The sequence below is a fragment of the Bradyrhizobium retamae genome, assembly GCF_001440415.1.
Classification (GTDB): domain Bacteria; phylum Pseudomonadota; class Alphaproteobacteria; order Rhizobiales; family Xanthobacteraceae; genus Bradyrhizobium; species Bradyrhizobium retamae.
Window position 1 is genome coordinate 1 of the sequence record NZ_LLYA01000168.1, and the last position, 56,960, is coordinate 56,960.

A 56,960-nucleotide genomic window follows, 5' to 3' on the forward strand; every position below is an offset into this window, starting at 1 on the left:
CTACTTCAAAAATACAGTTGCTTCCCGGAGAACGGCTCTTTTGCCTCCGTCGCCGGCGGGACACCGCGCTCGATCCGATAGGATCGATGCGCAACCGCCAACTTAACGCCAGCACCGCGGCGCCAGAACCACACGACTTCGCCGTACGCTTCAGGCGCTTTTACGTCAGCGAGCGCCATTCACGTCCACCGCATCTCACCGCGCGTTCGTGACGTGGCCAACGCCGCTTGGGTGGATGAGACGCGTGGAGTTATGCCGGTGATTTGGGTTGCAAGTTAAGCGGAATATTTTTTGCGGAAGGGCTGGACAGGTTTTACTGATTTGCCCGTCGTGCCAATTGGTCGCAGGCCGCGAGCGGCGGTTTACCCTTGCGCTTCAGGCAAATCAGCCGGCAGCAGAGCCCAGAATGTCGTTCGCACGGCGGGTCCTGAAGACGTGGAGATCATCGACTATCATTAGGAGCTTACAGATGGCAAAGAAGGGAACGTTTGGTGCACTGTCACCGGAGTTTGTAATTTTCCCCTAAGCTCCCCTGCCATCCTGTTTGCCAATCACGCAGCCTGTTTGCCAATCACGCAGCGCCATGCCGCCAGGCGCTCGGCCGGATGCTGCTTCATCCACTCGGTGAGCTGCGGCGCGCCCATCAGGCAGGACCGCACCGACAAGGCGACGAAGTCCGAAGTGGTGACGGTCTGCTCGTGGCAGTTTGTCGGAGAGGAGAGACTGCATAGCACGGCGATGATCTTGATCACGACAGGAGACCCCTATCGCCACGATTGACGCCGGCGACCGAATGACCGATCGGTGCCTTGTCCTGCCGCTCGCTGACCGGTTCAGCCGGCGGGAAGATGCTGTCATATATCGCGCGGGCTTCTCGAACTAAGCGCGCTCGCTCGCGCTCAGCCTTCGGGACAAATCGAATAACTTCACCCATATTCACTCCAAACCTCGATTAGGGAACGGTTCCACCATGAGATGATGGAAATCATTTCATTCGAATCTAAGATCCCGACTCCAACTTAGAAGCGGTGCAGGTGGTAACGAGGAATAAAAAGCTTGTGACCGGGCGCCGGCATCCAAACACCACAACATTTGCTTTCCGCAGGGTTGGTTGTGAACGCGCTTTTCCAACACATGCAGCAAGTAGGCCCGCATGAATTTACGGGTCCGCGCGAACGCATGCCCCGCGACGAGCGCAATGATGACAGGTTCTATAAGGGATCGGCACCAACCAAAAGCCGGATGGCCGCCTCGCTCATGCGGCTATGCTTGCTGTTCGCTGTTCGTCGCCAAGCCGAACAGATACAAGCGACACGCGTAAATCGTCGGTCGCGCTGCGTAAGGCGGCGGGGCAATTCTAACAACAAGAAAAGGGTGGAATGTCATGCATGGTAAGGTCGTCGCGCTGGTTGCAGCAGCATTTGGGGTCGTAGCTTGCGGGCCAGCTTGGGCGGGATGGCCGGACGACAAGCCGATCGAAGTTGTCATCGGTTTTGCTCCCGGTGGCGGAACCGACGTCATGGCGCGCAAGCTGCTGCCGTTCGTCGAGCAGAGATTGGGCGGCAAGGCCAAGTTTGTTGTGCTGAACAAGCCTGGTGCCGGCGGAGAGATCGCGTTTGCCACGATTGCCCGCGCCGCGCCGGATGCTTACGCGATGGGCGTGGTCAATGTGCCAGGCTATAACTTCATTCCGATGACGCGAAAGACCCAGTACAGCATGGATGAAATCCGTCTGGTCGCGCGCGTGGTCGACGATCCCAGCGTGATCGTAGTACCCTCAGAAAGCAAGCTTGCAAGCGTTGCGGACGTTCTGGCTGCGCTGCGCAGCAAGCCGGGTTCGGTAACGTTCGGCCATAATGGTGCGGGCACGAACGGACATCTGGCGATCCGCATGTTGGCGAACGCTGCCAAAGTCGAGCCCAACGAAATCTCCTATCGCGGAACGGCCGCGCAAAGGACTGATCTTTTGGGCGGCCATTTGCAGGTTGGAATGGTCAGCCTCAGCGAACTTCCTGAGCTGCACGGCTCCAACAAGGGACAGCTCCGCGCGATTGCAGTTCTGTCGAAGCAGCGTTCTCCGTCACTCCCCGACGTTCCGACGGCAGAGGAAGCAGGCATCCCGGTCACGATGACCGCAGAACGCGGCTTCGCCGTACCGAAGGCCGTTCCAGACGACGTCGCCAGAAAGCTTGAAGCTGCGATTGCGGACGGCTTGCGTGATCCCGAGTACATCAAGAGCTCACCCGGCGACGCCCCCGTTCTCGCGTTCATGCCCGGCGCAGAATGGCAGAAGCGTCTCGACGACATGAACCAAGCGCTGCGGCCATTCGCGGAAGAGATGCGCGCGCAAGAGCAGAAGTGAGAGGGCGTTACGCTGGGCACACCCTCTTGGCCCTCTTTAAGCTCGACGTCGAAATCGGGAATTGTGCGAGACGACGGGCAATCGCCAGGAGGGAGCCGGGCGGGCCGTAGATCCGGCCCGCCCGCGCCACCTCAAGCGGTCACGAGGAAATTCCCGGCGTTCAACTCGGTCGGAAGAAGACCCAAGAATGTCACCTGATTGCCCTCGCCGAGATCGAGGACGCTGCCCGAAGATGCCGCGCTCAGATTGTTCAGCGGGTCGAACTCGGCTCCAAAGCCTTCCAACACGACGAGATCCTGCGTTACGTCGAAGTCGGTAATGGTATCATTGCCTCCTGCGGACTCGCGAAAAACGAACTGATCGGCCCCGCCGAAACCGGCGAGGTTGTCGTCGCCGGCGCCGCCTTCGATCATATCACCAGCATTGCCGCCGATGATGGTGTCATTGCCGCGGTCTCCGAACAGGCGGTCGGGCGCGTGATCCGCCAACTGCTGGTTGGCGACCGCCCGGATCAGGTCGTCGCCGTTACCACCAAAGATCGTGTCGGCGGCAACGTCGCCGCCGCGCAGCGTGTCGTTCCCGGCGTCTCCAAACACGACATCGCCGGTAGGGTCGTTCCAGGCAATGAAGTCATCGCCGGCACCGCCGAAGACCGTATCGCTTCCTGCCATGCCGCCGACAGTATCGTTGCCTTGACCGCCGAAAACCAGGTCATTGCCGGCGCCTGTATTGATATCGTCATTTCCTTGGCCGCCCCTGATAATGTCGTCGCCGTCGCCGCCTTCAAGCCTGTCGTTCCCGGCGAGGCCACGGATGATGTCATTGCCGCCGAGCCCGGGAAGAAAATCGTCGCCCGGCGTTCCGACGACGATGTTGTCGTTGTCATCTGCGATTGCGATCAACTGACCCCGGATCTCGCCGCCCTGAAATTGATTCGTGTGGACGTTGAAATAGATCGGGATTTCCGATCCCACCGGAGCTGAGCCCAGTTCGTCCGCGAAGTTGGTGATTGGAACGCTGGCGGGGTCCGTCGTCTCCCATCGACCGCTTACCGTCCAGGAGCCATCCACATTCAGGGCGATGTTGAGATCATCTTCGTCCTGTGCCGGGTTGATCTGCCCGAAGACAACGGGCCCGTTTGCTCCTCGCACTTCATTGTGAAAATGCGTGGAGATGACGTCGTCGTCGGTCGACGGCGTCTGGGCGGGACCTCCCGTAATCGGGCCATAATCGACGCCCTCGATCTGAAACGTATAGCTCGCGGCAATTTCCGTGCTGTCAAAGATGACGGTGCCGAGACCGCTTGCAGTCGAGTTGTTCGGGGGGACTTCCTGAGAGCCTTCGAGAACCACGCGGAACGCTGTGGACATGAGAGCCTCCTGCTCTTTTGCTCAGCAGGTCGGGCGGCCAGCGACGCCGGCCTGCACATGTGGCAGATGCTGCACCCGGCTCGCGCCGGCATGGATTAGGCGCTGCGTCGCTCCGCTATCGCGGAATCGGCGCGTTGTCCTTCTCGCGGTATTTCGGCCGAGAACAAGGGATCGCTGGATCGCGCCAAGCTGGGTTCGCCGCTGTAGGCTATCGACCGGGCGTTATTGTGACTCTTTTGCGCGATCGAGGCATTGTGATGCAATGTCCGGTTGCCGACGCTGAGCTTGTGCCCTGATGCCCCCCAGCGTGCACATCTCGATCGCGCACAACCCTGGAACCATCAGCAAGTAGCCTCATGAGCGAAGCGACATGCGGGCATGGGGATATCAATGAAAACTCCCGGACGTCGCGGAGCCTGTCATCGGGCACGCATTCGCGCGACCCGTTGGCTCATCCGGGCTTGCTGTATCTGCTTCACGCCTTCGCTGGCGGAAGGGTTTCAGGTCGTTCGCCGGTGGCGACCGCGAAATCCATGGACAAAGAAAGCGAGGCAAGTTGTCGGGAGCCGCGCCGATCGTTCGTCCTCTGGATGCAAACCGCAAGAAGCGAATATCTAACCATGAGAAAAATCGTCGTAATCACGCACATCAATCCGACAGCGTCATGCGGTCAGCCGGAGCCTGCCAATGACCCCCACCATCACAGCCTTTGAACGGTCGCCCGACCGCGGCAAGGGTCTGGCGCGTGACATGCGCGTTCGCTGGGCGCTTGAAGAAGTGGGTCAGCCTTACGAGGTTCGCCTTGTTTCGTTCCTTGCGATGAAGGAACCCGCGCATCTGGCGCTTCATCCCTTCGCACAGATTCCAACCTATGAGGAAGGCGATCTCGCCCTGTTCGAGACAGGGTCGATTGTCTTCCATATCGCAGAGCGCCATGCGGGCCTGCTGCCGGACGATGCCAATGCGCGGGCGCGCGCGATCACATGGATGTTTGCGGCGGTCAACACGGTGGAACCGCCGATCCTCGAACTCGCAACCGTTAGGCTGCTGGAGGGCGACAAGCCCTGGTCTAAGGAGCGTCTGCCTCTGGTCGAGAACCGCGTCCGTGATCGGTTGAAACAACTTTCCGGTCGCCTTGGCGATGCCGACTGGCTTGATGGCGCGTTCAGCGCGGGCGACCTGATGATGGTGTCGGTGCTGCTCAGGTTGAAAGGATCGGGTATGCTGGACGAATATCCAAACCTCTCCGCCTATGTCGCCCGCGGCGAAGCGCGGCCCGCATACAAGCGTGCTTTCGACGCTCAATTAGCGGTTTTCACCGCCGCTTCGAGCGGCTGACGAGGCCGCTCTGCGTCACTTGAGTCCATCGGCGCGAATGTGCCGTTGAGGCGGTGGACGTGTCTAAGAATGTCCGCGACGGGTCTGGCTGTGTGAAAACGCCGAGACGCTCGATCGCGTTAGCAAGGTCGCCCGCATGAGCGAAGCGATATGCGGGGATCGGCGCTAGCCAAAACCCGGATGTCGCATCCGGGCTACGCTTGCTTGATCAGGGAGGCAAGCCGAGATCACTTAGCCCCTCTGCGACACGGTCGAGAAAGTCATTTGTGAAGGGAATGGAAGCTACAACTTCGCCGATTGTGACGTCCGGAGAGTAGCGGCGGAACGCATCCAACGAATCGAGAGCCGCCACTCTCTGGCCGAGACGTGAGTAAGACACCGCCAGCGTCCGGTTGACCCAGACGGTGGCCGGTTGCTCCAGGAGTGCTTGGCGCATCCAGAGGGCACTTTGATCGTAGCGACCGGCATGGAAGTGAGCGGAACCGATCCCGACAAAGCGGTTGGCGTTCGACGGTCCAGATGGATCGAGACTGATCGCACGGCGGAAGTGTTGAATTGCAGTCTCCGGTTCGCCCGCGAATGTCTTCAACCAACCGCTTCGCTCCCAGACCCATGCCGAGGTTGGATCGCGCGCGAGAACCCGAGCGAGAAGGGCGTCAGCAATATCGAGTTGTCTCGCCATGGTGTGCACCGCACATCGCGCCGTGAGCACCAGCGGATCGTCGCTGTCGAGAATGCCTGCGCGCTCCGCAAGCAGCAGCGCTCGTGCCCTTTCGTCCGCAGGTCGCTGCGTGCCATTGTGCATCACCAATTGACCGTGGCACCAAGCGGCCAGCGCGACCGCTAACGCATAGTCGGGATCAATCTCCATTGCACGGTTGAGTAGCTCGAGTGCGCGTCGTGCGCCATCCGGATTCGCCGCCAGCGCCAACGGAAACGCTCGCATCGTGAGGCCGTAGGCATCCAGTTCTTCCGGTCGCTTGCGCTGCGCACGGTCGATTTCAGCCCTGCGGATGCTGGGCAAGATGCCGCGCATAACCCCCTCTGTGATACGATCCTGCAACCCGAACAGATCGGCTGGCTCGCCGTCGTAGCTGTCGCCCCACAGGTTTTGCCTGGTGACGTTGTCGATCAGACGCATAATGACGCGGATACGTTGGCCAGCCTGTGTGATCCTGCCCGTCAGGAGGTAGCGCGCCCCGAACTCCCGGTCAGGGCGTCGGTCGAAGCCCGACGTTCGTGACCTTGTCGGCTCGATGACCGAAATGGAGCTGATGCGACACAACGCGGCACCAATTTCCTCCGGTGCACCTTCGACGAAATCGCGAAGGTTCAGCTCAGTTGTGCATGCCTGCAGCGACAGCACAGCGACTGAGGGCTTTTCGCGCGCACGGCCTATGCCACCTGCGCAGCGGATAGCACTAGGCAGCTTGTCGGGGACGGCAGCACGGCTTCGCCGAAGTGTGCCAGAGGGAGTTTCTCCGAAGCATCGCCGGTATTGGAGCGAGAACCTCCCAAAATGGCTGAAGCCGTATCGCGTGGCGACCTCTGTGATCGACACCCCCTCTGCGCCCTCGATTAGTTCATCCCGAACCGCTGCCAACCTGAGCCGGCGTAGGTAGTCGAGCGGTGAAAGGCCCACAAATTCACGAAAGTGCTTGCGCAGTGTTCGGGCCGCAACGCCGGATGCGGTGGCGACCTCGGCCATCGTGATTTTCCGACTCATGCGAGCCCGCAGATAGCCAATCGCTTTCCTGACATCCCTGGATGCCGGGCTGCGCGCGAGCGCGGTACGATCGAACTGGGTCGCTAGCACCATCGGCCCTAGTCCAGCTAGCGCAGCGCATCAGCACTGCCTTGGGCCAAATCTGCCACCTCACGCCGACCACTGTAACGATCTTTCGGATTATTTGCAGCCTCGAACTTCTGCACTCCGCGCCTTCGGTTCAGATAATCGGGCCACTCGCGGATAAGAGGGGCCGAAAGCGGATATTCAGGTTCACCTCCTGTGCTGCATCTTCGGGTTCTACGCGCAGCATCACGGCTTTAAGAAAGGAGAACCCAATGTTTAAACGAACGATCCTCGTTTTCGTCCTCGCTGTTTTAGTCCTGCTCGGTCCCCAGCACCTGAGCACGGCGGCTCGCGCTGGCTCAGCAGAGGAAGTCAGGACGCTTTTTGAACGTTTCGTCGCCGCCCAGAACGCGCATGATCTGAGGGCCGTTGGAGAAATGTTGTCGAATTCAAACGACTTCCTCTGGATTACGCGCGGCAACCCCGTCTGGGGACGTGAGGCGGCGCTGCACCGGTTCCAGGCGCTCTATCAAGGCACTTGGCGTCTCGACCCCGTAATGGCTGAGTTCAAGGTGATCGATCTCAGCGGCGACACCGCTCAACTCTTCGTCCCGGTTACCTTCATGATTGCACCGTCAGGACAAACCGCGCAGCCATCGAGATTCCTCATGAATCAGACTCTGGTGAGGACGGGACAAGGTTGGAAGATCGCAAGCATCCTCCCAATTCTCGTCCCCCCGCAGTGAACCTTTGACGAGAGCGTTTTAGATTCCCTGGCAACTGCAAGGGCCCAAGGCGCTTGATCGGTGTCGCGCATGTCCGTAGCGGCGCATGTCGCGTTTGGATCAAGAGAGAAGAAGTGTGTCCCATCGAAACGAGTGGGATGCGACTCTTGAGCGTGGTCAACGGCTTAGGAGAGTGATGGTGCCCAGGGGCGGGATCGAACCACCGACACTGCGATTTTCAGTCGCATGCTCTACCAACTGAGCTACCTGGGCATACCCGAGGGCTTAGAAGGCCGCACCGAGCGGGCGGTTTATAGAGAGGTCGAGCGGCCGTGTCCACCCGGCTTCGCCTTTGGCTACGCCGGGCGCTGCCCGCCTTCGGACTCGTCCCCAAATTATTGGCGAATCACCATTATTCGGCGTCTTCAGGGTCGGTGGGGCGGCCGGGGATGACGTAGCGCCCGGAGAGCCAGCGGTTCAGGTCGACGTCGCGGCAGCGTTTGGAACAGAATGGCAGCGTGGCAGGATTGGCCGGCTTGCCGCAGACCGGGCAGGGTTTCGGCGGCGGCTTGGGCGCGCCGGTATCCTTGGGGCCATTCTTTGGGCCGTCCTTGGGGCCGTCAACTGGCATTGAGCCAGCCGAAGCGGATCGGAAAGCCCTCCCCGCCGAGCAGCGTGACCGATTCGTAGAGCGGCAGCCCGACGACGTTGCTGTAGGACCCGACCATTTTGACCACGAAGGAGCCGGCGATGCCCTGCACGGCATAGCCGCCGGCTTTGCCGCGCCATTCGCCGGAGCCGATATAGGCCTGGATGTCATCCTCGCTCAAACGCTTGAAGCGCACGCGGGTTTCGATCAGGCGCTGGCGGAACGCCTCCTTCGGCGTCACCAGGCAGATCGCGGTGTAGACGCGGTGATTGCGCCCCGAAAGCAGCCGCAGGCACTGCGCGGCCTCATCCACCAGATTGGCCTTGGGCAGAATGCGGCGGCCGACCGCGACCACGGTATCGGCGGCGAGGATGAAGGCGCCGCGCAGCTCGTCGTCGAGATGGACGGATTTCAGCGCCGCATCGGCCTTGGCCCGCGCCAGCCGATTGGCGCAGGCGCGCGGTAGCTCGCCCCGCTTCGGGGTCTCGTCGACATCGGCCGGGCGCAGCGCGTCGGGCTCGATGCCGGCCTGGTTGAGCAGGCTGAGCCGCCGCGGCGAACCGGAAGCAAGAACGAGTTTGGGACGGCCAAGCATGCTGGATGTGTCGGGGATTTGGGATTCGGGTGGAGCGCGCGCGGAACCTATCGGAAGGCACTCCATTCCACAACCGGGGAACAAGTGATTGTTGAAACTCCACTATCTCCGTCGCCCTGCGAACCCAGAGGGCCCATAACCACAGGCCGTTGTCGTGGGAATGACAGGCAGCGACTGGCTGCCTCAATCGCGCGGCCGCGGCGCCGCGATGAGCGCAATTGCGCTCACGCTCGGGGTTCCTGCGTTCCGCAGGAACGACGGTGAGAGCTTTACCCGCTCGCGGCGCCTGCCTTGGCGAAGCGGCGGCGGATCCGCATCAATAGGCCGTCGCAGACGTCGCGATAGGCGGCGAGTTTTTGCTCGCGGTTGCCTTCCGCGTCGGTCGGGTCCGGCGTCGGCCAGTATTCGACATCGGCGGCATGCGTGCGCGTCAGCTCCAGCGCCTTGTGGTGGGCTTCCGGCGACAGCGTGATGATGAGATCGAAATTGAGCCCTTCCCAATCCTCGAGCTCCTCGAACGTGATCGGCTTGTGGCCGGAAATATCCTGGCCGAGCTCGGCCATCACGGCGACCGCGAACGGATCGAGCTCGCCCTTCTTGACGCCGGCGGATCTCACATAGAGTCCTTGCGGGAACATCTGCTGCAGCAGGCTCGCCGCCATCGGCGAGCGCACGCTGTTCAGCCCGCATGCGAACAGCACGGCCTGCGGATTGCGCGCGCGGGGCGGCGCCTCCATGCGATCAGTCTTCTCTTGGGCGGGCCGTGCCCCTTTCGAAACGCCGCTTCAACATCGTCATGCGTCCTGCCCCTTCCAGTGCAGCACGCAGATCAGCGTGAACAGGCGGCGCGCGGTTTCGAAATCGATGCGGACCTTGCCTTTCAGCCGCTCCTGCAGCGTGCGCGAGCCTTCGTCATGAATGCCGCGGCGGCCCATGTCGATCGCCTCGATCTTGTCAGGCGTGGCGGTGCGGATCGCCTGATAGTAGCTGTCGCAGATCATGAAATAGTCCTTCACGATCCGGCGGAACGGCGTCAGCGACAACAAATGCGCGACCACGGGCGTGCCATCCTCGTGGCGGATGTCGAACATCAGGCGGTTGCCGGTGATCGCGATGTGCAGCGTGTACGGCCCCTGCACCGCCCCTTCCGGCGCGAACAGGTTCTGCTCGATCAGATCGTAGATCGCAATCGCTCGCTCATGCTCGATATCGGGGCCGGAACGCCCGATCGATTCCTCGTCAAGCGTCACCGCGACGATGCGGTTGTGCTGGTCATCGTCTGGTGGCGGCTTGTTCATGGCAAATTGAGGCGCAATCCGACGGAGCGTGAATGGGCATCCAAACCCTCGGCCTTGCCCAAGGTCATCGCGGCGGGCCCCAGCGCGCGCAACTGGTCCGGCCCGCATTTGAGAATCGAAGTGCGCTTCATGAAGTCTAGCACGCCGAGCCCCGACGAAAACCGCGCCGAGCGCGCGGTCGGCAGCACGTGGTTGGAGCCGCCGACATAGTCGCCGATCGCTTCCGGTGTGTGGGCGCCGAGGAAGATCGCGCCGGCATTGCGGACCTTTGCCGCGAGCGCTTCCGCATCCGCGGTCATGATCTCCAGATGCTCGGCCGCGATCGCATTCGCCAGCTCGACCGCGTCGTCGAGCTCTTTCACCATGATGATGGCGCCGAAATCGTTCCACGAGGCCCGCGCGATTTCGGCGCGGGGCAGCGTCGCGAGTTGCGACTCCACCGCGCGCTCGACCTCGGCGGCCAGGTCTGCGCTGTCGGTGATCAGGATCGACTGCGCGCTGGCGTCATGCTCGGCCTGCGCCAGCAGATCGGCGGCGATCCAGCCGGCATTGGAGGTCGCGTCGGCGATGACGAGCACTTCCGAAGGGCCCGCGATCATGTCGATGCCGACCTTGCCGAACACCTGCCGCTTGGCGGCGGCGACATAGGCGTTGCCAGGCCCAACGATCTTGGCCACCGGCGCAATCGTCGCCGTGCCATAGGCCAGCGCCGCCACCGCCTGCGCGCCGCCGACACGATAGATTTCGGAGACGCCGCCGAGCTGGGCGGCCGCCAGCACCAGCGGATTGAGCTTGCCGTCTGGCGACGGCACCACCATCACCACGCGCGGCACGCCGGCTACCTTGGCCGGCACCGCGTTCATCAAGACCGAGGACGGATAGGCCGCCGTGCCGCCCGGCACGTAAAGGCCGACCGCATCGACCGCGCTCCAGCGCCAGCCGAGCTCGACGCCAAGCGCATCGGTGAAGCGCTCGTCCTTCGGCAACTGCCTCTGGTGGAATGCCTCGATCCGGTCGCGGGCGAATTTCAGCGCGTCGATGGTCGCGGCATCGCAGGCCTTCACCGCGGCGTCGATCTCGGCCGCGGTCACGCGCAGGCCGGTGGCCGCAAGCTCGAGCCGGTCGAATTTCTTGGTCGCCTCGATCAGGGCGGCGTCGCCGCGCGCGGCCACATCGTCGACAATGGCCCTCGTAGCGCGCTCGACATCGGCCGAAACTTCGCGCTTGGCGGCGAGGAATTGCTTGAAGCGTGAACCGAAATCGGCGCTGCTGGTATCCAGGCGAACGGGCATGGCGGCTTTCTGAGAGACGTCGGAGGCCCCTGCTCAATGGCGCGGCGGCCAAGGGCCGTCAACCCTTGCACTCCCGGAAAGAGGAGCCGTAGGGTGGCCAAAGCCAACGGGTCGCGCGAATGCGCGCCCGATGACAGGCTCCGCGTGCCCACCATTCCTGGCGGAGTGCTGATGGTGGGCACGGCGCAAAGCGCGCCTTTGCCCACCCTACGACGCCGGAATCACCCCTCCGGCCCCAGCGGCGCTATCGCCAGGTCGCTGGTGCCGAGATCGTCGGTGCCGAGGTCGGTCAGCTCGCATTCCAGGCACTCGAGGTCCAGGCGCAGCGCCTCGCCATGGCTGAACAGGAGAAGCGCACTGCCGCCGGGGGGCTCGCCCGGATGGAATTCGATCCCGACCAGTTCCAGCATCGCTTCACGCCGCTGCAGATCGATGTTGCGCGACTTGCAGGCCAGCACACGGTCGAAACGCAGCGCCGCGATCAGGCGGCGCGGTTCGGTTCCGCCTGACAGCGTCTGCTCCCAGTCGAGCCGGTTCATGCCGACCACGAGCCGCTTTTCGCGCTGCCGCCAGACGATATCGGAGGCCAAAACGCGGGCGTCCTGCACATGGGCCGATATGACCGCGAGATCGTCGGCGTCGAGCGCAATCAGTTTGAGCGGGTCCGCCGGCATAGGATCCTCAATAGCCCCCTAATCGCTGATGCGCTGGATCAACGCGCCGCAGGCCGAAAGTTTTTCCTCCAGCCGCTCGAATCCACGGTCGAGGTGATAGATGCGGTTGACCATGGTTTCGCCCTCGGCGGCAAGGCCTGCGATAACCAGCGAAACCGACGCCCGCAAATCGGTCGCCATGACAGGCGCGCCGCGCAGTTTTTCGATGCCGTCGATGGTCGCGGTCTCGCCATCCAGCGATATCCGCGCACCGAACCGCGCCAGTTCCTGCACATGCATGAAGCGGTTCTCGAAGATGGTCTCGGTGATCTGCGAGGAACCGCGGGCGCAGGCCATCAACGCCATCAGTTGCGCCTGCAGGTCGGTCGGAAAACCCGGGAACGGCGCGGTCGACACCGTCACCGGCTTTATCCGGGCGCCGTTTCTGGCGACGCGAATGCCGTCATTGTTGACGGTGATGTCGGCGCCGGCCTGCGCCAGCACGTCGAGCGCCGACCGCAAGAGTTCGGGGCGGGCGCCGGAAAGCTGCACGTCGCCGCCGGTCATGGCGACCGCCATCGCATAGGTGCCGGCCTCGATCCGGTCAGGCAGCACAGTGTGGCGGGCGCCGTGCAGCTTCTCGACGCCCTCGACTGTGATGCGAGGCGTGCCCGCTCCGCTGATGCACGCGCCCATCTTGTTCAGGCAGTCGGCGACATCAGTGATTTCAGGCTCGCACGCGGCGTTGCTGATGACGGTCGTGCCCTTGGCGAGCGTTGCCGCCATCAGCGCGACATGGGTGCCGCTCACCGTCACTCTGGGAAAATCGATCGCAGCCCCGCGCAGGCCGCCCGGCGCTTTCGCCACCACATAGCCGCCGTCGATGGTCAGCTCGGCGCCGAGCTTCTCCAGCGCCATGATCAGGAGATCGACCGGCCGGGTGCCGATCGCGCAGCCGCCCGGCAGCGAGACTTTCGCTTCATGCATGCGCGCCAACAGCGGCGCGATCACCCAGAAGCTGGCGCGCATCCGCGATACCAGCTCGTAAGGCGCCGTCGTGTCGATGATGTTGGCGGCGGAGATGTGCAGGGTCTGGCCCTGATATTGGCCGTCGCCCGGCCGCTTGCCCGCCGACATGATGTCCACGCCATGGTTGCCGAGGATGCGCTGCAACTGCGCGACGTCGGCAAGCCGCGGCACGTTGTCGAGGATCAGCGTTTCCTCGGTCAGCAGGGTTGCGATCATCAGCGGGAGGGCAGCATTCTTCGCACCCGAAATCGCGATGGTGCCGTTGAGCTTGCTGCCGCCGACAATACGAATGCGGTCCATGCCATGCCCTCTGCTGTGCACGATTTATGAGCGGGTGCGTCCGCAGCAGAAGCAGCGATATTTGCGGCGATTTGATGGGGTGATGCTCTGATTCCGGGTGCGCGAAAGCGCGCCCGGAATGACCAAGCTTCACGACCTGATAAACGCCAGCAAATCGGCGTTGATCGTCGCGGCCTCCGTGGTCGGCATGCCGTGCGGAAAGCCCTTGTAGGTCTTCAGCGTGCCGTTCTTCAGAAGCTTCGCCGACAGCGGCGCGGAGTCTTCGTAAGGAACTATCTGGTCGTCGTCGCCGTGCATCACCAAGACCGGCACATTGATCTTCTTGAGGTCCTCGGTGAAATCGGTCTGCGAGAAGGCGACGATACCGTCGTAATGCGCTTTCGCACCGCCCATCATGCCCTGGCGCCACCAGTTCTCGATGACGGCTTCCGACGGCTTGGCGCCCGGCCGGTTGTAGCCATAGAACGGACCGGCCGCGATGTCGCGATAGAAGTTCGTGCGGCTCGCCGCGAGCGCCGCCTGAAATCCGTCAAACACTTCCTTGGGCAGTCCGCCCGGATTGGCCGGCGTCTGCACCATCAGCGGCGGCACGGCGCTGAGGATCGCCGCCTTCGCCACCCGGCTCTCGCCGTGGCGGGCGATGTAATGCACCACCTCGCCGCCGCCGGTGGAATGGCCGACATGAACGGCACTTTTGAGATCGAGATGCGCCGTCAGCGCCGCGAGGTCGTCGGCATAGTGATCCATGTCGTGGCCGTCAGCCACCTGGCTGGAGCGGCCGTGCCCGCGGCGGTCATGGGCGATGACCCGAAAGCCGTTGTTCAGGAAGAACAGCATCTGCGCATCCCAATCGTCCGCCGACAGCGGCCAACCGTGGCTGAACACGATGGGCTGGCCTTTGCCCCAATCCTTGTAGAAGATCTCGACGCCGTCCTTGGTGGTGATGATGGGCATTATGAATTCTCCTCTGGTTACGCCGTCATCCCGGAGCACGCGTCATTGCGTGGCCCGGAAACTGATGTGGCTGATTGCGACGTGCGGATTTGCCTCGGAAGATGATACCAGAGGCCGGCTTATGTGGGCATTGGCCGATATCTCCGGAGCACGCCGATGATCACGACGATGAAGAATACCAGCACGATGCCCTGGACGATGGCGAACGGCGGCTCGGCCGGAGGCACGCTCGGCGCCAGCGCATGCAGCGCCGGCACTTTGAGGAAGGACTGGATCACCAGCACGAACACGTTGAGATAGAGCGAGACCAGCGCGGTCAGCGCGTAGATCCAGCGCCAGGCACCGTTGAGCTTCATGCCGTAAAGCGCAAAACAGGCGATCGCCAGCAGCACCAGCGAGAGAATGCCGATCATATGCGACGGCAACGGCTTTTCGGACAGCAGAGGCGGAATCGGAAATCCTGACGCGCTGGTCAGGATCGTGAACACCAGGAAGATCGCGGTCAGGCCAGGCATCCGCTTCGAGCCGAGCATCCCGAACATCACGATGAGGCCCGCCACGATGGCGATCAGGCTGATGATGACGTGCACGAGAACAAATGTCGCCAAACTCATACCTAAAATCATGACGCGCCCCCTTCGTTGGAAACCATCTAAAGGTTACGACGCGGCGCGAAGAATTTCCACACGCATCGCGTGCGGCCTTCGGCAAGGCAGGCATGTGCCTGATGAAGACGCATCAACAAAAATTGTATGATGCACGAATATTTGCGCTTCTGTCACAAATGATGGCAGCCACGTTGTATCATAGCGACGGCTTCGCTGCGTCGGCGAGATAGCCATGCAGCGCGGCGACCACCTGTGCGCCCTCGCCGATCGCGCCGCCGACGCGTTTGACCGAGCCGGAGCGCACGTCGCCGACCGCGAACACGCCGGGCACCGAGGTTTCCAGGGGCGGCACCGGACGACCGAGATTCTGCTCGGACTGCGCTCCCGTCACCACAAAGCCCGCGCGGTCGAGCGTGACGCCGCAGCCGTCCAGCCAATGGGTCGCCGGGTCGGCGCCGACGAACAGAAACAGGTTACGCACATCAAAACTGTGCTGTTCGGGCGCCAGCCGGCTCTTCCAGTGCACGCGTTCGAGCGATCCATCGCCGCCGCCTTCGACCGCAATCACCTCGGCGTTGAAGACCAGTTCGATGTTGGGCGCCGCCTCGATCCGCTCGATCAGATAGCGTGACATGCTGGCGCCCAGCCCGCCGCCGCGGATGATCATGTAGACCTTGCGCGCATGGCCAGACAGAAACACCGCGGCTTGGCCGGCGGAATTGCCGCCGCCGACCAACACGACATCCTGGCCCACGCACAGCTTGGCCTCGATCGGCGAGGCCCAGTACCAGACGCCGCGGCCTTCGAACGCGTCGAGATTTTCGATTTCCGGCCGCCGGTAACGCGCCCCGCTCGCCACCACGATGGATTTGGCGCGCAGCGACTGCCCGCATTCGGTGGCCAGCGCGAACACGCCGTCGCGCTGCGAGCAATCCAGCGACCGGACCGAAACCGGAATCAGCATCTCGGCGCCGAATTTCTGCGCCTGATTGTAGGCACGGCCGGCGAGCGCCTGCCCCGAAATACCGGTCGGAAAGCCCAGATAGTTTTCGATACGCGCGCTGGCGCCGGCCTGGCCGCCGAACGCCCGCGCGTCGAATACCGCCACCGACAATCCTTCGGAGGCAGCATAAACCGCGGTGGCGAGACCGGCAGGACCGCCGCCGACCACTGCCACATCATAGAGTCTCTCATGCGCATGGTTGGTGATCATGCCAACCGCCAGCGCCAGCGAAGTCTCCGACGGGTTGCGCAGCACGGTACCGTCAGGGCACACCACCAGCGGCAGATCGGCCCGCGAGGCCGAATAGCGCGCGACGAGGTCGGCGGCATCCTTGTCGCTTGCGGGATCGAGCACGTGGTGAGGCTGGCCGTTGCGCGCCAGAAAATTCTGCAACCGCGCCGTGTCGCCGAGGGAGGACGGGCCGATCAGCACCGGGCCGCCGACGCCGCCCTGGATCAGGCTGACCCGGCGCAGGATCAGCGCGCGCATGATGCGCTCGCCGAGCTCGGCTTCCGCGACCAAAAGCGCGCGCAATTGGTCCGGCGGGATCAGCAGTGTTTCGACGTCACCTTCGGCGTGGCCGTCGACCAGCGCGACGCGCCCGGAGAGTTGTCCGATCTCGGCCAGAAACTGTCCCGGGCCCTGGTCGATGACGGGCGTGATATGGCCGAGGCCATCGCGCTGGGTGATCGCGACCGTGCCCGACAGCACCACGAACATGCCGGGGCCGACTTTGCCGGTCTCGAACAGGGTTTCGCCATCCCTGTAGGTCCGAAGCTCTCCGAACCGGCGCATGCGCGCGATTTCGTGATGGGTGAGCGCCGGGAATGTCTGCTCGTAACGTGGAAACGCGGTGGAAGTCGCGCCGGTCGCCGGACCGGCCGTGATGTCTGCACTCATGATCGCCACCCAAGAAACAACAACTGTGCAAAGAACTGTCGGGCCGCCCGGCGAGCGATCTGCGCTACTGGCCCGGCTTTTCTCCGCTGGCGTCATCTAGGGAGACATTGGGGCTTTCGGAAGGTGCGCCAGGATCGCTGCGCCCCCGCGCCTGTGACTTCCGCCGCTTCAGATTTTCACGCAGCGCCAGCTTGAGCCGGTCGCGTCGTGAATCCTTCACATCCGCGCCGGTCTTTCCCGCGCCCTTGCCGTGATCACCCTTCATCGTCAGTCCGCCGAATATGTCTGGTCGAGACGGCATCAGCGACGCCGCCATTCGAAGATAGCCGCTTTCGATCAGCCAGCCGCAATCGCGCCCGGCCTGCCACCATCCCGAACCCCGCGACAAGTAGCGGAAGCCGGGATTCAGCCGCTCAAGGCGAGATCGGGAACCGGAGCAAGGCCCGAAGTTGCCCATTTGCGCCTGGTCCCGATCGTCGGGACGATTTTACCCCATTTTGATGCTTTCCCAGCCCGCCCGCGCGCTTGCACCAGAAGGGCCCTTGTGGCAAGAACCGGCCGCCTGTAGGGGCCTTTAGGGCCGATTCCCTGAATAGCGGGCATGCTGCCGTAGCTCAGTGGTAGAGCACTCCATTGGTAATGGAGAGGTCGACAGTTCAATCCTGTCTGGCAGCACCAGCTTTTCCTCTGAACCATCAGCCACAAGGTTCCGGCGCGTCGGGCTGTGGCGGGTCATTCGTTTCCCTCGAAGACGTTGCGATTTCTTGAGCGTCGTCGTGGCCGTCTGCAGGAGCTTATGTAAGCTTGAAAACGATCATGCACCGTAGAGTTTGTCGGTCGACGCAAAATGCAGGTGCGACCCTACGGCTTCATCCGGGACGATCCGATCGGTTGCACCACGTATGATGTCGTAGCATTCGCAGGTTGCTTCCTCGAGCCGCGCCCTGTCGATTTCAACTAGGCCCCGCCGGGCGGATCTGATGGCACCTAGGGCGCGGAGTTTGGCAATCACCTGCGTCACGGTCGTTCGTCGCACCCCGAGCAACTGCGAAAGTGTCCCCTGCGTTAATGACAGGACGTTGTTGCCCTCGGTCCGATCATGCAGGTGAAGCAGCCACCGCGCCATGCGGGCCTCGACCGAGTGCAGTCCGTTGCAGGCTGAGACGTGCTGGAACTGCATGAGTATCGACCTCGTGTGCGCCTCGACCACATGTCTGATGGCGCCGCTTTTCATGTAGGCTGCATGAAACCGCGACACGGGGATTTGTGATGCGGTGCCGCCCACCCGCACGACCGCGGTCACGGACGACAAGAAAGAGGGTCCCAGCACCGATAGTGCGCCGATCGCTCCCTCGCGCCCGATTACCGCAGTTGCGATCGTTTCTCCGTTCGGAAGGCCGAGCATGAAGGAGATGGCCCCGCTATGGGGAAAGTAAACGTGGTGGCGCCGATCTCCCGCTCGTATCACCACGGCGTCCTGCTCGAGCGATACCTTCTGGAGATGCGGCGTGAGCAACGCGAGGTCTGCCGGCGGCAACGCGGTGAGAAGTCGATTACCGGCGCTCGCCGGAAAGCCCATCACGAGAGACTTCTTCCCTCGGAGGAACACGGAGTTCTCCTGGAATGTCTTTGGTAGGAATGTCTTCTGCGCTGCGCCGACACTGACTCCACTTTCATCGTGCATCGTTCCGGCGTTGAGCTGCCAACTTGGATACGATACTCGCTGAGTACCCTACGGCGCCGCACGGGTAAAGGTACGGCAAACCCTTGGGTAATCGGGCGGAACCGCTTCGACACGAGCCTCAGGACCGCTGGCGAGGCGAAAAAGCTCCATAAATTCAGTTGGCGGTGTTTTCTCGCGACAGTTCCCGTCTGGCAGCAACATCCCTTCCGATGGATGATCGACCTCAATCGGGAAATCAGCCGGGGAGCGGGATCGTTCGGCGTGGATTATCGGCAGCGGCTCATCCCGGCCCGAGTGCGACGTTGCGGAACGCCCTGACCAGCGACCCTTCCAGCTTGCCATCCATGCCGCACAGGATCTGGTAGGCGGCGGGCCGCGGCATTGGCGGCCGGTATGACCTCGACTCGATGAGCGCGGCGAAGATGTCCGAGATCGTCAGCAACCGGACCAGATCGGAAATCTGCGAGGCCTTCAGTCCGTCCGGATAGCCGGAGCCGTCAAGATATTCGTGATGGTGCCTCACGCCGTCCAGAATTTCCGGGCTGATGCCGGACACGCCCTTCAACAGTTCATATCCGATCGCGGGATGGCGCTTGATGATCTCCTCCTCGTCGGAGTCGAGGCGCCCGGGCTTGTCCAAAATCGACAGCGGGATGCGCGCCTTGCCGATGTCGTGGAGGGTCGCCGCCGCTCCGAGCCGCGATACATCTGTGCCGGAGAACCCAATATCGAGCGCGAAGCCGACCGCGACGCCGGTGACAAGCAGGCAATGCTGAAACGTGCCCTCGTGATATCGGCGCACCTCGTCGAGCCATGCCGAAAGGCCATCCTGCCCGACGCGCTGGATGATCTTCGACGTCGCACGCTTCGCATCGGCGACTTTCACCGGCCTGCCAAGGCGCACATTCGAAAACATCGAGGCGAAGGCGGCCACACCCTCGTCCATCTCCGATGCCGGAACCGCAGCTTTGTTCTCCGCGGCCGCCTCAACTGCTTCGATCTGCGCAACCTTGGGAATTGCTTCCTTGGCACGTGAAAGCACCGCGGTCGCGCCGAGCGCATAGGCCTGCGCTACCATCGAGCGCGAGAGATTGTGAACGACAAACAGTTTTTCGGGAATGCCGGCGAGGTCCTGTAATATCAGCCTGAGCCGATCGACGCGCGGCATCTGCCGCAGGTCGACGTCGACCATCAGCACGCCATGCGACCTGATCCGGGTGCCGTCGCCGCCCAGCAACCAGGGTACCACGGCGTGCTGCGGCTCGAACATCGCACGAATCGCCGGCAACTTCGTCGGTTCGTCTGTGACAAAATAGACGAGCATGTCGAGTAAAGTCCGTACGCGCCAATATTGAAGAAACCGTCTCTCAATCTTGGAGAACTGAAAACAAATTGAACGATCGATGGTTCGAAAGGCCGAGCCCTCACTCGGCGCCATCGGCATCAGGCGCTCTAACGCGCCGCATTCTGGGACATCAGGGCTACCTTGCCGTTAAGTATCCACCTCGTATAACTACGTACCTCAAACGAGGTACGCACGCCGTTCGTCCGCAGACCATCAGATCGAGGGCATCGTCCGTGAATGATCTCCTGTCGTCGCGAAGCGAACGGCGGACCGAGAGATTGATGCTGTGCGCTTTGGTCGCGATGGGCGGCCTGTTCGCCGGGCCAGCGTTCGCGCAGGCAGATCTCGCCGGGGCAACGGCCAAACTCACGCTGCAGGTCGCGACCGCCATGCTCGGCGAGCGCTGCCGCCGCGTCGAGGCGCCGAACCCCGCATCGTTCGCATCGGTAGCCCTACACCGGACTTTCCACGACGATTTCGATACCCATCCGCTGCTGGATGAAAGATGGGCGCCGTACTACGCCGGCGGCGCTGCCTGGCCGGAAGCGCGTTACTGGGGTGGCGAGGGCTCCGACTTCAGGCGCAAGACCAGCTACAATGGCGAACAGCAGATCTATGTCGATCCGCGCTATGGCGGGCGCGAGACAACGCCGCTCGGCCTCGATCCGTTCAAGGTCAAGGACGGCGTTCTCTCGATCGTCGCCAGCCGGACCCCGCCAGCGCTGAAGACCGTGCTGTTCAACAATGAATATATCTCGGGCATCCTGACGACCCAGAGCCGGTTTGCCCAGAAGTACGGATATTTCGAAATCCGCGCCAAGATACCGGTCGGCACCGGCGTGTGGCCGGCATTCTGGATGCTCGCCGATGACGGCGGCTGGCCGCCGGAAGTCGACATCGTGGAGGGCCGCGGGCAACGGCCGGGCGACATCGTGATGACGACGCACTGGCGGATACCGGAGACGCAGCGCGTGGAACGCTGCGGGTTCGACTTCATTGTGCCGGACGCCCCGACCGCGTTCCACGACTACGGCGTGCTGTGGCAGCCGGATCGCATAACCTATTTCATCGACCGACAGCCGGTCTCCGAAATCAAGGTCCCGGTCGGCTTCCACGAACCCATGTACATGATCGTGAACCTTGCGATGGGCTCGAAGACTCTCGAAGGCGTGGGATTCGTCGATGGCGAATCTCCCAATATTGTCGCATTCGAGATCGACAGGATATCCGCCTACCAAATCGACGAACGCTGACCGGAGATCACGATGTTCGGAAAATTCTCGCGCCGGCATTTTGCAAAGCTCGCAGGCTTGTCCGCGCTGGGCATCGCCGCCGCCCCAGCCGATGCCGCCACGCAACCGGCATCCGACCGGCCCGCGCCGGCGAGCTTTCCGAAAGACTTCGTCTGGGGCACCGCGACGTCGGCCTATCAGATCGAGGGCGCCGTGAACGAAGACGGCCGCGGCCGCTCGATCTGGGACACGTTCTCGCACACGCCCGGCAAGATCGAGGACGGCACCAGCGGCGACCGCGCCAACGAACACTATCACCGCTACAAGGAAGACATCGGCCTGATCAGGGAATTGGGCGCGAGGGCTTACCGGTTTTCGATCGCCTGGCCGCGGGTATTTCCGGAGGGAACGGGCAAGCCGAATCCGAAGGGCCTCGACTTCTACGACCGGCTCGTCGACGAACTCCTCAAGAACGGCATCGAGCCATACGGGACGCTATATCACTGGGACCTGCCGCAGGCGCTCGAGGACAAGGTCGGGGGCTGGCGATCCAGCGAAACGTCAAAAGCGTTCGGCGATTATGCCGGCCATGTGGCGGCGCGCCTGTCTGATCGCGTCCGGTCGATCTTCACGATCAACGAGGCCGGCAGGTTCGTGAATTTCGGCTATGGATGGGGCGTCGATGCCCCCGGGCTCAAACTGCCCGATGCGGAGGTTAACCAGGTCCGCCACCATGTGGCGCTGGCGCATGGCCTCGCCGTGCAGGCGATCCGCGCCCATGGACGCAAAGGCACCAAGGTGGGTCCGGCCGAAAACGTCGCGGCCTGCGTGCCGGCGTTCGACACGCCGGAAAACGTTCGCGCGGCCGAGATGGCGACACGCGAATTGAACTCGGGCTTTCTCGGCGTCATCCTGGAAGGCAAATATACCGACGGCTTTCTGCAGTTCGCCGGCAAGAACGCGCCGAAATTCACCGCTGAAGAGTTGAAGATCATTTCGCAGCCGAACGATTTCGTCGGCCTCAACATCTACGCGCCGCAGTTCTACATCGCCGCTTCCGACAAAGGGCCGGGCTGGAGCGTGCTGCCGTTTCCTGCCTCGTTCCCGCACATGAATTCGGAATGGCTGCGCGTCGGGCCGGAGACGATCTACTGGGCGCCGCGGCTGGCGGCAAAGGTCTGGAACATCGAGACGATCTATATCAGCGAGAATGGCACCTCGTCGGAAGACAAGCTTCGCGCCGACGGGCAGGTCTACGACCTCGATCGCATCATGTATCTGCGCAATTACTTGCGGCAATTGCAGCGCGCGACGTCGGAGGGCGTCCCGGTCCGCGGCTACTTCCTCTGGAGCCTGATGGATAATTTCGAATGGATCTATGGCTACGAGAAGCGCTTCGGGCTCTACCATGTCGACTTCGAGACGCAGCGCCGGGCGCCGAAACTGAGCGTCGCCTTCTATCGCGACGTGGTAGCGCGGAACGCGATCGGCGTCTGAACGTCGGCAGCCGGCCTTTAATACCTCGCGGCTTGCCGGATTGATGCCGGGACCTCGGTGATGGGCCGCTGCTTGCTGTCGATTGCCACAGTCGTGGCGGGTTCATGCGCCAGCTTGCGCGATGAATCGTGACTGACGAATACGCCTGCAGCCGTGAGCATCAGCACGACATAGAGGGCGAACATGCCGCCGACCCATTTCCAATAAATCCGGCGGGCCTGGGGGGTAAGGCTTTCAAGTAATCGGCGCATGGTTACCTCCTCATCAGGAAACCTAATGGGCTGCGTATAGACCTCATGCCAGATACGGTGTGTGACGCACTTCACAGATGGCGATTTGTAATGGAGAACCCGTGACCGGAGCCGAACTGAAGAAACTTCGCGAGCATCTCGGCGAGGCCATCGGCCAGCCGCTCTCGGTGGCCGACATGGCCAAGCTCTGCGGGTTGCCGGCCGCGGATGGCGCCGACACTATCCGTAGATGGGAGGTCACCGGTCCGACCGGGCCGGTGGCGGAGCTGTTGCGCATCCTGGCGATGGCCAGCGACCACTATCCGATCCTCGATATGTTCAACGTGTTCGACCGCCACGACGTGCCGGTGAAAGATCGCCCGGCGCGGCGGCAAGCCTTCCGCGAGCAGATGCGCCGCGACGTGCGCCGCCGCATTGGTTAAGCAAAACTTGCCTGGGCCATTGCGAGGAAGGCGAGAATTAAGTCTTTCCTTACCTTTGATTAGGCCTTCGTTAAGTACAAAAAACGTTTGTTCGCCAATGGGTTGGGTTATGGCCTGCTGTCACCTCGGAGTGACAGCATTTTAGATAAAAGCTGTCTATCTGCGTGCCATGGATGACGCCGGCACGCGGTGTCGCCGAACGGTTTTCGGAGACAGCAAAATGAAAAAGATCCTCGCCACCCTCGTGGCCTTCGCAGCCCTCACCGCCGCCGCGCCCGCCTCTGGCGCCGACCTTGGCGCGCGCTATTACAAGCAGCCCGCTTATACGCCGCCGATGGTCGCTGCCCAATGGACCGGCTTCTATATCGGCGGCCATCTCGGCGGCGCCTTCAGCGGCAGCCACGACTTCAACGGCGCGGTGCTGAGCGACTCCAGCGCCCGGCTGCTCGGCGGCGTTCAGGCCGGCCTCGATTGGCAGTTTGCGCCGAACTGGGTGCTCGGCACCGAGGGCCAGTATTCCTGGCTCGGCAAGAATAACCTCACCGCCACCTTCCCCGGCGCCTACGTCTACACCAATGATCAGCGCGGCCTCGGCTCGGTCACTGCCCGCATCGGCTACACCTGGGGTGCGGGCCTGCTCTACGTCAAAGGCGGCTACGCCTATTCCGATAACCGCGAGAGGCTGACGCTCGCCGGCGCGCCGATCCCCTTCCTGCTCGATGGCAACCACAGCCACGGCTACACCGTCGGCGCCGGCGTCGAGTACATGTTCGCCCCGAACTGGGCGGTCAAAGGCGAGTACATGTATTACGACTTCGGCAGCAGCCGCTTTGTTTCCCCCGCGGCGCTGGTGCCGTTCGGAAGCTTCCACAATGACGACCACACGCTGAAGCTCGGCGTCAATTATCGCTTCAACTTCGCGAGCCCCGTGGTGGCGCGCTACTAAGCGCTTTCAACTGAGCATTGCAGAAGGCCGGCTTTCACACCGGCCTTCTTTGTTTTGTGCGTTTTTGTTCACCCGCCTGCGTTTTCCGATCTACGGAAAAATCCAATGCGGCCAGCGTCTACCGCTAAAATTGTGGCGAAAAAGGTTCCGTTTTTCCAAACTTGTTAACCGAGTATCGCGATACTGCCGCGCGAGGAAACACCTCAAGGTAGCATAGACGGGGCAGCGGGCAGATGGCGTTATTCAATTCAGGGGTCAAGGGTTTTCGCTTCGGCGTCAGGGGCAGTCTGTTTGCCGCCTTCGCCGTCATCGCCGGCATGGCGATCATCATCTCTGCCGGCGCCGGCCTGATGCTCGGGCGGCTTGGCGGGACCATGGTGGACTTAAGCGGACGGGATATTCCCCGCCTCGCCGCCAGCCTGCAACTCTCGGCGCAGAGCGCGAGCCTCGCCAGCCAGGGGCCGGCGCTGCTGGCTGCGCGCAGCGAGCAGGCGCTGAACGATCGCACCAGGAAAATGAAGGAAACCCAGGCGGTCGCGCTGCAGAAGCTCGGCGAGATCGTCGAACTCGGCGCCGACAAGGCGGTCGTTGCCGCACTCAACGAGAACATGAAGAACATCGATGAGGTGATCAAGAGCCTCGGCGCAGCTGCACACGAGCGGCTCGAACTGGCCGCCCAGCACGAAAGACTATACGAAGCGGTGCGCAAGGCTCAACGGCGCTTCATTGCCGCCGCCGGCCCAGCGGCGATCGACGCCCAGACCGAACTCTACAGCATCTACGCCGCTCCTAACTTCTCGCAGGCCGATGCCATCAAGGCCCACAGGACGGCCGACCAGCTCGCCGACATCGCCGCGAGCGGCAATCTGATGGCGTTCGACATGATCGCCGCGTTGTCGGCCACCAGCGGCGATACGTTGGAGGCCATCGGGAAGGAATTCCGCACCGCGCAGGCGCGCGTGAAGTCGAATGTCGAGAAGCTGCCCACGACCACGGCGATGAATGTCGTCCGCAAAGCGACCCTGGACTTGCTGGCGCTTGCCGACGGGAAGACCGGCGTCTTCAAGGTCCGCCAGCAGGAGCTTGACGCAGACGATTTCGGCCAGACCATTCTGGAAGAAACCCGCAAGCTCAACGTCGGCCTCGGCATCAGCGTGCAGCAATTGGTCGATGGCGTGCAGAAGGAAACCAACGCTGCGGCCTGGCAGGCGCGTCAGGAGATCTCGTTCGGGACCATGGTCATGCTCGCGCTCGGCATCGGCACGCTGGTCGGTTCGATCCTGTTCGTCTGGCTCTATGTCGGCCGCAACATCCTGCGTCGCATCAGTAATCTGCAGCGCTCGATGCAATTGCTGTCCAGCGGCGACCTCGACTCGGAGGTCTTTCAGAGCCATCACCAGGACGAGATCGGCGTCATGGCCGACTCGCTGCAGGTGTTCCGCGAAAGCATGATCCGGAGCCGCGCGCTCTCCGCCGAGCAGGACAAGGACCGCATCGCCAAGTCAGAACGCGCCTCCCGCATGGAAGCCCGTATCGTCGAGTTCGAAAGCACCGTTCGCACCGCGCTCGACAGCCTGCAGACCGCGGCAGGCTCGATGCAATCGACCGCGCAAAGCATGTCGGCGACCGCCGATCAGTCCAGCGCGCTGGTGACCGCGGTTGCGACCGCCGCCGAGCAGACCTCGGCCAACGTGCAGACCGTATCGTCGGGCACCGAGGAATTGTCCTCCTCGATCGAGGAGATCGGCCGCCAGGTCATCACCTCGGCGGAGATCGCCCGCAAGGCGGTCGACGACGCCGGTGCGACCGACGCCACCATGCAGGGGCTCGCGGATAACGCGGCGCGGATCAGCGTGGTCGTCGACCTGATCCAGACCATCGCCTCGCAGACCAACCTTTTGGCGCTGAACGCCACCATCGAGGCGGCACGCGCCGGCGATGCCGGGCGCGGATTCGCCGTGGTCGCCTCCGAGGTGAAGAGCCTCGCCAACCAGACCGCGAAGGCCACCGACGAGATCCGCCAGCAGATCGTCAGCATGCAGACAGTGACGGAGACCGCGGTCTCCGCGATCCGCAACATCAGCACCACGATCAGCGAGATCAACGATGTGACCACCGCGATCGCGGCCGCGGTCGAGGAGCAGGGTGCGGCGACGCGCGAGATCGCGCGCAACATCCAGCATGCCGCCGGCGGCACCAGCGAAGTCTCCAGCAATATCGTCGGCGTCTCCAGCGCCTCGGCGCAGGCCGGAACCGCCGCCGGCCAGGTGCTGACCGCCTCGGACGCGCTGCGCCGCGAGGCCGACGTGCTGCGCGAGGAGATCGACGCGTTCCTGTCGAATATTAGGGCGGCGTAACCACAAACAGCGTCATTCCGGGGCGTCCGAAAGGACGAACCCGGAATCTCGAGATTGTCAGTTACGCAAGGGGCGCCCCATAGTTCGCATCTTCGATGCGCCCCGGAATGACGGCCCAGCCCCGCTTTTTTTCGGCTAGCGCGGCGCCGCCTCTACCGCTAAGCCGGTAGCATGCACTCGAAAACCGACACGGTGCAGTCCTCGGCCGAGGCACTGCGGTACCCCTTCGAAAGCCACCCGGGCCACGATCAGGTCGTCGAGGTGGTGCCCGGCGTGCTCTGGGTCCGGCTCAAGCTGCCGTTCCGGCTCAACCACGTGAACATCTATCTGCTCGCCGACGGCGATGGCTGGGCGATGGTCGATTCCGGCTTCGGCAACGAGGAATCCATTGCGGCCTGGACCACCCTGTTCGAGGGGCCGCTGCGGCATGTGAAGATCAACCGGCTAATCGTCACCCATTCGCACCCCGATCACGTCGGTCTCGCCGGGTGGATCGTCGAGCGCTTCGACTGCCCGCTGCAGATGTCGCAGGTCGAGTATTTGCAGTCGGTCTATCACCAGAACCGCGGCACCGAGGAGCGGCGCAACGCGCAGCGGCTGTTCTTCCGCCGCCACGGTATGGACGAGAGCCTGACCGACCGACTGCTCGGCCGCGGCCAGGACTATTTGAAGCGGGTTTCGGTGCTGCCGCCGTCCTATCGGCGCATCTCGCATGGCGACGAGGTCGTGATCGGCACCCGCCGCTTCAAGGTGATTACCGGCGGGGGACACGCGCTCGACCAGGTGATGCTGTACTGCGCCGCCGACAAGCTGTTCCTGTCGGCCGACCAGGTGCTGAGCAAGATTTCGCCCAATGTCAGCGTCTGGGCCGTCGAGCCCGACCAGAACTCGCTCGGGGAATATCTGGCGTCGCTGGCGAGCCTCACCACCACGCTGCCCTATGACGTTATGGTGTTGCCCGGCCACGGCGTGCCGTTCTACGGGTTGAAGACCCGCATCAAGCAGCTCGCCGACCACCACGAGGACCGCTGCCGGCTGATCGCGGAAGCCTGCCGCGAAGTGCCGCAGACCTCGAAGGAGCTGGTGCCGGTCGTGTTCCACAAGCACGTGCTGGACGAGCACCAGATGGGGTTTGCCGCCGGCGAACTGGTCGCCCACGTCAATTACATGCTGGTCGAGGGCCGCCTGACATCAGAGGTGAGCGACGGCGTGTTGCGGTTCCGCACGACGTGAGACGCAGCGACCTAAGCCGCGCCGGATGATCCAGCCAGGCGGACCGCTACTCACCTAGCGCGTTGATCCGGATCAACATTTGCTCCGGCCAAGTAGCATTCCGGAGGCAGGCTAAAATGTGGGAATTCGCATAGACATCAAAGCTGGAAAGGCTCTAAAAAGGCCCGGCGCCAATCCGGCCGGTTCCGTTCCAGGTCTTGTGATGGATTACAGCAAATTCTTCCACGCCGCCCTCAGCCGCCTGCATGACGAGCGGCGCTACCGCGTTTTCGCCGACCTCGAGCGGATCGCGGGCCGTTTCCCGCATGCGGTCTGGCACTCGCCGAAGGGCAAGCGCGATGTCGTGATCTGGTGCTCCAACGACTATCTCGGCATGGGTCAGCACCCGAAAGTGGTCGGCGCCATGGTCGAAACTGCGACCCGCGTCGGCACCGGCGCCGGCGGCACCCGCAACATCGCCGGCACCCATCATCCACTGGTGCAGCTCGAGCAGGAACTGGCCGACCTGCATGGCAAGCAGGCCTCGCTGCTGTTCACCTCGGGCTATGTGTCGAACCAGACCGGCATTTCGACGATCGCGAAACTCATTCCGAACTGCCTCATTCTATCTGACGCGCTGAACCACAATTCGATGATCGAGGGCGTCCGCCAGGCCGGCTGCGAGCGCCAGATCTTCCGCCACAACGACCTCGCCCATCTCGAGGAACTTTTGATCGCTGCAGGCCCCGACCGGCCCAAGCTGATCGCCTGCGAGAGCCTGTATTCGATGGACGGCGACGTCGCGCCGCTTTCGAAAATCTGCGATCTTGCCGAGAAATACGGCGCCATGACCTATGTCGACGAGGTTCATGCGGTCGGCATGTACGGCCCGCGCGGCGGCGGCATCGCCGAGCGCGACGGCGTCATGCACCGCATCGACGTGCTCGAAGGCACCCTCGCCAAGGCGTTCGGCTGCCTCGGCGGCTATATCGCCGGTAATGCCGAGATCATCGACGCGGTCCGCTCCTACGCGCCGGGCTTCATCTTCACGACCGCGCTGCCGCCGGCGATCTGCTCTGCCGCAACGGCTGCGATCCGGCATTTGAAGACCTCGAACTGGGAACGCGAGCGCCACCAGGACCGCGCCGCCCGGGTCAAGGCGATCCTCAATGCAGCCGGGCTGCCCGTGATGTCGAGCGACACCCACATCGTGCCGCTGTTCGTCGGCGACCCTGAGAAGTGCAAGCAGGCCTCCGACATCTTGCTGGAAGAGCACGGCATCTACATCCAGCCGATCAACTATCCGACGGTCGCCAAGGGCACCGAGCGGCTGCGGATCACCCCCTCGCCCTACCACGATGACGGGCTGATCGATCCGCTCGCGGAAGCGCTGCTGCAGGTCTGGGAACGCCTCGGGCTGCCCGTAAGGCAGAAATCGCTGGCGGCCGAGTAACCCTACCCGTCCTAATCCTTATCAATTGGGCCGGTGGCGCCGTGCGCTGCCGGCCCAAAGCGTCTATATTCACCTCTTCCGGCCATGGCGTTTACGAGCGTGCGGCTGGCGTGAAAGATACACGTCCGCAAAGCGCCGGGAGAGGGAGACCCGAGAGCGATGCTGCACGACTGGGGCGTAATCGCCACCGCGTTCGCCTATATCGGACTGCTGTTCGTCGTCGCCAGCTACGGCGACCGCCTGTCGCCGAGCCAGCGCGGCCGCGCCAGCATGCTGATCTATCCGTTGTCACTGGCGATCTACTGCACCTCCTGGACCTTCTTCGGCTCGGTCGGGTTCGCCACCCGCACCAGCGTCGACTTCCTCGCGATCTATGTCGGGCCGATCCTGATGATCGGGCTTTGCACTCCGCTGCTGCGGCGCGTGATCCAGCTCGCCAAGTCGCAGAACATCACCTCGATCGCCGACTTCATCGCCGCGCGCTACGGCAAGAGCCAGGCGGTCGCCGCCACCGTGGCCGTGATCGCGATCGTGGGCTCGGTGCCCTACATCGCGCTGCAGCTCAAGGCGGTGGCCTCGTCGCTGGAGACGATCCTGACCGAGGACAAGGTGTTCTCCTCGATGCCGCTGATCGGCGATATCGCACTGGTCGTTACCTTGGCGATGGCGGCATTCGCGGTGCTGTTCGGCACCCGCCAGACCGACGCCACCGAGCACCAGCACGGCCTGATGCTGGCGATCGCCACCGAGTCCATCGTCAAGCTGGTGGCCTTTATCGCCGCCGGCGCTTTCGTCACCTTCTGGATGTTCACGCCCGTCGAACTGATCGAGCGGGCGATGAAGACGCCGGAGGCAGTGCGCGCCATCAGCTACGTGCCGTCGATCGGCAATTTCCTGACCATGACGTTGTTGTCGTTCTGCGCGATCATGCTGCTGCCGCGGCAATTCCACGTCAGTGTGGTCGAGAATTCCAGCCCTGAGGAGGTCCACCGCGCGCGCTGGCTGTTCCCGCTCTATCTGGTCGCCATCAACCTGTTCGTGATTCCGATCGCGATCGCCGGTCTCGTCACCTTCCCGTTCGGCGCCGTCGACAGCGACATGTATGTGCTGGCGCTGCCGATCGAGGCAAATTCCGCGCTGCTCAGCATCGCCGTGTTCGTCGGCGGCCTGTCGGCCGCGACCGCAATGGTGATCGTCGAATGCGTCGCGCTCTCCATCATGGTCTCCAACGACATCGTGCTGCCGATGGTGCTGAAGGGAAGTCCCGGCGCGCGCTACGGCAGCAAGGATTTCGGCGACTTCCTGCTCAAGATAAGGCGCTTCGCGATCTTCGCCATCATGGTGATGGCGTATTTCTACTACCGCGCGCTCGGCAACACCCAGTTGGCGGCGATCGGCCTGCTGTCGTTCGCGGCGCTGGCGCAACTCGCGCCGGCCTTCTTCGGCGGCCTGTTCTGGCGGCAGGGAACCGCGCGCGGGGCGATGGGCGGCATGCTGGTCGGCATCGCGGTGTGGCTCTACACGCTGTTCCTGCCGAGTTTCCTGGAGGGCAGTACGGCCGGCCTTCTGTTGCTGCAGCAGGGACCGTTCGGCATCGTCGCGTTGCGTCCACAGGCGCTGCTCGGCACCGACCTGCCACCGCTGATGCATGGCGTGTTCTGGTCGCTCGCGCTCAACATCCTGACCTATGTCGTGATGTCGCTCGCGCGCCAGCCGTCCTCGATCGAACGGCTGCAGGCGGACCTGTTCGTGCCGAACACGCTGGCGCCGATCGCCCCGACGTTCCGGCGCTGGCGCACGACCGTGACCGTGCAGGACATCCAGAGCACGGTGGCGCAGTATCTCGGCCCCGAGCGCGCGGCCCAGGCCTTCGAGACCTTTGCGGCCGGTCATCCCGGCAACCTCGATCCGGCGGCACCTGCCGATTTCGAGTTGCTGCAATACGCCGAGCGCCTGATCGCCTCCTCGATCGGCGCAGCCTCCTCGCGCCTCGTGATGTCGCTTCTCTTGCGCAAGCGCACCGTCTCCGCCAAGGCTGCGCTGAAGCTGCTCGACGATTCGCACGCCGCGCTGCATTTCAACCGCGAGATCCTGCAGACCGCGCTCAACCATGTGCGCCAGGGCATCGCGGTGTTCGACGCCGATCTGCAACTGATCTGCTCGAACCGCCAGTTTGGCGAAATTCTCGCGCTGCCGCCGCATCTCGTGCAGCTCGGCATTCCCTTGCAGGAAATTCTCGAATTCATGGGCGCGGTCAGCGTGTCCGCCTCCGGCGATCCCGATACGCTATTGGCGCGACGGCTGGAGGCCTACACCACCGAGGGCGAGCCTTATCTGGAGCGCCTGGCCGACCGCCACATGGTGATCGAGGTCCGCTCCAACCGGATGCCGGGCGGCGGCCTCGTCATCACCTTCTCCGACGTAACCCCGAGCTTCGAGGCCGCCGAGGCGCTGGAGCGCGCCAATGCGACGCTGGAAAAGCGCGTGCGCGACCGCACCGAGGAGCTGACGCGCTTGAACTCCGAACTAGCGCAGGCCAAGAGCACGGCCGAGGACGCCAACATCTCGAAGACCCGATTCCTCGCCGCCGCCAGCCACGACATCCTGCAGCCGCTCAATGCGGCGCGGCTCTACGTCACGAGCCTCGTCGAGCGGCAGAACGGCGGCGAGGACTCCCGCCTGGTCGAGAACATCGACGACTCGCTGGAGGCGATCGAGGAGATACTCGGCGCACTGCTGGATATCTCGCGGCTTGATGCCGGGGCAATGACGACTTCGATCTCAAGCTTCAAGATGGCCGACCTGATGCGCTCGCTGGAGATCGAGTTTGCGCCGATCGCCCGCGCCAAGGGGCTGGAGCTGACCTTCGTCCCCTGCTCGCTGCCGGTGCAATCCGACCGCTCGCTGCTGCGGCGGCTGCTGCAGAACTTCATCTCCAACGCGATCAAATACACCCCGCGCGGGCGCGTGCTGGTCGGCTGCCGCCGCCACGGCCAATCCCTGCAGATCGCCGTCTACGATACCGGCGTCGGCATTCCCGTGATGAAGCGCGGCGAGATTTTCAAGGAATTCCACCGCCTCGAGCAGGGCGCGCGGATCGCCCGCGGCCTCGGTCTCGGCCTATCGATCGTCGAGCGGCTGGCGCGCGTGCTCAACCACGGCATCGCGATCGACGCCAACGTCAGCGGCGGCTCGGTGTTTTCGGTGACCGTGCCGGTCGCCAAGGCGGTCAACTACACCCACGCCGTCACCAGCGCGACGCCGCTTTCCAAGATGCCTATGAGTGGCGCTTTGATCGTCTGCATCGAGAACGATCCAGCGATCCTCGATGGCATGAAGACGCTGCTGACGGCCTGGAACGCCGAGGTGATCGCGGTGGCTGACCCGGAAGCCGCGATCGCTGCGATCGAATCGTCCGGCCACAGCGTGACCGGCCTTCTGGTCGACTATCATCTCGACCGCGGCAACGGCGTTGCCGCGATCCGCGAGATCCGCCGCCGCTTCGGCGAAAACATTCCCGCCATCCTGATCACGGCCGATCGCAGCCCCAACGTCCGCGCCGCCGCGCGCGAGGAAAACATCGCGATCCTCAACAAGCCGGTCAAGCCAGCCTCGCTGCGCGCCCTGCTCGGCCAGTGGCGGGCGCAGCAGATGGTGGCGGCGGAGTAGCCGTCATTGCGAGATCGGTAGGATGGGTGGAGCGCAGCGATACCCATCACCTCGCGACGTACTCAACGCCGCTCGCCAAACTCCCCGTCGAGGCCGGAAACATCGCCCGCCCAATCCTCTGGATAGACACCGTGTTTCACCATGCGATGAAACGACGAATATGGCCAATCGCTGACACGTTTCACATGGCCATGTTTGACAGGGTTGATGTGAACGCAGTCGATGTGGCGAGAAAAATCGATCTCGTCGCGAATCGTGTGCTCCCAATAGCGTCGCTGCCAGATACCGCGTTCGCCTTTGGCGATACGACTGCTTGATATCCGCTCGCCCAAAGTAAGCTTCCGGGAGAAGGATGTCTTGATGAGTCGCCACCGGGTGGAGAGATCCGCATCGCCTTGCGGTAGGGTCCAGACCGTGTGGAGATGGTCAGGCAACACAACGATCGCATCGATCGTGAACGGATGACGCCGCTACGTCTCGCGGAAGGCTGTCCGCAATGCACCGATATTTTCAGTTAATAATTGTAGCCGACGATCAGCCAGATTGACCGTGAAAAAGAAACTGCCTCCGGCAATGAAATTGCGGCGATAGCCGGTCATGCGCACACGCTTAGGTGGCGAGATGATGGGCATCGCTTCGCTCCACCCATCCTACGGCTCGCAATCACCCTGTCGGCGTGCCCTGACGCCACTGGCCGCCGGAGATCTTGGCCGCCGCGATCACGGCCTGCGTGCGGCTTTCGACGCCGAGCTTTTGCAGGATCGCCGAGACATGCGCCTTGATGGTCGCTTCGGAGACGCCGAGCTCATAGGCGATCTGCTTGTTGAGCAGCCCCTCCGACAGCATCATCAGCACCCGCACCTGCTGCGGGGTCAGCGTCACCAGGCGGTCGCGCAGCCGCGTCATGTCGGGGTCGGTGGCCGAGGAGAGATCGGTGTCCGGCGGCACCCAGACGTCGCCCTCCATCACCTTCATGATGGCGTCGCGCAGCGTCTCGACGCCGAAGCGCTTGGGGATGAAGCCGGAGGCGCCGAAATCGAGCGACCGCCGGATCGTGCCCGCATCGTCGCTCGCCGACACGATCACCACCGGGATCGCCGGATATTGCGCCCGCAGGTAGATCAGCCCCGAGAAGCCCGAAATCCCCGGCATCGTGAGATCGAGCAGGATCAGGTCGACGTCGGAATCGCGCTCGAGCAGCGCGGTGAGTTCGTCGAACGTGCCGGCTTCGCTGACGGCGGCCGAAGCCACGACACTGGCAACCGCCTGCCGCAGAGCGTCGCGAAAGAGCGGATGGTCATCGGCGATGACGAGGTGGGTATTGGCAGCAGCGATCATCTGTTCCAGGCGCCGACAAGAGGTCGGGAAAGCATGCAAGTCGTTGCTGATTGACAGCAATTTGATTGTCCACTGTCAGGAAGCGACTTGCAAGGCAACCTTTCCCGCGTCCCGTAAAAGCAGTTAATCGGCACCAATTTCTCTCGAATGGTGCAACGCAAAAAAATGAACAACTGAGGATTTGGGCCGCGCCGGCCGAGCCCCAGGGAACTCGGAGAAATGCTTTGCTCTCGGGGAGACGCGTTGCGTCAATCCCTGAACAGGAGGTCGCGGCCGAGCTCATCGATGGTGGAAACCGCAGCAAGTGCCGCACGCAGCCGATCGAGATCACGGCCCGACAATCGCTTCACGGCAATCGCGTTGGAAGGCGGGATGCCTTGGGCGATGTCCTCAACCTGCTGCGACAGGATGAGATCGAGAAAGGTGCCCTGGGCTTCTCCAAGCGCATCGAGATCGCTCTCGCTGGCTTGAACCCTCGCCTTCACGCCGGTCAGTCGCGCCGACGTCGACCGTTCCATAACGTGATAGCGGATTGCCATCGCGCGCACCCATGCAACGAGACCAAACAGTCCGGCCGCCTTGAGGTCGATACGGCCGGCGACCGTGCGGATCCCGCCGAAAAATTTCAGGCTCGCCGGAACGCTGACGTTCTCGACCAACAGCTTGATAAACGCGACCTGGCCTTTGGCCGCCGCGAAGGCCGCCTGACGCACCGAGACGGCAAGGCTGCCGTCGCCGTGAACCGCCCGCAGATCGAAGAAGATATCTACCGACAACAGATCGGCGGGACTGGAACGTGTGATCCACTTGCCGACGCGATCCCGCCATGTTGCTACCGAGCCGCGCCAAAGCGCGTTCCTCGCCATGACGCCGCCCTTGCAATAGGGCACGCCGACCTCGTGCAGTATATCGGCGACATGCGCCCCGAGTTCAGCAAACCAGCGATCCTCCTCGCCGTCGGGCTCGCCCTGCGCGAAGATCACGGCGTTGTCCTGATCCATCGCCAACAAACTCTCGCCGCGTCCGGCCGATCCGAGCACCAGCAGCGCATACTCGCACGGCGGCCTGCCTCGACCGCTCTTTCGCATGATCTGCTCGGCGACCACCGCGGCCTGGCGAGAAAGAGCGCCCAGTTCGCGGGAAATGACTTCGGCGATATCGCGGCCGGACAATCCTTCCGCCAGAAGCAATTCCGCGACCCGCGGCAACTTCGCCCAGGCCGCCGCCAGCGCATGCGCGTCGGCGGCGGCGTCGATCTCGTCACCGAGCGATATGGCCTCGCCCGCGCGCAGCCGCAGCAGATCGCGCGCCGATAATGCGCCGATCACGCAGCCCTTCTCGTCGACAACGCCGAGATGTCGAGTCCTGACACGATTCATCCGGCCGATCGCGCGGTAGACGAACGCTTCCGCCGAGACCGCCGCCAGCGGCCCGCTCATGATTTCGGCGACCGGTCGTTGCAGCGCCGGGGCGCCATCCCGGGCCAAGGCGCGCAACACGTCGCGTTCCGTGACGATGCCCGCGTCAGCCGCCCTGATCTCCGGCCCAGACTGCGGCCCGTGGACGTAGACTGCCGAGATCTTCTCGTCCGTCATTCGCGCCAGAGCATCGCCGACCTTGGTATCCGGTGAGACGAAGATCGCGGGCGTCCGCATGATGTCGCGGATGCGGTGGCGGAACGCATAGCTGTCGAAGCGCTGCAGCGTCTGTTCGGCATCGACGCGGGCGGTGGCGTCGACAGCGTCGATCCAGCCGCTGCGCACCTGATCGTCGAGCACGGCGGTGAGTGCGCGACAGGCGCGTTCGGCTTCGGCAACAGTCCGGATGCCGTGCTCACGTAGCTTGGGCACCAGGGCCAGGAATATCCGCGCGGCCATGACCGCATCGCCGAGCGCGGAGTGCCGGCCGGCGGTCTCGACGCCGAGCCAGCCTGCGAGCTTCTCGAGCGTGTAACCGGCCAATTCGGGCGCGGCGATCTGCGCCAGCAGCCGGGTGTCGAGCGTTCTCGGCCGCGACCAGGGAATGTCGGCCAGGTCGCATTCGCGCTTGAGGACCGCCAGATCGAAGCCGACCGTGTGGCCGATCACGACGGACCCGCCGAGAAACGCCTTGAAGCCCGGCCAGACCTCCGCGAACGGCGGCGCCCCCGCGACGACAGCGTCGTCGATGCCATGAATGCGGGTGGCCGCAGCCGGAATCGATTCCCCCGCCGGCCGCAGCAATTGGCGAAACGTATCGCCGGGTGCGAGCTTTCCGGCCGAGAGGCGCACGCCTGCGAGCTCGATCATCCGCGCCTTGCGCGGATCGAGCCCGGTCGTCTCCGTATCGATGACAACGGCGTCGAGCGACAAAAGCAGGGCCCCGCCGGCCGTCCTGTCCATCGACCTCTCCCGCTCGCGCCCGCCGCCCCCTCCAACGCCGTTCGACGGTGCCGGCGTCGGCAGGCTTCGGACGGTCCTATTTCAAAAGCGCACCGATCACCGCGGCCGCATCGATCCGGTCCACCAGTTCGTCATGGATGTTACACAGGCTAACACGCAGGTAGTTGCGCGTGGTCTGGAAATCGCGCCCGCGCAGCTTTTCGTGGATCGGCATCATGGCAAAGTAGCTCTCGGCCAGCGGTTCGGGAATGTCCATCACCCGCTTGGGCGCGTGCCCGCCGACCAGATCGAGCCGATGCGCCAGTTCGCGCCGCGCCTCCTGCCAGGCGGCCTCGCCGATCGAGGGCGGCACTGGATAGCGGTCGAACACCGAAAGGACGACCGCGATGATCTGGTCGAGCATCGCCCGGCGCTCTTCCCCGGCGTGCGGACGCAATACGACATCCACCGTCTCGCCGACCATCGACAGCCCGAGCGGAAAGGCCTGCCAGCGTGCGTGTTCGACCGATTTGGCGAAGCCTTCCTCGGCAAACAGCACCTTGGCGTAATGGCCTGCGCGGGCGCGCGAATATTCGTAGATGCCCTTCTGCACGATGAACGCCGACTGCGCATCGACGAAGTCCGCGAGCGCCTCGCGGTCGCGAATCGGCGGACGGGGACGAAACAGTTTTTCGAACAGCTTCATTACAGTCTCTTCCCGCGCGGCGCGCCTGGATCAGCTTGTCCAACTATCCGGTACCTGCAAAGCGCAATGATTCCAATGCGGCATCGCTGTTAGCAGTCGCAACATATTCTACCCCCCGAAAGTATTATTAAGAACTGACTGTTCGTGATGTTAGCCTTCGTTAGTTCCAAACCGGCACAAGAGCGGTTGGGATTGCGGCGCAGGGGGGTGCCGCGCTGACGGGATTGCAATCCCCTCGATCATTCAATCCCGGTGCACTTGCTGACCGGTTGTCTTGAGGGAGATTTGCGACCCATGCCTAACCCCACAGATCTGAGAGCAAAAGAAGAAGCACACTGGGCGAAGACCTCGCGCTTGATGTTCACGCATCTCGCCGTCTGGTTCTTCTTCGGCTTCGTCATCCACATGTTCGTGAAGCCGCTCAACAATATCATCATTCCGATTCTTGGTTTCCCGCTCGGCTTCTACATGGCCGCACAGGGCTCGCTCATCGTGTTCGTGGTCATGCTGTTTATGTTCGCAAAACAGCAAGACAAGATTGACCGCGAATTCGGCTTTGCCGAGGAAGATTGAGGGGGAGCATCCACCATGGCAACTACATCATCGGGCTCCGGCTCCGACTTCCTCAGTAACCTCGGGAAGATCTACGGTTTTTACACGGGCGGTTTTCTCGCCTTCGTGATCCTGCTCGCAGTGCTCGAACAGGTCGGGGTCCCGAACAAGATCCTGGGTTACTTCTTCGTGTTTTTCACCCTCGCGGTCTACGCGATCATCGGCATTCTCTCGCGAACGGCGCAAGTGTCCGAATACTACGTGGCCGGCCGCAGCGTGCCTGCGTTTTACAATGGCATGGCAACGGGCGCCGACTGGATGTCCGCGGCATCCTTCGTCGGCATGGCCGGCACCTTGTTCCTGCTCGGCTATGACGGTCTCGCCTGGGTGCTCGGCTGGACCGGCGGATTCGTGCTGGTGTCGATCCTGATTGGACCGTACTTGCGCAAGTTCGGCGCTTATACCGTGCCCGACTTTCTGGCGTTCCGATACGGCGGCAATCTCGCCCGTGGGCTCGGCGTTGTCGTGCTGGTCGCCTGCTCCTTCACCTATGTGACGGCACAGATTTACGGCACCGGCCTGATTGCCTCGCGCTTCCTCGGCATGCAGTTCGAACTTGCGGTGTTCGCCGGACTGGTCGGCATCCTGGTCTGCTCGATGTTGGGCGGCATGCGGGCGGTGACCTGGACGCAAGTGGCCCAGTACATCGTGCTGATCATCGCCTACCTTACGCCGATCGTGATCCTGTCCACCAAGAACTACGGCATTCCGATTCCCGAGCTCACATACGGACAGGCCATCGCGGACATCACGGCGCGCGAGCAGCAGATGCTGGCGACGGGCCTGACGACCGCTGCGACGCTGAAGCCGCACATTCAGCCCTTCATCAACTATACCCCTCTGAACTTCTTCGCGATTATCATGTGCATGATGGTCGGCACGGCTTCGCTGCCGCACATCCTGATGCGTTACTTCACCACCCCTTCCGTGCGGGAAGCGCGTCAGTCGGTGGGATGGTCGTTGCTGTTTATCTTTCTGCTCTATTTCTCCGCGCCAGCCTACGCGGCGTTCTCGAAGCTGGAGGTGTACACCAATATTATCGGACGGGATCTGTCGGCCATTCGCCCGTGGTTGTTTAGCTGGGGCGAACTCGGGCTGATCCAGATCTGCGGCAAGAACGCAGCCAGCATCGATGCGGTTATCGCTGCGTGCAAGGCCATTGCGGATCACCCCGGCGTGGTCCGGCTGCAGGACTTCGTCATCAACACGGATGTGATCGTGCTCTCCACGCCGGAGATCGCGGGACTTCCCTATGTGATCTCGGGTCTGGTCGCCGCCGGCGGTCTCGCCGCCGCACTGTCCACCGCCGACGGGCTGCTGCTTGCCATCGCCAATGCACTGTCCCACGACGTCTACTACAAGATGATCGACCCGACCGCGCCGACCGCGCGCCGGCTCATCGTCGCCCGCGTTCTGCTGCTGATCGTCGCCGTGGTTGCGGCAGCAACAGCCGCGACCAAGCCCGGGGATATCCTTGCCATGGTCGGCTGGGCATTCTCGCTCGCGATGGCGGGTAACTTCCCGGCACTCGTGATGGGGGTCTGGTGGAAACGCGCGACGGCGACGGGCGCGATCTGTGGCATCATTGCCGGGTTCGGACTGTGCCTGTTCTATCTGGTGACCACGCGGTACTTCCCGGGCGCGGGCGTCAAGTATTTCGGCATGACGTCACTGCTGAATCCGGCAACGGGGGCACCGCTGGTCGATATCGCAAAGGTTATGGCGTTGCCCAACGCCATGGAAAGCTTCCCGACGCTGGCACACCCGCTGGCCAACAAGGTCGGCTGGTTCAACCTGACCAACATCGCCTGCGGCTTGTTGGGCGCCCCGCTCGGCTTTGCTGTGATCTACATCGTCAGCAAGCTCGGCAGGGAGCCGTCGGCGGAAATGCAGGCGTATGTCGACGACATCCGCAAGCCGCGCGGCAGGACGGTACTCGAGGAAAAGACGACATAGCGACGCTGTCGCATGTTCGGCAAACGGGGCCTCACAAGGCCCCGTTTTTGTTTTGGAAGGCCCTGACCAACCCGGCTTGCAGGGAAAGCCTCCACTTGCCATTGTTGCGCCGAGCGATCCGTCCGCACCATCGATTGCTCGACAGACCAGGAGACTCCGATTTGGGTACTTCAAGTTCACTGGCCGCCTACTGGTATTTCCACCTGCCGAATTTTGCGCTCGCGGCTTTGATGTACACCATGCTCGGCCGTGTTCTGCTCGGTCTGATGGTCGACGCGGATTCGCCGAATTACATCTGGCGATTCTTCTGCCGGATCACCGATCCCGTCGTCGCCGTCGTCTCGCTGGTCACGCCGAAAATCACCGCGCCGGTCCTGCTGTGGCTGTTCGGCTTCGTCTGGTTGTTCTGGCTGCGAGTCGCATTTCACTACATTTTGCTGTTGCTCAATCTGGCGCCCCGCATGGGTGGAGCGGCATCATGAATCGCAATTTCTTCTTCATCGGCATCGCGTTCTTTGGAATGATCAACGGCATATTCAACCAGCTCTGGCTGATTTTCGCGCTGCTGTACGTCAAGCCGCTGGCCGGGCCGCTGCTGTTCGGAAACCTCTCGCTAACGCTGATGTTCGCATCGTTGATGGTATCGACCGCGACGATCGTTCTCGGCGGAATCCCCGCAGCCATCTACGAACGCGTCACCGGCGCCACAGAATCGAACCATGTATCGCTCTGGATCTGGCTCGCCGGAACCGCGCTGCTGGCGCTGCCGGCCGCGGGCAATTTTCTCAAGATCGGCCTCTAGATGCAGGAGCCTCTTCGGTTCTGATTGAATCAGAACCGAGCGCTAGATTCTTGTTTTGACGCGTTTTCTTGACGCAAACTGGTGTCCCCTCCGGATCAAGTCCGGGGCAGGCTTTCGCTTGAAAACGCTCTAGCTAGAACCCGATGACTTTTTTGTGAAACGCTATCCAGCTCTATCGTTTTGATGGAGCATGACATTTCGGCAAATGAGGCTTCAGTCTTGCGTGCCCGCGTTTGAGGGCGCGAAAACTTGCCGCTACGTTGGCCGCAAACGCCTGCAACCGAGGGAGTAGCCGATCGTGGAGGAGATGCGCCGTATCGCCTATGAAACGGTGCTGCGCGCCTGCGGATTTGCATCGCTCGCCATTTTCTGCGTCATGATCGGCCTGTCCTTCCTTCCGCGCGCGGCCTTTCAGGCGGGGGGCTTCCTGAGCATGGCGATGACACTCGTGCTCATTTTGAAGGCATGGGAAGCACGAACCAAAGACCATCGCCGAACCGAGATGTGGCTCTATCTGCGCAAGGAAAATCGCCCGCCTCAGGCGATCGCGCAGCAGATGGTCTCATCGATAATGCGCGAGACGTATTTGCTGTGCGCGTGCTGGACCGCCCTCATCTCCATAGTGATGTGGACTGCCGCGCTTCTGTTTTCGCTTATTGGACTTTAGTTCCAGACAGCGCCGATCGTCGACAGATTCCACGCATTTAAACGCATCGCGCGCGTTCGGCTGGTTCTATGCCAGCCGAAAGTACTATTGGGCCATACCTTCCAAGCATGTAGTGAGCCCAACTCATAACGCGCCGATTAGCGCAACGCACATCTTTGCGATCATAAAAGGGGAGCGATTCGGAAATGTCTACAATAGCTGCCACGTCCGGCAAGGCCGCCGGAATGACGAAAGACGAACGTTTCGTCATTCTAGCCTCCTCGCTCGGCACCGTCTTCGAATGGTATGACTTCTACCTGTTCGGTTCGCTTGCCAGCATCATCGGCGCGCAATTCTTCGGCGTCATTGATCCCGCGACAAATCAGCCGATGTTCAACCAGGCCACGCGTGACATCTTCGCGCTGCTGGCGTTCGCTGCAGGCTTTATCGTTCGTCCGTTCGGCGCCATCGTGTTTGGCCGCGTCGGCGACATCGTCGGCCGCAAATACACCTTCCTCGTCACCATCCTGATCATGGGCCTGTCGACTTTCATCGTCGGCCTTTTGCCCAGTGCGGCCACCATCGGCATTGCGGCGCCGATCATCCTGATCGGTTTGCGCCTGCTGCAGGGCCTCGCACTCGGCGGCGAATACGGCGGAGCGGCGACATACGTGGCCGAACATGCACCGATGGGTAAACGCGGCTACTACACCTCGTTCATCCAGACCACCGCGACGCTCGGGCTGTTCATGTCGCTGCTCGTGATCCTGTTCACCCGTACGGCGCTCGGCGAGCCTGAATTCGCCGCATGGGGCTGGCGCATTCCGTTCCTGGTCTCGGTGCTGCTGCTCGGCATCTCCGTATGGATCCGGCTGCGGCTGAATGAATCGCCCGTGTTCCAGAAAATGAAGGACGAAGGCAAGGCGTCGAAAGCGCCATTGACCGAAGCCTTTGCCAACTGGAGCAATGCCAAGATCGTATTGATCGCGCTAGTCGGCGGCGTGATGGGTCAGGGCGTGGTCTGGTACACCGGCCAGTTCTACGCGCTGTTCTTCATGCAATCGATCCTCAAGGTTGACGGCTACACCGCCAACCTTCTGATCGCCTGGTCGCTGCTGCTCGGCACCGGCTTCTTCATCGTGTTCGGGGCGCTGTCCGACAAGATCGGCCGCAAGCCGATCATTCTGGCGGGCTGCCTGATCGCGGCGCTGACCTTCTTCCCGATCTTCCGGATGATCACCACCAACGCCAACCCGGCGCTGGAAAAGGCGATCGAATCGGTCAAGGTCGAGGTAGTGGCCGACGCCAAGGGCTGCGGCGACCTGTTCAACCCGGTCGGCACCCGCGTCTTCTCGGCACCATGCGATACCGCTCGCGCCTATCTGGCACAGCAGTCGGTCAAATACTCGACCAGCTATGGCGCTGCAGGCTCCGGCGTGAAGGTCGTCGTCAACGGAAAGGACGTAGCTTACGCCGACGCCAAGACGTCCAATCCGGCCGTCCTCGCAGCGGTGCAGGCCGCAGGTTACCCCAAGGCCGGCGACGCCCAGATCGTGAAGATGGCTCACCCGTTTGACATCTTCAAACCGCAGGTTGCGGCGATCATCGGACTTCTGTTCGTCCTGGTGCTCTTCGTCACAATGGTCTACGGGCCGATCGCGGCGATGCTGGTCGAACTGTTCCCGACCAAGATCCGCTACACCTCGATGTCGCTGCCCTACCACATCGGTAATGGCTGGTTCGGCGGGTTGCTGCCGGCGACCTCGTTTGCGATTGTGGCCTCGACCGGCGACATCTACGCAGGTCTCTGGTATCCGATCATCTTCGCTTCGATCACCGCGGTCGTCGGCTTGTTCTTCCTGCCGGAAACCAAGGACGTCGACATCACGAAGTAACGGTTTCGCCGACGGCAACAGCCGCGGCGATACGACTCCCAACCAAGCCGGCCGCGGATCGCTCCGCGGCCGGTTATTTTTGAACTGCTCATCTACACCTGCGGGGCAATCTCACGTGCGGCACCCGCGGCACCCAGTCGCATGATCGACGCTCGCGATCCGGTTTCGCGGCTCAGGGCAACGGCATCGCAGCGAGACGACCCAGTGGGCGAAGTGCCGTTGTTTGATACCCGTGATCAGGCTAGACATTGATGACACGGCCTCTCGAAAGGGCAGAGTAGGATAATGAAACATTGGCGCTATATCGCTATGCACACCGCGGCGGCGGCCGCCTTCATTTTCCTGCTGCAGCGGTATGGGCTGAACGCGTCGTTTGATTCCAGCCTGCTTTGGGCGCTTACCTTCGGTGCGTGCGCCGCGGGGCTTGCCTATATGCAATCCAATCGCTGATTTACCAATCCGGCTGCGATCGCTTCGCGCCCGTTTGCTTGCTAACTCGTCGCTGCAAGGTGAGGCGCTGATAAGAAGTTACTCCAGGCAAACCCAGTTACAACTCCGAATGAACGGATAGTGGTAATTGCAGCGCCGCGTCTTGTGCTCAGCCGACGGCGCCCGTGAACTGCAGCACGATCTCGCGCCGGTGCGGCCGGGCGCGGTGCTCGACCAGATAGATCGCCTGCCAGGTACCCAGCGCGAGCGCGCCCTGCAAAACCGGGATGTGCAGCGAGGTCGCGGTCAGCATGGTCTTGATGTGTGCCGGCATGTCGTCCGGCCCCTCGGTATCATGACGCCAGCCGGCGTCTTCGGGCGCAAGCCGGTCCAGCGCGGTGGCCAGGTCGACCAGCACGGTCGGATCGGCATTTTCCTGGATGGTCAGCGACGCCGAGGTGTGGCGGATGAACAGCGTCATCGCGCCTTCGCGCGCACCTGCGTCGCGGACGAATTTTGCGATTTCAGCCGTGAGGTCCGTAAAGCCCGCGCCGGAGGTCTGCACGGTCAGCAACGAGGACACGATGGAGGTGGCGCTGACCGTGGACGGAGCAGTGCGGGAAAGAGGTTTGGGTGCGGTCATCAAGGGCGATCTTCGTAGGGTGGGCAAAGGCGCTCTTCGCGCCGTGCCCACCAGTTCTTGCATCGATAATGATGGTGGGCACGCTTCGCTGTGCCCACCCTACAAATTCAGCGACTGTCAAATCTTGCCGCTGGCGTCCCGCTGCAGCCGGTTGGCCATCTCGATCAATCGCTGCCAGGCCCGCTCCAGGAACGACATCATGCGATCCATGTCGCGGTCGCTCGGCAGCGGGATTTCGATCTTGCGCTCGCCCTCGGCAACCTTCGGCTCGCTCTTCTTCAGCGAGTCTGATTTCGGCAGCGGCTCCTCGATCTTGCCCTGGGCGGTCGGTTCGCGCGAGGCAAGGTCCGCCTTGAGCCGTTCATTCTCGGCCTGCAGCCGGACGATGTCGGCTTGCTGACGGCCGATTTCCGCGTCCATCGCCGCGCGCTCGTCAGGTACGGCATAGCAGGCCCAGCCCGCACCCGAATTGTTGCAGGTCGAGACTGCGCCGGTGCGAGTGTCGAGGCGAAGGACGCCATCGCCCGCCGGCGACAGCGCGTAGCGGCCGTTCTCGGTCTCCGGCATCGGGCCCGCAAGCGCCTGACCGGCGCCGGCGAGACAAACGGCCAGCACAGTGACGCCGGCCAATTTCGAGGACGATTTCGCTCTGCTCATGGGCTTGCTCCCGCCTCAGGACAGCACCGGTTTCCTCGACCGTCCGGGCGCTTTCAAGGCGCACCCCTACACTCTTGACGTATAGGGCGCGCGGCCGGACTTCAACGCGTCGCCGAGCAATTCGATGCGGTCCTGCCCCCAGAACACCTCGCCATCCAGCACATAGACCGGCGAGCCGAACACATCGGCCGAGAGCGCGTCCTGCCGGTTCTGCTCATACGCAGCGGTGATTTCTTCCGAGCCCGATCGCTCCACCAGTTGCTTGCCGGGCAGCCCCGATTTATCGGCGAGTTTCGCAATAGTTGCGGGATCGGCGAGGTTGAGTTGCTCTTCCCAGACGCCGGCAAAGGCCCGTCGCAAATATCGGTCGGGATCGAGGCCGGCCTCCAGCGCCGCAATCACGACGCCATCGGCCAGACGCGCATTGAATGGCCAGTTCGTCGGCTGCAGGTGGAATTTCAGTCCGCGCTTGTCGCGCCAGCGCTGCAATTCGACCATCCGATAGCGCTGCCGCACCGGATGGCGCTTCATCAGGGGCAAGCCGCCGGTCTCCGAGAACAGATCGACCAGCACCACCGGCTTGTAATTAACCTTGAGATCGTAGGTACTTACCAGGTCACGAAAGGGCTGATGGCCGATGTAGGCCCACGGCGATTGGATCGAGAAATAGTAATCGACCTGACGCGGCATGCGGGCTCCAGGGACGGGGATTTTTCGGTTCGCTTCGGACATCCCAGCAGACCGCCCAAATCCGCGCAAGATCGATCCCTGTGGCAATACTGCTGCACTGCGATCGCAGGTCCACAGGGCAGCGGACGACATTCGAATAATTCCAGAAAAATCAAAGCACTAGCTGGTTACGGCGTAATCTTGACTTGGTTAGACGCGCTAAGTATGGTCCGCGCGGCTTTCAAGGGTGACGGGCGTAATTTCCATCAACCGTTGGTATCGTTTAGAGTCTTGGGCATGGCCGAAGACAAGAACGACAACGCAAGTGGGAATCGCGATCAGCCGTCGTCCGACGAAGCTGCGCTTTCCGCAAGGCTCGGAAGTCTGGATCAACGGTTGTCCGAAATTCGTGACAGCCGGAAACTCAGGACTGATCAACCCGGAACTGAAAGCGGAGACAGGGCTGCCAGAGCATCTGCGATGGCGCTGGGTTTCCGGCTTTCCTCGGAGTTGGTTGCGGGCGTTGTCGTCGGGGCGGCGATTGGCTGGGGGTTCGACCGTTTGTTGTCGACATCGCCATTCGGTTTCATCGTGTTTCTGCTGCTCGGCTTCACTGCCGGTGTGGTCAACGTGGTGAGATCTGCAGGCGTAGCTTCCCGCAGACGCTGAGCATCGACGGGAAGTCACGACATTTGAAATTCGATTGCCGGCCAGGCCGGTGGATAAAGAGCCGCGCGGATGAAAATCGACCCGATCCACCAGTTCAATATCGAACCCCTCTTCACGATCGGCCATATCGGCAACCAAACGATCGCCTTTACCAACTCCTCGCTTTACATGTTCCTCTCGGTAGCGGTGATCTCGCTACTGATGATCGGCGGCATGGCAGGACGGCAACTGGTTCCCGGGCGGCTGCAGTCGATCGCGGAAATCTCCTACGAATTCGTCGCCTCGACGATCCGCTCTACCGCCGGCGCGGAAGGCATGAAGTTCTTCCCGCTGATCTTCTCGCTGTTCATGTTCATCTGCATCTCGAACCTGATCGGCATTATTCCCTACACGTTCACGGTTTCGAGCCACATCATCGTCACCGCGGCGCTGGCCTTCCTGGTTTTCTTTACCGTCCTGATCTACGGGCTCTACAAGAACGGCTTCAAGTTCTTCAAGATTTTCGTGCCCTCCGGCGTGCCGATCTACATCCTGCCGCTGGTCATGTTCATCGAAATCCTGTCGTTCTTCCTGCGGCCGGTCTCCCACAGCGTACGTCTGTTCGCCAACATGCTGGCCGGGCACATCGCGCTGAAAGTATTCGCGGGCTTCGTCGCGATGCTCGGCGTGTCGCTCGGCGCGCTCGGCTGGGTCGGCGGCATGCTGCCGCTGGCGCTCACGGTAGCGCTGACCGCGCTCGAACTCCTGGTCGCGTTCCTGCAGGCCTACGTGTTCGCGATCCTGACCTGCATCTATCTCAACGACGCCATTCATCCGGGACACTAAGCGGTCCGGGGAATTTCCACCCACACCTTTGTCTTACCCCCTCAAGGAGCTATAGAAATGGAACCGGCAGCAGCTAAACTTATCGGCGCGGGCATCGCATGCATCGGCATGGGCGGCGCGGGCGTCGGCGTGGGCATCATCTTCGGCAACTACCTCGCTGCTGCGGTGCGCAATCCTTCGGCGGCCCAGGGCCAGTTCGGCAACCTGATTTTCGGCTTCGCCGTGACCGAAGCGCTCGGCATTTTCTCGCTGCTGATCGCGCTGCTCTTGCTGTTCGTTCCGCTCTGAGCTGCACCCACTCGCGCCGCCTCCGGGCGGCGCGCTGACCGCAACAGGAGACCCCCGTGGCTGAAAAAAGTCCTGGTACCCCGGCCAAGGGCACCGGCGCCCATACCGAAGCCGACGGCGGACACGGCGGAGGATTTCCTCCGTTCGATTCGAGCACGTTTGCTTCGCAACTGGTGTCGCTCGCCATCGCGTTCGTCGCGCTCTATGTGATCGTGTCCCGCTTTGCGCTGCCGCGCGTCGAAAGCGTGATCGACGCACGTCAGAACGCGATCGAGGGCGATCTGGCGGCGGCGCAGAAGTTCAAGGACGAGTCGGACGCGGCGCTAAAAGCATATGAGACCGAACTCGCCGCCGCCCGCTCCCGCGCCCAGGCCATCGGTAGCGAGACCCGCGAAAAGCTAAATGCGGCCGCGGAAGCCGAGCGCAAGACGCTGGAAGACCAGCTCACCGCCAAGCTTGCCGCCGCCGAGAAGCAGATCGCGGCGACGCGGGAAGCCGCCATGAGCAATGTCCGCGGCATCGCAGCGGATGCGGCCGGCGCGATCGTCCAGCGCCTCACCGGCATGCTGCCCGACAGCAAGACGGTGAGCAAAGCCGTCGATGCTTCGTTGAAGGGATAGACCGATGTTCACCGAACCGGAAACCTGGGTCGCGATCGCCTTCGTCATCCTGCTGGTGCTGTTTGCCTATCTCGGCATCCACAAGACGGTGCTGACGGCGCTCGATCATCGCGGCGAACGCATCAAGGCCGAACTTGACGACGCCCGCCGTCTGAAAGAGGAGGCCGCCAAGCTGCTCGGCGAGTACCAGACCCGCCGCGCCAGCGCCGAGCGCGAGGCCGAGGAGATCGTCGCCAACGCCAGGGCCGAAGCCGAGCGCATCGCCACCGAAGCCAAGGCCAAGATGGAAGACTTCGTCGCACGCCGCACCAAGACCGCCGAGAGCAAGATTGCGCTTGCCGAAGCCCAGGCGCTGGCCGACGTCCGCGCCGCCGCCGCCAACGCTGCGGTCGAAGCCGCCTCGACCATCTTGTCGCAGTCGGTGAAGGGCTCGGTCGCCGACGACTTGCTGGCCAAGGGTATTGCCGAGGTTCGCGCCAAGCTGAACTGAGCGGCCCGCACCAACCAAAAAAGCCGGCGCGAGACGATCGCGCCGGCTTTTTTATTGCTTCTTCCTTTTCGGCGCCGGGCGTTCGGGCTTCAGAGCCTGCGGGTCGAAGCCGATATAGAAGATGTATCTGTCGCCATCAGCGCCGGGGGGTACCGGATAGGTGAGATCTTCGGCCACCAGCGTGAAGGGCTCGCTGCCGCTTTCGGTCATATTGACCGTGGTCTGGTAGGCCTTGGTGGCGATGGTCTTCTCAGATATGCCGCCGTGCACCACTGCGACACGTATGGGGACCTGAACCGAAGCCGGCGCGCCGGCGGGGCCTGCGATAACGCGTCCCTGAATGCCGATCCGGGCGGTGATCACACCGCCATTGAGGCTGCATTCGCGGGCCATCTTGCTGATCGTCGCCTGGAACCGCAGGTCGTTGCCTACCGGTTGCTTGCCGGGCGCAGCGACGGCGTAGGTGGAAGCGCCTGACCGGACCGTGACCGGCGGACAGGTCAGATCGCCGGTATCCTGGGGCACCGGCGCGGCAGGCGCGTCTGTGGCCGGCTCGTCCGATTTCCCCCCGAACAGGCTTTTGAAACGATCGGTCAGCGATTGCGCCGATGCCGGCGTGGCCATCGTGCAAGCCAGCCCGCCCGCGACCGCAGCCGCGATCGCTACCCTGAGTAAACGATTGTCACCCATGCGACGTCCCTGCCATCCCCATCATCGTCTATTCCCGCGGCCTTATAGCAGCCCAATGGCGGCGAACCCAAGGCACCCAAAAGGCTTAGAAATCAACGGTTCAGCCGCGGAAATCCTCATGCAGCAGGCCGAACAGCAGATGGTCCTGCCAGATGCCGTTGATGCAGAGATAGCGCCGCGCCAGCCCCTCGCGGGTGAAGCCGCACTTCTCCAGCACCCGGATCGAGGGCGTATTGGAAGGAATGCAGGCCGCCTCGATGCGGTGCAGATTGAGCTCACCGAACAGCGTCGGCAGCAGCACCCGCAGCGCCGCGGTCATGTAGCCGCGGCAGGCGTGAGGCTCGCCGACCCAATATCCGATGGTCCCGGCCTGCACGATGCCGCGGCGGACATTGGCAAGGGTGATGCCGCCGATCATGGCGCCATCACGCTCACGGAAGATGATGAAGGGATAGGAGCGGTCGGCGGCGATATCCTCGGCGTAGCGGCGCAGCCGGCGGCGGAACCCGGCGCGGGTCAGATCATCCGACGGCCAGATCGGCTCCCATGGCGTCAGATAGGTCCGGCTTTGTTCGCGCAATTGTGCCCATTGCGGAAAGTCCGCCATCTGGGGAGCTCGCAGCAGGAGGCCATGGCCGCGCGGCACGAGCGCAGCCGGTCCGCTGGCTGGCAAACGAAACAGGGCCATGCCCACTCTCTCCCGCCCTAACTAGCCCCCCCTCGCCCGCGCTTGCGGGGAGAGGTCGGGGTGAGGGGCTCTCTCCACGAGCCGTATCCGCGGAGAGAGCCCCTCACCCGGCGCTCCGCCGTAGCCGAGGCTGTTGCCTCGGCGTTGCCAAGTACGGCCGCCGGAAGGCGGCGCATGCTCTCTCCCCGCAAGTGGGCCGAGGTTAACAATCTTAATGTAGGAGCGTTTTCGCCTTCGACTGCGTCAATCCTTCCGCAAAAGACACCGCCGTGTCCAGACCCCTTCCGCTGCCAAGCGCGACAACCGCCGGCCGGCTGCGGGACAATAGCGCGTGCGCCGCGTTGCGGGTCGATTCGATGGAGACCGCATCGATCCTGGTGACCAGCTCCTCCACCGTCAGCGGCCGTCCATAAGCCAGCACGTGCCGCGCAAGCTGTTCGGCTCGGGACGAGCAGCTTTCCAGCGCCATCAACAGCCCCGCCTTCATCTGCGCCTTGGCGCGAGCGATCTCGGCTTCGGTCAGGGTTTCCACGGCGTCGTTGATGACGTCGACGATGACCTCCATCATCTCCGGGGCGTCGCCGGGATCGGTGCCGGTGTAGAGGCCGAAGAACCCGGTATCGGTATAGGGCGCGTGGAAGGTATAGATCGAGTAGCACAGGCCGCGCTTTTCGCGCACTTCCTGGAACAGTCGCGACGACATTCCGCCGCCCAGCGTGTTGGTGAAGACCTGCAGCGAGAACAGCGACAGGTCGGTCTGCGGTACGCCTTCGAGCGCCAGCGTCAAATGCGCCTGTTCGAGGTCACGGTGTACCACGCGCGAGCCGCCCTTGCCGAACATCGCCGGTTGCGGCTTCGGCGCCGGCGTGGCGTCGAAGCTGGCAAATTTCTGCGCCGCTTCCTCCACCACGCGCTTGTGGTCGACCGCGCCGGCGGCCGCCACCACCATGTCGGGGCCGCGGTAATGCGTCGCGAGATAGCCGCGCAACATGTCGCGATCGAAATTCTTCAGCGTCTTCGCGGTGCCGAGCAGTGACCGGCCTATCGGCTGGTCCGGAAAGCAGAGCTCGTTGAGGTGCTCGAACACGACATCGTCGGGCGTATCCTGCGCCGCGCCGATTTCCTGCACGATGACGCTCTTCTCGCGCTCGAGTTCATCCGGCACGAAGGACGGATTGGTGAGGATGTCGGAGAGCACGTCGAGCGCCAGCGCTACGTCGGCCTTCATCACCCGCGCGTAATAGGCCGTGGTCTCAGTCGAGGTCCCGGCATTGAGGTCACCGCCGACCGCCTCGATTTCTTCCACGATCTCGCGCGAGGACCGCCGCGTCGTGCCCTTGAAGGCCATGTGTTCAAGAAGATGCGAGATGCCGTGTTCGTTCGACTTTTCGTCGCGACCGCCAACGCCGGCCCAGACGCCGAGCGCCGCGGTTTCCAGATGCGGCATGGTGTCGGTGACGACGGTCAGGCCGGACGGCAGCTTGGTGACATCAACGCTCATCCGGCAACTCCTTGCTTCGCGGCGCGGCTGACCGAGCGCACGAATCGCTCCACCTCGGCTGAATCGTTTTTCATCACCGTGATGTGTTCCGATTTGGTCATGAGGCCGTCGAGCCAGGCCGGCAGTTTCGGCCGCACGCCGCACGCGGCTTCCACCGCATCGGGGAACTTGGCCGGATGCGCGGTCGACAGCACGATGTTGGGGATCTTCGAGTCCGACGTATCGCGATCGGCCACCGCCAGCGCCACCGCGGTATGGGGATCGACGAGGTCGCCGGCCTCGCGCCAGGCGGCGCGGATCGCAGCCGACGTCTCGGTTTCGTCAGCGCGGCCAGCGTCGAACTCCTCGCGGATCGCCGCCAGCATGGCATCCGGCAGCACGAAACGTCCGGACTGTTTTAGCGAGGCCATCAGCCGGCGGACGCCGTCGGCGTCGCGGCGGCTCGCCTCGAACAACAGCCGCTCGAAATTCGAGGAGACCTGGATGTCCATCGAGGGCGAAGCGGAGGCGTGAACTTCGCGGACTTCATAGATACCGGTCTTGAGCGTGCGCGGCAGGATGTCGTTGACGTTGGAGGCGATGCGCAGCCAGCGCACCGGCAGGCCCATCCTCTTCGCCACGTAGCCCGCAAAGATGTCGCCGAAATTTCCCGTTGGCACAGTGAAATCCACGGTACGCGCGGGCGCACCGAGCGCCACCGCCGACGTGAAGTAATACACCACCTGTGCGACGATCCGCGCCCAGTTGATCGAATTGACGCCCGACAGCGAGACCGCGTCGCGAAAGCCGTGATGGTTGAACATCGCCTTCACGAGTGCCTGACAGTCGTCGAAGGTACCCTCGATCGCCAGCGCATGCACGTTGGACGCGCCCGTCGTCGTCATCATCCGCCGCTGCACGTCGGAGATACGCCCGTTCGGGAACAGCACGACGAGGTCGACATTGTCGAGATTGGCGAACGCATCAACCGCGGCGCCGCCGGTATCGCCTGAGGTCGCGACAACGATGGTGGTGCGCTGATTTCGCTTGGCCAGCACGTGATCCATCAGCCGCGAGATCAACTGCATCGCGACGTCCTTGAACGCCAGCGTCGGGCCGTGGAACAGCTCCAGCACGAATTGATGGGGGCTGACCTGGTTCAGCGGCACCACCGCGGGATGGCGGAACGTCGCATAAGCCTCATTCGCCATGCGGCCGAGATCGGCGTCGGAAATTTCGCCCGCGGCAAACGGCTTGATGACGTCAACGGCAACTTCCCAATAGGGCCGGCCGAAGAAGGAGGCGATGGTCTCGCTCGATAATTGCGGCCAGACCTCAGGCACGTAGAGGCCGCCGTCGCGGGCGAGCCCGGTCAGCATCACATCGCAGAAACCCAGGACGGGGGCCTCCCCCCGCGTCGAAATATAGCGCGTCAAACCACCCTCCAAAGGCGCAAGCCCTATGCCAAGCCTTTGATATTAGCCATGAATTAGATTTCGCCAAGCGCGAAGCGAGGGCGCACCATAATGGGTTTTGTGGCCAAGGGGAAATGGCTCGTGGACGAAAAGAGCGGCGCAGGTTGGGGGCCAGCGGCCTCATGGTTCGAGACGCGCGGCGCGGCCGCGCACCTCACCACCATGAGGGCTCCGAGCTGAACACGCCTTCCGAAGGCAGCCTCCAATACGCCACGGCCTATCGGCTCAATTACTGTTGCCTCTGGAATATCGGCTCACCCGCTTTCGCAGGCGACGACAACTGAGTGTGCGCCCGCCCTCACCCATATCGAAGCACATCGACTGGATCGAGCCGCGCGGCGCGCCAGGATGGATAGAGCGTCGCGAGCAATGACAGCGTCAATGCCATGGCCACGACGGCGGCGGTTTCGGCAAAATCGATCTCCGCCGGCAGCTTCGACAAGAAGTAGAGTTTTGGTGGAAACAGCTCGGTATTGGTGAGCCAGGACAGGAATTGCCGGATCGTTTCGATATTCAGGCAAACCAGCATGCCGACGAGCAGTCCGGTCACCGTGCCGAGCACACCGATCGCAGCACCTGCGATCAGGAATATCCGCATGATTGCCCCTCGCGAGGCGCCCACGGTGCGCAGAATCGCGATGTCGCTCCCCTTGTCCTTCACCAGCATGATCAGGCCCGACACGATGTTCAGCGCGGCGACCAGCACGATCAAGGTCAGGATCAAGAACATGACATTGCGCTCGACCTGAAGTGCGGCGAAGAAGGCCGAGGTGCGCCGTCGCCAATCGACGAGGAATACCGGCCGCCCCGCAGCGTCAACTACCGGCCTTCGGAAGCTGTCGACCCGGTCAGGGCTGCCGTCGATAAAAATTTCGATGGCGCTCACGTCATCGGCCCGGTTGAAATAGGCCTGCGCCTCGGCGAGCGGCAGAAAGACCATCACGGAATCATATTCCGACATGTCGATGCTGAACACCGCCGCAACCTTGTACGGCTTGATCCGCGCCATCGTGCCCTTCGACCTCGCTACGCCATCTGGCGCGACCAGCGTGATGTTGTCGCCGGCACGCAGCGACAACTGATCGGCAAGCCTGCGTCCGATCGCGACCCCTTGCCCCTGGTCGAATCCTTCCAGCGAGCCCTGCTGGATGTTGCCGGCGATCGCGGCAAGTTTGTTGAGATCGTCGGAGCGAATGCCGCGAACGAGCACGCCGGAGGCGTTGTGCGCCGACGATGCGAGGGCCGGAGCGTCCACCACGGGAACGGCGAGCCGTATGCCTGGAACCCGACCGATGCGCTCGGTGACGTCCTCCCAGTCCGTCAACGGCTGCTCCAGCGGTTGCACCAGAAGGTGGCCGTTCAGGCCGACGATCTTGCCCACCAGCTCCTTGCGGAAGCCGTTCATGACCGCCATCACGATAATCAGCGTCGCAACGCCGAGCATGATGCCGAGGAAGGAAAAACCGGCGATAACGGAAATGAAGCCTTCCTTGCGACGCGCCCGCAAGTACCGCCCGGACAGCAGCCATTCGAATGCCGAGAACGGCAGGGGGCGCGGATTCTCCATGGTCCATTCATAGCGCGTTTTTGGAACGATTGGCGCGCTAGCTTTGAAGAATGGTTCTCATCCACCGCCATATTCCTGCCATGCCAGATCAGGTGGCGCTTCCTTTGCGGATGCCCTGGGTCAAGCCTCGAAGTTCAATACGCGTTCGCTCAAGCTCAACCGACGTCCGGCATTTCCTCCAGCAGCTTGTCGAGCGTGATCGGATAGTCGCGCACGCGGACGCCGGTGGCGTTGTAGACGGCGTTGGCGACCGCCGCCGCCACACCGCAGATGCCGAGTTCGGCGACACCCTTGGCCTTCATCGGCGACGACATCGGGTCGGTCTCGTCGAGGAAGATCATGTCCTGATGCGGAATGTCGGCGTGAACCGGGACCTCGTACCCAGCCAGATCATGGTTGACGAAGAATCCAGCGCGCTCGTCGACGACGAGTTCCTCCATCAGCGCCGCGCCAACGCCCATGGTCATCGCGCCGATCACCTGACTGCGCGCGGTCTTCGGATTGAGAATGCGGCCGGCGGCACAGACCGCAAGCATCCGGCGCACACGGATCTCGGCCGTGGCGGTATCGACGCCGACTTCGACGAAGTGCGCGCCGAAGGTCGATTGCTGATACTTCTTGTCGATGTCGCCATACTCAATGCCGTCCTCGGCACCGAGGCCGCTATCGCCCGCGGCCTGCGCCAGCGGCACGCGCCGATTACCCGAGCGAACCTCACCATCAGCGAACTCCGCTTCCGCCGAGTTGAAACCAAGTTTTTGCGCGACCGCCTCGCGCAGCTTGACACAGGCGGCATAAACGCCTGCGGTCGAGTTGTTGCCGCCCCATTGTCCGCCGGAGCCTGATGACACCGGGAAGGTCGAGTCTCCCAAACGCACCACCACTTTCTCCATCGGCACACCCATCATCTCGGCCGCAGTCTGCGCGATGATCGTGTAGCTGCCGGTGCCGATGTCGGTCATATCGGTCTCGACGGTTACAACGCCGTTGTTGTCGAGCCGCACACGCGCGGCCGACTTCGTCAGCAAATTGTTGCGAAACGCGGCAGCGACGCCGATGCCGACCAGCCAACGCCCGTCGCCAACCCTGCCCGGCTGCGGATTGCGTTTGTTCCAGCCGAAGCGCTCCGCGCCTGTCCGCAGGCACTCGGTGAGGCGGCGCTGCGAGAACGGCCGCTCCGGCTTCTCCGGATCGACCTGGGTATCGTTGATGATCCGGAACTCGATCGGATCCATGGCGAGCCGCTCGGCCATTTCGTCAACCGCGATTTCAAGCGCCATCATGCCCGACGCCTCGCCCGGCGCGCGCATGGCGTTGCCTTCGGGCAAGTTCAGCACGGCGAGCCGCGTGGCGGTCATGCGGTTGGCGCCGGCATATAGCAGCCGCGTCTGGGCGACCGCGCCCTCGGGCCTGCCGCCGGGCAGATTGCCGGACCACTCTTCATGACCGATGGCCGAGATTTTGCCATCCCTGGCCGCACCGATGCGGATGCGCTGGATCGTTGCGGGGCGATGTGTGGTGTTGTTGAAGACAAAGGGCCGCGGCAGCGCCACCTTCACGGGCCGCCCGGTTGCGCGTGCGCCGAGTGCCGCGAGCAATGCATCCGAGCGAACGAACAGTTTAGAGCCGAAGCCGCCACCGATGAAGGGCGAAATCAGACGAACGTTCTCCTTCGGAATGTCCAGCGTCTTCGCCACCTCCCCCACCCCCCAGGCGATCATCTGGTTCGAGGTCCAGAGCGTGAGCTTGTCGCCATTCCAGGCGGCGATCGAGGCATGCGGCTCCATCATCGCATGCGCCTGATCGGGCGTGGTGTAGTTGGCGTCGAGTTGAACCGGCGCTGCGGCAAATGCGTCGGCAAAATCACCGACCGCGGTATCGGCCGGACCGCCGAATACGGGCCGGGGCTTGGCAATGTCCTTGACCGCCGCGAGATCGAAGGCGCCATCAGTTCGGACATAGTCGACGCGGACGAGTTCCGCGGCCGCGCGGGCCTGCTCGAAGGTATCGGCAACCACGAGCGCGATCGCCTGGTGATAATGCTCGATGTCGGGACCGCCGAGCAGCTTCGCAGTGTTGCGGTCACCCTTGCCGAGCTTGCCGGCATTGTCAGCCGTGACGATGGCGCGCACGCCGGGTGCCGACTTGGCGGCAGAGAAATCCATACCGGCGATCCGGCCCTTAGCGATGGCCGAGCCGATCACGTAGCCGTAAGCCGGATTTGAAACGCCTTCATGGTGCTCGTAGGCATAACGCGCGGTCCCCGTGGTCTTGAGCGGACCATCGATGCGATCGGCGGGCTTGCCGACCACCTTGAGCTGGTCGATCGGATTGATTGTGGCAGGGGTTTCGAATCTCATGGATCAACCTTTCGGATCAGCCTTTCGCTTCAGCCAGCACGGCGCCCAACGTGCGTTCGGCTAGCGCCAGCTTGAATGCATTCTCCCGCGTCGGCCTGGCATCGGCGAGCAACTGTGCGGCGACCGCCTTGGCGCCACGCGGCATCTGGGTCTCGGCCG

At 62.9% G+C, this 56,960-nt stretch carries 55 protein-coding genes, 2 tRNA genes and 1 pseudogene (1 of these 58 running past the window's edge); 25 read left to right on the forward strand and 33 right to left on the reverse strand.

The features are described from left to right. A partial coding sequence (locus CQ13_RS45035; RefSeq protein ID WP_210183080.1) for a hypothetical protein occupies positions 1–212 on the forward strand: 212 nt, incomplete at its 5' end. 339 nt (positions 213–551) lie between these two features. Here CQ13_RS45035 and CQ13_RS24640 read toward each other — a convergent pair. Together CQ13_RS24640 and CQ13_RS45865 are read right to left on the reverse strand one after the other, a co-directional pair. Next, a complete protein-coding gene (locus CQ13_RS24640) occupies positions 552–752 on the reverse strand; it encodes a hypothetical protein (protein ID WP_057845434.1) in 201 nt (66 codons plus the stop codon). After that, a complete protein-coding gene (locus CQ13_RS45865) occupies positions 749–934 on the reverse strand; it encodes a hypothetical protein (protein WP_057845435.1) in 186 nt (61 codons plus the stop codon). Before CQ13_RS45865 ends, CQ13_RS24640 begins: the two co-directional genes overlap by 4 nt. A 450-nt stretch (positions 935–1,384) precedes the next feature. On the opposite strand from CQ13_RS45865, the gene CQ13_RS24650 reads away from it, so the two are divergent. Then, a complete protein-coding gene (locus CQ13_RS24650; RefSeq protein ID WP_057845436.1) occupies positions 1,385–2,362 on the forward strand; it encodes a tripartite tricarboxylate transporter substrate binding protein in 978 nt (325 codons plus the stop codon). Between the two features lie 131 nt (positions 2,363–2,493). Here CQ13_RS24650 and CQ13_RS41480 read toward each other — a convergent pair whose 3' ends face one another. After that, positions 2,494–3,732 carry a CHRD domain-containing protein gene (locus CQ13_RS41480; RefSeq protein ID WP_057845437.1) on the reverse strand — a complete coding sequence of 413 codons (1,239 nt, stop codon included), beginning with the start codon at positions 3,730–3,732 and terminating at the stop codon, positions 2,494–2,496. 687 nt (positions 3,733–4,419) lie between these two features. Between CQ13_RS41480 and CQ13_RS24660 the strand changes: the two genes are divergently transcribed. Continuing rightward, the gene (locus tag CQ13_RS24660) at positions 4,420–5,070 is read left to right on the forward strand and encodes a glutathione S-transferase family protein (RefSeq protein ID WP_057845438.1); all 651 of its coding nucleotides are present in this window, start codon (positions 4,420–4,422) and stop codon (positions 5,068–5,070) included. Positions 5,071–5,278: 208 nt separating this feature from the next. Here CQ13_RS24660 and CQ13_RS24665 read toward each other — a convergent pair whose 3' ends face one another. Further along, positions 5,279–6,778 carry a helix-turn-helix domain-containing protein gene (locus CQ13_RS24665; RefSeq protein WP_197427427.1) on the reverse strand — a complete coding sequence of 500 codons (1,500 nt, stop codon included), beginning with the start codon at positions 6,776–6,778 and terminating at the stop codon, positions 5,279–5,281. A gap of 356 nt (positions 6,779–7,134) precedes the next feature. Between CQ13_RS24665 and CQ13_RS24670 the strand changes: the two genes are divergently transcribed. After that, positions 7,135–7,608 carry a nuclear transport factor 2 family protein gene (locus CQ13_RS24670; protein WP_057845480.1) on the forward strand — a complete coding sequence of 158 codons (474 nt, stop codon included), beginning with the start codon at positions 7,135–7,137 and terminating at the stop codon, positions 7,606–7,608. A 176-nt stretch (positions 7,609–7,784) separates the two neighbouring features. Here CQ13_RS24670 and CQ13_RS24675 read toward each other — a convergent pair. The 12 genes from CQ13_RS24675 to CQ13_RS24730 form a co-directional block, all read right to left on the reverse strand. After that, positions 7,785–7,860 (reverse strand) — tRNA-Phe (locus CQ13_RS24675). Positions 7,861–7,999: 139 nt separating this feature from the next. After that, positions 8,000–8,218, reverse strand: a complete 219-nt coding sequence (gene yacG, locus CQ13_RS24680; RefSeq protein ID WP_057845440.1) for a DNA gyrase inhibitor YacG — start codon at positions 8,216–8,218, stop codon at positions 8,000–8,002. Then, entirely contained in the window at positions 8,208–8,831 is a 624-nt protein-coding gene (locus CQ13_RS24685; RefSeq protein ID WP_057845441.1) for a Maf-like protein, read from the reverse strand. The genes yacG and CQ13_RS24685 overlap by 11 nt, the downstream gene beginning before the upstream one ends. Positions 8,832–9,100: 269 nt before the next feature. Then, a complete protein-coding gene (locus CQ13_RS24690; RefSeq protein ID WP_057845442.1) occupies positions 9,101–9,568 on the reverse strand; it encodes an arsenate-mycothiol transferase ArsC in 468 nt (155 codons plus the stop codon). A 57-nt stretch (positions 9,569–9,625) separates the two neighbouring features. Next, positions 9,626–10,129 carry a UPF0262 family protein gene (locus CQ13_RS24695; protein WP_057845443.1) on the reverse strand — a complete coding sequence of 168 codons (504 nt, stop codon included), beginning with the start codon at positions 10,127–10,129 and terminating at the stop codon, positions 9,626–9,628. Beyond that, entirely contained in the window at positions 10,126–11,421 is a 1,296-nt protein-coding gene (gene hisD / locus CQ13_RS24700; RefSeq protein WP_057845444.1) for a histidinol dehydrogenase, read from the reverse strand. Before hisD ends, CQ13_RS24695 begins: the two co-directional genes overlap by 4 nt. 221 nt (positions 11,422–11,642) lie before the next feature. Next, the gene (locus CQ13_RS24705) at positions 11,643–12,095 is read right to left on the reverse strand and encodes a DUF2948 family protein (protein ID WP_057845445.1); all 453 of its coding nucleotides are present in this window, start codon (positions 12,093–12,095) and stop codon (positions 11,643–11,645) included. A gap of 18 nt (positions 12,096–12,113) precedes the next feature. Beyond that, complete coding sequence (gene murA, locus CQ13_RS24710) at positions 12,114–13,403, reverse strand: UDP-N-acetylglucosamine 1-carboxyvinyltransferase (protein ID WP_057845446.1); 1,290 nt, start codon at positions 13,401–13,403, stop codon at positions 12,114–12,116. A 129-nt stretch (positions 13,404–13,532) separates the two neighbouring features. Then, the gene (locus CQ13_RS24715; protein ID WP_057845447.1) at positions 13,533–14,357 is read right to left on the reverse strand and encodes an alpha/beta fold hydrolase; all 825 of its coding nucleotides are present in this window, start codon (positions 14,355–14,357) and stop codon (positions 13,533–13,535) included. A gap of 119 nt (positions 14,358–14,476) precedes the next feature. After that, on the reverse strand, positions 14,477–14,983 hold the full coding sequence (locus tag CQ13_RS24720) for a hypothetical protein (RefSeq protein ID WP_057845448.1): 507 nt from the start codon (positions 14,981–14,983) through the stop codon (positions 14,477–14,479). A 178-nt stretch (positions 14,984–15,161) separates the two neighbouring features. Next, positions 15,162–16,868 carry an FAD-dependent oxidoreductase gene (locus CQ13_RS24725; protein WP_057845481.1) on the reverse strand — a complete coding sequence of 569 codons (1,707 nt, stop codon included), beginning with the start codon at positions 16,866–16,868 and terminating at the stop codon, positions 15,162–15,164. A 64-nt stretch (positions 16,869–16,932) separates the two neighbouring features. Further along, positions 16,933–17,184, reverse strand: a complete 252-nt coding sequence (locus CQ13_RS24730; RefSeq protein ID WP_347337054.1) for a hypothetical protein — start codon at positions 17,182–17,184, stop codon at positions 16,933–16,935. 287 nt (positions 17,185–17,471) lie between these two features. On the opposite strand from CQ13_RS24730, the gene CQ13_RS24735 reads away from it, so the two are divergent. After that, positions 17,472–17,546: transfer RNA gene (locus CQ13_RS24735), tRNA-Thr, on the forward strand. A gap of 136 nt (positions 17,547–17,682) precedes the next feature. Here the strand turns inward: CQ13_RS24735 and CQ13_RS24740 are convergent. Together CQ13_RS24740 and CQ13_RS24745 are read right to left on the reverse strand one after the other, a co-directional pair. Then, on the reverse strand, positions 17,683–18,447 hold the full coding sequence (locus CQ13_RS24740; protein ID WP_082637625.1) for a Crp/Fnr family transcriptional regulator: 765 nt from the start codon (positions 18,445–18,447) through the stop codon (positions 17,683–17,685). Positions 18,448–18,832: 385 nt separating this feature from the next. Beyond that, a complete protein-coding gene (locus CQ13_RS24745) occupies positions 18,833–19,876 on the reverse strand; it encodes an HD-GYP domain-containing protein (RefSeq protein ID WP_057845449.1) in 1,044 nt (347 codons plus the stop codon). Between the two features lie 302 nt (positions 19,877–20,178). Between CQ13_RS24745 and CQ13_RS24750 the strand changes: the two genes are divergently transcribed. Together CQ13_RS24750 and CQ13_RS24755 are read left to right on the forward strand one after the other, a co-directional pair. Continuing rightward, the gene (locus CQ13_RS24750) at positions 20,179–21,150 is read left to right on the forward strand and encodes a glycoside hydrolase family 16 protein (RefSeq protein ID WP_057845450.1); all 972 of its coding nucleotides are present in this window, start codon (positions 20,179–20,181) and stop codon (positions 21,148–21,150) included. A gap of 12 nt (positions 21,151–21,162) precedes the next feature. Next, complete coding sequence (locus CQ13_RS24755) at positions 21,163–22,626, forward strand: GH1 family beta-glucosidase (RefSeq protein WP_057845451.1); 1,464 nt, start codon at positions 21,163–21,165, stop codon at positions 22,624–22,626. Between the two features lie 17 nt (positions 22,627–22,643). Here CQ13_RS24755 and CQ13_RS43415 read toward each other — a convergent pair whose 3' ends face one another. Continuing rightward, entirely contained in the window at positions 22,644–22,877 is a 234-nt protein-coding gene (locus tag CQ13_RS43415) for a hypothetical protein (protein WP_156433885.1), read from the reverse strand. Positions 22,878–22,978: 101 nt separating this feature from the next. Here CQ13_RS43415 and CQ13_RS24760 point away from each other — a divergent pair, with 101 nt between their 5' ends. The 6 genes from CQ13_RS24760 (at position 22,979) to CQ13_RS24785 (ending at position 32,936) form a co-directional block, all read left to right on the forward strand. Continuing rightward, complete coding sequence (locus CQ13_RS24760; protein WP_057845452.1) at positions 22,979–23,299, forward strand: helix-turn-helix domain-containing protein; 321 nt, start codon at positions 22,979–22,981, stop codon at positions 23,297–23,299. 220 nt (positions 23,300–23,519) lie between these two features. Beyond that, positions 23,520–24,245, forward strand: coding sequence for an outer membrane protein (locus CQ13_RS24765; protein WP_057845483.1), 726 nt, complete (start codon positions 23,520–23,522; stop codon positions 24,243–24,245). A 233-nt stretch (positions 24,246–24,478) separates the two neighbouring features. Next, entirely contained in the window at positions 24,479–26,602 is a 2,124-nt protein-coding gene (locus CQ13_RS24770) for a methyl-accepting chemotaxis protein (protein ID WP_057845453.1), read from the forward strand. A 171-nt stretch (positions 26,603–26,773) separates the two neighbouring features. Further along, positions 26,774–27,835: an MBL fold metallo-hydrolase gene (locus tag CQ13_RS24775; protein WP_057845454.1), complete on the forward strand. Its 1,062-nt coding sequence runs from the start codon at positions 26,774–26,776 to the stop codon at positions 27,833–27,835. A gap of 202 nt (positions 27,836–28,037) precedes the next feature. Continuing rightward, entirely contained in the window at positions 28,038–29,267 is a 1,230-nt protein-coding gene (gene hemA / locus CQ13_RS24780) for a 5-aminolevulinate synthase (RefSeq protein ID WP_057845455.1), read from the forward strand. 159 nt (positions 29,268–29,426) lie between these two features. Beyond that, positions 29,427–32,936, forward strand: a complete 3,510-nt coding sequence (locus tag CQ13_RS24785) for a PAS domain-containing hybrid sensor histidine kinase/response regulator (protein ID WP_057845456.1) — start codon at positions 29,427–29,429, stop codon at positions 32,934–32,936. A gap of 62 nt (positions 32,937–32,998) precedes the next feature. Here the strand turns inward: CQ13_RS24785 and CQ13_RS24790 are convergent. The 4 genes and pseudogenes from CQ13_RS24790 to CQ13_RS24805 form a co-directional block, all read right to left on the reverse strand. Continuing rightward, positions 32,999–33,535: pseudogene (locus CQ13_RS24790) on the reverse strand (REP-associated tyrosine transposase). Positions 33,536–33,599: 64 nt separating this feature from the next. Continuing rightward, positions 33,600–34,271: a response regulator gene (locus CQ13_RS24795; protein WP_028348051.1), complete on the reverse strand. Its 672-nt coding sequence runs from the start codon at positions 34,269–34,271 to the stop codon at positions 33,600–33,602. Between the two features lie 251 nt (positions 34,272–34,522). Further along, positions 34,523–36,655, reverse strand: coding sequence for a DUF294 nucleotidyltransferase-like domain-containing protein (locus CQ13_RS24800; protein WP_057845457.1), 2,133 nt, complete (start codon positions 36,653–36,655; stop codon positions 34,523–34,525). A gap of 76 nt (positions 36,656–36,731) precedes the next feature. Then, positions 36,732–37,340 carry a hypothetical protein gene (locus CQ13_RS24805; RefSeq protein WP_057845458.1) on the reverse strand — a complete coding sequence of 203 codons (609 nt, stop codon included), beginning with the start codon at positions 37,338–37,340 and terminating at the stop codon, positions 36,732–36,734. A 294-nt stretch (positions 37,341–37,634) separates the two neighbouring features. Here CQ13_RS24805 and CQ13_RS24810 point away from each other — a divergent pair, with 294 nt between their 5' ends. The 7 genes from CQ13_RS24810 (at position 37,635) to CQ13_RS43420 (ending at position 43,701) form a co-directional block, all read left to right on the forward strand. Next, complete coding sequence (locus CQ13_RS24810) at positions 37,635–37,913, forward strand: DUF4212 domain-containing protein (protein WP_057845459.1); 279 nt, start codon at positions 37,635–37,637, stop codon at positions 37,911–37,913. A gap of 15 nt (positions 37,914–37,928) precedes the next feature. Beyond that, a complete protein-coding gene (locus tag CQ13_RS24815; protein WP_057845460.1) occupies positions 37,929–39,908 on the forward strand; it encodes a sodium:solute symporter family protein in 1,980 nt (659 codons plus the stop codon). Positions 39,909–40,069: 161 nt separating this feature from the next. Next, positions 40,070–40,390 carry a hypothetical protein gene (locus CQ13_RS24820; protein WP_057845461.1) on the forward strand — a complete coding sequence of 107 codons (321 nt, stop codon included), beginning with the start codon at positions 40,070–40,072 and terminating at the stop codon, positions 40,388–40,390. After that, a complete protein-coding gene (locus tag CQ13_RS24825; protein WP_057845462.1) occupies positions 40,387–40,710 on the forward strand; it encodes a hypothetical protein in 324 nt (107 codons plus the stop codon). The genes CQ13_RS24820 and CQ13_RS24825 overlap by 4 nt, the downstream gene beginning before the upstream one ends. 298 nt (positions 40,711–41,008) lie before the next feature. Beyond that, on the forward strand, positions 41,009–41,377 hold the full coding sequence (locus CQ13_RS24830) for a hypothetical protein (protein WP_156433886.1): 369 nt from the start codon (positions 41,009–41,011) through the stop codon (positions 41,375–41,377). 224 nt (positions 41,378–41,601) lie between these two features. Continuing rightward, complete coding sequence (locus CQ13_RS24835) at positions 41,602–43,251, forward strand: MFS transporter (protein ID WP_430649710.1); 1,650 nt, start codon at positions 41,602–41,604, stop codon at positions 43,249–43,251. A gap of 285 nt (positions 43,252–43,536) precedes the next feature. Beyond that, entirely contained in the window at positions 43,537–43,701 is a 165-nt protein-coding gene (locus tag CQ13_RS43420; protein ID WP_156433887.1) for a hypothetical protein, read from the forward strand. Positions 43,702–43,849: 148 nt separating this feature from the next. On the opposite strand, the gene CQ13_RS24840 is transcribed toward CQ13_RS43420, so the two are convergent. From CQ13_RS24840 to CQ13_RS24850, 3 genes are all read right to left on the reverse strand, one after another. Beyond that, a complete protein-coding gene (locus CQ13_RS24840; protein ID WP_057845465.1) occupies positions 43,850–44,323 on the reverse strand; it encodes a secondary thiamine-phosphate synthase enzyme YjbQ in 474 nt (157 codons plus the stop codon). Between the two features lie 117 nt (positions 44,324–44,440). Next, positions 44,441–44,980 carry a hypothetical protein gene (locus tag CQ13_RS24845; RefSeq protein ID WP_057845466.1) on the reverse strand — a complete coding sequence of 180 codons (540 nt, stop codon included), beginning with the start codon at positions 44,978–44,980 and terminating at the stop codon, positions 44,441–44,443. A 66-nt stretch (positions 44,981–45,046) separates the two neighbouring features. Beyond that, positions 45,047–45,670: a 2-hydroxychromene-2-carboxylate isomerase gene (locus CQ13_RS24850; RefSeq protein ID WP_057845467.1), complete on the reverse strand. Its 624-nt coding sequence runs from the start codon at positions 45,668–45,670 to the stop codon at positions 45,047–45,049. A 276-nt stretch (positions 45,671–45,946) separates the two neighbouring features. Between CQ13_RS24850 and CQ13_RS24855 the strand changes: the two genes are divergently transcribed. From CQ13_RS24855 to CQ13_RS24875, 5 genes are all read left to right on the forward strand, one after another. After that, positions 45,947–46,318, forward strand: coding sequence for an AtpZ/AtpI family protein (locus tag CQ13_RS24855; RefSeq protein WP_057845484.1), 372 nt, complete (start codon positions 45,947–45,949; stop codon positions 46,316–46,318). A gap of 69 nt (positions 46,319–46,387) precedes the next feature. After that, positions 46,388–47,143 (forward strand): F0F1 ATP synthase subunit A, encoded by a 756-nt coding sequence (locus CQ13_RS24860; RefSeq protein ID WP_057845468.1) that lies wholly within the window; start codon positions 46,388–46,390, stop codon positions 47,141–47,143. A gap of 57 nt (positions 47,144–47,200) precedes the next feature. After that, entirely contained in the window at positions 47,201–47,431 is a 231-nt protein-coding gene (locus CQ13_RS24865) for a F0F1 ATP synthase subunit C (protein WP_016847054.1), read from the forward strand. Between the two features lie 56 nt (positions 47,432–47,487). Beyond that, complete coding sequence (locus CQ13_RS24870) at positions 47,488–48,051, forward strand: F0F1 ATP synthase subunit B family protein (RefSeq protein WP_057845469.1); 564 nt, start codon at positions 47,488–47,490, stop codon at positions 48,049–48,051. Between the two features lie 4 nt (positions 48,052–48,055). Beyond that, the gene (locus tag CQ13_RS24875; protein ID WP_057845470.1) at positions 48,056–48,541 is read left to right on the forward strand and encodes a F0F1 ATP synthase subunit B family protein; all 486 of its coding nucleotides are present in this window, start codon (positions 48,056–48,058) and stop codon (positions 48,539–48,541) included. A gap of 51 nt (positions 48,542–48,592) precedes the next feature. Here the strand turns inward: CQ13_RS24875 and CQ13_RS24880 are convergent, their stop codons facing one another. The 7 genes from CQ13_RS24880 to CQ13_RS24910 all read right to left on the reverse strand — a co-directional run. Further along, a complete protein-coding gene (locus CQ13_RS24880) occupies positions 48,593–49,231 on the reverse strand; it encodes a hypothetical protein (RefSeq protein ID WP_057845471.1) in 639 nt (212 codons plus the stop codon). Positions 49,232–49,331: 100 nt separating this feature from the next. Continuing rightward, positions 49,332–49,919: a GNAT family N-acetyltransferase gene (locus CQ13_RS24885; RefSeq protein WP_057845472.1), complete on the reverse strand. Its 588-nt coding sequence runs from the start codon at positions 49,917–49,919 to the stop codon at positions 49,332–49,334. Positions 49,920–50,130: 211 nt separating this feature from the next. Further along, on the reverse strand, positions 50,131–51,420 hold the full coding sequence (locus CQ13_RS24890; RefSeq protein WP_057845473.1) for a M16 family metallopeptidase: 1,290 nt from the start codon (positions 51,418–51,420) through the stop codon (positions 50,131–50,133). Beyond that, positions 51,417–52,835: a threonine synthase gene (thrC, locus tag CQ13_RS24895; protein WP_057845474.1), complete on the reverse strand. Its 1,419-nt coding sequence runs from the start codon at positions 52,833–52,835 to the stop codon at positions 51,417–51,419. Before thrC ends, CQ13_RS24890 begins: the two co-directional genes overlap by 4 nt. Positions 52,836–53,172: 337 nt before the next feature. Next, complete coding sequence (locus tag CQ13_RS24900; RefSeq protein WP_057845475.1) at positions 53,173–54,441, reverse strand: lipoprotein-releasing ABC transporter permease subunit; 1,269 nt, start codon at positions 54,439–54,441, stop codon at positions 53,173–53,175. A gap of 155 nt (positions 54,442–54,596) precedes the next feature. Next, positions 54,597–56,801, reverse strand: a complete 2,205-nt coding sequence (gene paoC / locus CQ13_RS24905; protein ID WP_057845476.1) for an aldehyde oxidoreductase molybdenum-binding subunit PaoC — start codon at positions 56,799–56,801, stop codon at positions 54,597–54,599. A 16-nt stretch (positions 56,802–56,817) separates the two neighbouring features. Further along, positions 56,818–56,960, reverse strand: the 3' portion of a protein-coding gene (locus CQ13_RS24910; protein ID WP_057845477.1) for an FAD binding domain-containing protein. 808 nt of this gene lie beyond the right edge of the window; only the last 143 of its 951 coding nucleotides appear in the window; its start codon lies beyond the right edge, outside the window — the gene reads right to left on this strand; the stop codon is at positions 56,818–56,820.

Coding starts and splice junctions, on each gene's coding strand:
- CQ13_RS45865 (WP_057845435.1), bottom strand. CDS start 934: ATGGGTGAAGTTATTCGATTTGTCCCGAAGGCTGAGCGCGAGCGAGCG.
- CQ13_RS24650 (WP_057845436.1), top strand. CDS start 1,385: ATGCATGGTAAGGTCGTCGCGCTGGTTGCAGCAGCATTTGGGGTCGTA.
- CQ13_RS41480 (WP_057845437.1), bottom strand. CDS start 3,732: ATGTCCACAGCGTTCCGCGTGGTTCTCGAAGGCTCTCAGGAAGTCCCC.
- CQ13_RS24660 (WP_057845438.1), top strand. CDS start 4,420: ATGACCCCCACCATCACAGCCTTTGAACGGTCGCCCGACCGCGGCAAG.
- CQ13_RS24665 (WP_197427427.1), bottom strand. CDS start 6,778: ATGGCCGAGGTCGCCACCGCATCCGGCGTTGCGGCCCGAACACTGCGC.
- CQ13_RS24670 (WP_057845480.1), top strand. CDS start 7,135: ATGTTTAAACGAACGATCCTCGTTTTCGTCCTCGCTGTTTTAGTCCTG.
- yacG (WP_057845440.1), bottom strand. CDS start 8,218: ATGCCAGTTGACGGCCCCAAGGACGGCCCAAAGAATGGCCCCAAGGAT.
- CQ13_RS24685 (WP_057845441.1), bottom strand. CDS start 8,831: ATGCTTGGCCGTCCCAAACTCGTTCTTGCTTCCGGTTCGCCGCGGCGG.
- CQ13_RS24690 (WP_057845442.1), bottom strand. CDS start 9,568: ATGGAGGCGCCGCCCCGCGCGCGCAATCCGCAGGCCGTGCTGTTCGCA.
- CQ13_RS24695 (WP_057845443.1), bottom strand. CDS start 10,129: ATGAACAAGCCGCCACCAGACGATGACCAGCACAACCGCATCGTCGCG.
- hisD (WP_057845444.1), bottom strand. CDS start 11,421: ATGCCCGTTCGCCTGGATACCAGCAGCGCCGATTTCGGTTCACGCTTC.
- CQ13_RS24705 (WP_057845445.1), bottom strand. CDS start 12,095: ATGCCGGCGGACCCGCTCAAACTGATTGCGCTCGACGCCGACGATCTC.
- murA (WP_057845446.1), bottom strand. CDS start 13,403: ATGGACCGCATTCGTATTGTCGGCGGCAGCAAGCTCAACGGCACCATC.
- CQ13_RS24715 (WP_057845447.1), bottom strand. CDS start 14,357: ATGCCCATCATCACCACCAAGGACGGCGTCGAGATCTTCTACAAGGAT.
- CQ13_RS24720 (WP_057845448.1), bottom strand. CDS start 14,983: ATGATTTTAGGTATGAGTTTGGCGACATTTGTTCTCGTGCACGTCATC.
- CQ13_RS24725 (WP_057845481.1), bottom strand. CDS start 16,868: ATGAGTGCAGACATCACGGCCGGTCCGGCGACCGGCGCGACTTCCACC.
- CQ13_RS24730 (WP_347337054.1), bottom strand. CDS start 17,184: ATGGCGGCGTCGCTGATGCCGTCTCGACCAGACATATTCGGCGGACTG.
- CQ13_RS24740 (WP_082637625.1), bottom strand. CDS start 18,447: ATGGGCTTTCCGGCGAGCGCCGGTAATCGACTTCTCACCGCGTTGCCG.
- CQ13_RS24745 (WP_057845449.1), bottom strand. CDS start 19,876: ATGCTCGTCTATTTTGTCACAGACGAACCGACGAAGTTGCCGGCGATT.
- CQ13_RS24750 (WP_057845450.1), top strand. CDS start 20,179: ATGCTGTGCGCTTTGGTCGCGATGGGCGGCCTGTTCGCCGGGCCAGCG.
- CQ13_RS24755 (WP_057845451.1), top strand. CDS start 21,163: ATGTTCGGAAAATTCTCGCGCCGGCATTTTGCAAAGCTCGCAGGCTTG.
- CQ13_RS43415 (WP_156433885.1), bottom strand. CDS start 22,877: ATGCGCCGATTACTTGAAAGCCTTACCCCCCAGGCCCGCCGGATTTAT.
- CQ13_RS24765 (WP_057845483.1), top strand. CDS start 23,520: ATGAAAAAGATCCTCGCCACCCTCGTGGCCTTCGCAGCCCTCACCGCC.
- CQ13_RS24770 (WP_057845453.1), top strand. CDS start 24,479: ATGGCGTTATTCAATTCAGGGGTCAAGGGTTTTCGCTTCGGCGTCAGG.
- CQ13_RS24775 (WP_057845454.1), top strand. CDS start 26,774: ATGCACTCGAAAACCGACACGGTGCAGTCCTCGGCCGAGGCACTGCGG.
- hemA (WP_057845455.1), top strand. CDS start 28,038: ATGGATTACAGCAAATTCTTCCACGCCGCCCTCAGCCGCCTGCATGAC.
- CQ13_RS24785 (WP_057845456.1), top strand. CDS start 29,427: ATGCTGCACGACTGGGGCGTAATCGCCACCGCGTTCGCCTATATCGGA.
- CQ13_RS24800 (WP_057845457.1), bottom strand. CDS start 36,655: ATGGACAGGACGGCCGGCGGGGCCCTGCTTTTGTCGCTCGACGCCGTT.
- CQ13_RS24805 (WP_057845458.1), bottom strand. CDS start 37,340: ATGAAGCTGTTCGAAAAACTGTTTCGTCCCCGTCCGCCGATTCGCGAC.
- CQ13_RS24810 (WP_057845459.1), top strand. CDS start 37,635: ATGCCTAACCCCACAGATCTGAGAGCAAAAGAAGAAGCACACTGGGCG.
- CQ13_RS24815 (WP_057845460.1), top strand. CDS start 37,929: ATGGCAACTACATCATCGGGCTCCGGCTCCGACTTCCTCAGTAACCTC.
- CQ13_RS24825 (WP_057845462.1), top strand. CDS start 40,387: ATGAATCGCAATTTCTTCTTCATCGGCATCGCGTTCTTTGGAATGATC.
- CQ13_RS24835 (WP_430649710.1), top strand. CDS start 41,602: ATGACGAAAGACGAACGTTTCGTCATTCTAGCCTCCTCGCTCGGCACC.
- CQ13_RS43420 (WP_156433887.1), top strand. CDS start 43,537: ATGAAACATTGGCGCTATATCGCTATGCACACCGCGGCGGCGGCCGCC.
- CQ13_RS24840 (WP_057845465.1), bottom strand. CDS start 44,323: ATGACCGCACCCAAACCTCTTTCCCGCACTGCTCCGTCCACGGTCAGC.
- CQ13_RS24845 (WP_057845466.1), bottom strand. CDS start 44,980: ATGAGCAGAGCGAAATCGTCCTCGAAATTGGCCGGCGTCACTGTGCTG.
- CQ13_RS24850 (WP_057845467.1), bottom strand. CDS start 45,670: ATGCCGCGTCAGGTCGATTACTATTTCTCGATCCAATCGCCGTGGGCC.
- CQ13_RS24855 (WP_057845484.1), top strand. CDS start 45,947: ATGGCCGAAGACAAGAACGACAACGCAAGTGGGAATCGCGATCAGCCG.
- CQ13_RS24860 (WP_057845468.1), top strand. CDS start 46,388: ATGAAAATCGACCCGATCCACCAGTTCAATATCGAACCCCTCTTCACG.
- CQ13_RS24865 (WP_016847054.1), top strand. CDS start 47,201: ATGGAACCGGCAGCAGCTAAACTTATCGGCGCGGGCATCGCATGCATC.
- CQ13_RS24875 (WP_057845470.1), top strand. CDS start 48,056: ATGTTCACCGAACCGGAAACCTGGGTCGCGATCGCCTTCGTCATCCTG.
- CQ13_RS24880 (WP_057845471.1), bottom strand. CDS start 49,231: ATGGGTGACAATCGTTTACTCAGGGTAGCGATCGCGGCTGCGGTCGCG.
- CQ13_RS24885 (WP_057845472.1), bottom strand. CDS start 49,919: ATGGCCCTGTTTCGTTTGCCAGCCAGCGGACCGGCTGCGCTCGTGCCG.
- CQ13_RS24890 (WP_057845473.1), bottom strand. CDS start 51,420: ATGAGCGTTGATGTCACCAAGCTGCCGTCCGGCCTGACCGTCGTCACC.
- CQ13_RS24900 (WP_057845475.1), bottom strand. CDS start 54,441: ATGGAGAATCCGCGCCCCCTGCCGTTCTCGGCATTCGAATGGCTGCTG.
- paoC (WP_057845476.1), bottom strand. CDS start 56,801: ATGAGATTCGAAACCCCTGCCACAATCAATCCGATCGACCAGCTCAAG.